This is a genomic window from Pseudomonas sp. CG7, assembly GCF_023701885.1.
In the GTDB taxonomy this organism is placed as follows: domain Bacteria; phylum Pseudomonadota; class Gammaproteobacteria; order Pseudomonadales; family Pseudomonadaceae; genus Aquipseudomonas; species Aquipseudomonas zanjanensis.
Genome location: NZ_JABAEE010000021.1, coordinates 1 through 52311, shown reverse-complemented (window position 1 = coordinate 52311; position 52311 = coordinate 1). Strand labels below are relative to the sequence as shown.

The 52311-nt window shown below is 59.4% G+C and carries 69 protein-coding genes and 4 tRNA genes (1 of these 73 only partly in view); 17 read left to right on the top strand and 56 right to left on the bottom strand.

Translation table 11 applies throughout. The annotated features are described in order from the left end of the window. The 35 genes from HGO40_RS11435 to HGO40_RS11270 form a co-directional block, all read right to left on the bottom strand. On the bottom strand, positions 1 to 2478 hold the 5' portion of the coding sequence (locus HGO40_RS11435) for a TipJ family phage tail tip protein (RefSeq protein WP_250963077.1). 1125 nt of this gene lie to the left of the window's left edge; 2478 of the gene's 3603 nt are visible here — the first part of the coding sequence; its start codon is at positions 2476 to 2478; its stop codon lies beyond the left edge, outside the window. Positions 2479 to 2533: 55 nt separating this feature from the next. Continuing rightward, entirely contained in the window at positions 2534 to 3121 is a 588-nt protein-coding gene (locus HGO40_RS11430; protein ID WP_250963076.1) for a tail assembly protein, read from the bottom strand. Beyond that, a complete protein-coding gene (locus tag HGO40_RS11425) occupies positions 3118 to 3900 on the bottom strand; it encodes a C40 family peptidase (RefSeq protein WP_250963075.1) in 783 nt (260 codons plus the stop codon). The genes HGO40_RS11430 and HGO40_RS11425 overlap by 4 nt, the downstream gene beginning before the upstream one ends. Before the next feature lie 3 nt (positions 3901 to 3903). Continuing rightward, positions 3904 to 4605 (bottom strand): phage minor tail protein L, encoded by a 702-nt coding sequence (locus HGO40_RS11420; protein WP_250963074.1) that lies wholly within the window; start codon positions 4603 to 4605, stop codon positions 3904 to 3906. 54 nt (positions 4606 to 4659) lie between these two features. Next, complete coding sequence (locus HGO40_RS11415; protein ID WP_250963073.1) at positions 4660 to 5004, bottom strand: phage tail protein; 345 nt, start codon at positions 5002 to 5004, stop codon at positions 4660 to 4662. Then, positions 5004 to 7574 carry a phage tail tape measure protein gene (locus HGO40_RS11410; protein WP_250963072.1) on the bottom strand — a complete coding sequence of 857 codons (2571 nt, stop codon included), beginning with the start codon at positions 7572 to 7574 and terminating at the stop codon, positions 5004 to 5006. The genes HGO40_RS11415 and HGO40_RS11410 overlap by 1 nt, the downstream gene beginning before the upstream one ends. Before the next feature lie 24 nt (positions 7575 to 7598). After that, the gene (locus HGO40_RS11405) at positions 7599 to 8018 is read right to left on the bottom strand and encodes a hypothetical protein (protein WP_250963071.1); all 420 of its coding nucleotides are present in this window, start codon (positions 8016 to 8018) and stop codon (positions 7599 to 7601) included. A gap of 94 nt (positions 8019 to 8112) precedes the next feature. Beyond that, entirely contained in the window at positions 8113 to 8325 is a 213-nt protein-coding gene (locus HGO40_RS30830) for a phage tail assembly protein T (RefSeq protein ID WP_502943266.1), read from the bottom strand. Next, positions 8322 to 8747 carry a phage tail assembly chaperone family protein, TAC gene (locus tag HGO40_RS11400; RefSeq protein ID WP_250963070.1) on the bottom strand — a complete coding sequence of 142 codons (426 nt, stop codon included), beginning with the start codon at positions 8745 to 8747 and terminating at the stop codon, positions 8322 to 8324. Before HGO40_RS11400 ends, HGO40_RS30830 begins: the two co-directional genes overlap by 4 nt. Before the next feature lie 9 nt (positions 8748 to 8756). Next, positions 8757 to 9485, bottom strand: coding sequence for a phage tail tube protein (locus HGO40_RS30825; RefSeq protein ID WP_250963069.1), 729 nt, complete (start codon positions 9483 to 9485; stop codon positions 8757 to 8759). Between the two features lie 62 nt (positions 9486 to 9547). Next, a complete protein-coding gene (gene gp17, locus HGO40_RS11390) occupies positions 9548 to 9916 on the bottom strand; it encodes a tail completion protein gp17 (protein WP_250963068.1) in 369 nt (122 codons plus the stop codon). Beyond that, positions 9913 to 10404: an HK97-gp10 family putative phage morphogenesis protein gene (locus tag HGO40_RS11385; protein WP_250963067.1), complete on the bottom strand. Its 492-nt coding sequence runs from the start codon at positions 10402 to 10404 to the stop codon at positions 9913 to 9915. The genes gp17 and HGO40_RS11385 overlap by 4 nt, the downstream gene beginning before the upstream one ends. Next, positions 10397 to 10729 (bottom strand): phage head closure protein, encoded by a 333-nt coding sequence (locus tag HGO40_RS11380; protein WP_250963066.1) that lies wholly within the window; start codon positions 10727 to 10729, stop codon positions 10397 to 10399. Before HGO40_RS11380 ends, HGO40_RS11385 begins: the two co-directional genes overlap by 8 nt. Then, positions 10726 to 11064, bottom strand: coding sequence for a head-tail connector protein (locus HGO40_RS11375; RefSeq protein WP_250963065.1), 339 nt, complete (start codon positions 11062 to 11064; stop codon positions 10726 to 10728). The genes HGO40_RS11380 and HGO40_RS11375 overlap by 4 nt, the downstream gene beginning before the upstream one ends. After that, the gene (locus HGO40_RS11370) at positions 11061 to 11246 is read right to left on the bottom strand and encodes a hypothetical protein (protein ID WP_250963064.1); all 186 of its coding nucleotides are present in this window, start codon (positions 11244 to 11246) and stop codon (positions 11061 to 11063) included. The genes HGO40_RS11375 and HGO40_RS11370 overlap by 4 nt, the downstream gene beginning before the upstream one ends. A gap of 35 nt (positions 11247 to 11281) precedes the next feature. Next, the gene (locus HGO40_RS11365) at positions 11282 to 12445 is read right to left on the bottom strand and encodes a phage major capsid protein (RefSeq protein WP_250963063.1); all 1164 of its coding nucleotides are present in this window, start codon (positions 12443 to 12445) and stop codon (positions 11282 to 11284) included. 3 nt (positions 12446 to 12448) lie between these two features. Then, positions 12449 to 13111 carry an HK97 family phage prohead protease gene (locus HGO40_RS11360; RefSeq protein WP_250963062.1) on the bottom strand — a complete coding sequence of 221 codons (663 nt, stop codon included), beginning with the start codon at positions 13109 to 13111 and terminating at the stop codon, positions 12449 to 12451. A gap of 18 nt (positions 13112 to 13129) precedes the next feature. Beyond that, the gene (locus tag HGO40_RS11355) at positions 13130 to 14401 is read right to left on the bottom strand and encodes a phage portal protein (protein WP_250963061.1); all 1272 of its coding nucleotides are present in this window, start codon (positions 14399 to 14401) and stop codon (positions 13130 to 13132) included. After that, complete coding sequence (locus tag HGO40_RS11350) at positions 14401 to 16122, bottom strand: terminase large subunit (protein WP_250963060.1); 1722 nt, start codon at positions 16120 to 16122, stop codon at positions 14401 to 14403. Before HGO40_RS11350 ends, HGO40_RS11355 begins: the two co-directional genes overlap by 1 nt. Beyond that, on the bottom strand, positions 16122 to 16607 hold the full coding sequence (locus tag HGO40_RS11345; RefSeq protein ID WP_353050721.1) for a phage terminase small subunit P27 family: 486 nt from the start codon (positions 16605 to 16607) through the stop codon (positions 16122 to 16124). The genes HGO40_RS11350 and HGO40_RS11345 overlap by 1 nt, the downstream gene beginning before the upstream one ends. 159 nt (positions 16608 to 16766) lie before the next feature. Then, positions 16767 to 17141 carry an HNH endonuclease signature motif containing protein gene (locus HGO40_RS11340; RefSeq protein ID WP_250963058.1) on the bottom strand — a complete coding sequence of 125 codons (375 nt, stop codon included), beginning with the start codon at positions 17139 to 17141 and terminating at the stop codon, positions 16767 to 16769. Continuing rightward, positions 17132 to 17317, bottom strand: coding sequence for a hypothetical protein (locus HGO40_RS11335; RefSeq protein WP_250963057.1), 186 nt, complete (start codon positions 17315 to 17317; stop codon positions 17132 to 17134). Before HGO40_RS11335 ends, HGO40_RS11340 begins: the two co-directional genes overlap by 10 nt. Before the next feature lie 60 nt (positions 17318 to 17377). After that, a complete protein-coding gene (locus HGO40_RS11330) occupies positions 17378 to 17590 on the bottom strand; it encodes a hypothetical protein (RefSeq protein WP_250963056.1) in 213 nt (70 codons plus the stop codon). Positions 17591 to 17592: 2 nt separating this feature from the next. Continuing rightward, the gene (locus HGO40_RS11325; RefSeq protein WP_250963055.1) at positions 17593 to 17916 is read right to left on the bottom strand and encodes a phage holin, lambda family; all 324 of its coding nucleotides are present in this window, start codon (positions 17914 to 17916) and stop codon (positions 17593 to 17595) included. Between the two features lie 240 nt (positions 17917 to 18156). Next, the gene (locus HGO40_RS11320; protein WP_250963054.1) at positions 18157 to 18720 is read right to left on the bottom strand and encodes a hypothetical protein; all 564 of its coding nucleotides are present in this window, start codon (positions 18718 to 18720) and stop codon (positions 18157 to 18159) included. Positions 18721 to 18723: 3 nt separating this feature from the next. Then, positions 18724 to 19041 carry a hypothetical protein gene (locus HGO40_RS11315; RefSeq protein ID WP_250963053.1) on the bottom strand — a complete coding sequence of 106 codons (318 nt, stop codon included), beginning with the start codon at positions 19039 to 19041 and terminating at the stop codon, positions 18724 to 18726. Then, positions 19038 to 19253 carry a hypothetical protein gene (locus tag HGO40_RS11310; RefSeq protein WP_250963052.1) on the bottom strand — a complete coding sequence of 72 codons (216 nt, stop codon included), beginning with the start codon at positions 19251 to 19253 and terminating at the stop codon, positions 19038 to 19040. Before HGO40_RS11310 ends, HGO40_RS11315 begins: the two co-directional genes overlap by 4 nt. After that, positions 19250 to 20539: a tyrosine-type recombinase/integrase gene (locus HGO40_RS11305; RefSeq protein WP_250963051.1), complete on the bottom strand. Its 1290-nt coding sequence runs from the start codon at positions 20537 to 20539 to the stop codon at positions 19250 to 19252. The genes HGO40_RS11310 and HGO40_RS11305 overlap by 4 nt, the downstream gene beginning before the upstream one ends. Beyond that, complete coding sequence (locus tag HGO40_RS11300; protein ID WP_250963050.1) at positions 20536 to 20952, bottom strand: VRR-NUC domain-containing protein; 417 nt, start codon at positions 20950 to 20952, stop codon at positions 20536 to 20538. Before HGO40_RS11300 ends, HGO40_RS11305 begins: the two co-directional genes overlap by 4 nt. Further along, positions 20949 to 21251: a nuclease domain-containing protein gene (locus HGO40_RS11295; RefSeq protein WP_250963049.1), complete on the bottom strand. Its 303-nt coding sequence runs from the start codon at positions 21249 to 21251 to the stop codon at positions 20949 to 20951. The genes HGO40_RS11300 and HGO40_RS11295 overlap by 4 nt, the downstream gene beginning before the upstream one ends. Beyond that, positions 21242 to 21451, bottom strand: a complete 210-nt coding sequence (locus tag HGO40_RS11290; protein WP_250963048.1) for a hypothetical protein — start codon at positions 21449 to 21451, stop codon at positions 21242 to 21244. Before HGO40_RS11290 ends, HGO40_RS11295 begins: the two co-directional genes overlap by 10 nt. Next, positions 21444 to 22208, bottom strand: a complete 765-nt coding sequence (locus tag HGO40_RS11285) for a replication protein P (protein WP_250963047.1) — start codon at positions 22206 to 22208, stop codon at positions 21444 to 21446. Before HGO40_RS11285 ends, HGO40_RS11290 begins: the two co-directional genes overlap by 8 nt. Further along, positions 22208 to 22984 carry a DnaT-like ssDNA-binding domain-containing protein gene (locus HGO40_RS11280; protein WP_250963115.1) on the bottom strand — a complete coding sequence of 259 codons (777 nt, stop codon included), beginning with the start codon at positions 22982 to 22984 and terminating at the stop codon, positions 22208 to 22210. Before HGO40_RS11280 ends, HGO40_RS11285 begins: the two co-directional genes overlap by 1 nt. A 141-nt stretch (positions 22985 to 23125) precedes the next feature. Continuing rightward, on the bottom strand, positions 23126 to 23548 hold the full coding sequence (locus HGO40_RS11275; protein ID WP_250963046.1) for a phage regulatory CII family protein: 423 nt from the start codon (positions 23546 to 23548) through the stop codon (positions 23126 to 23128). Positions 23549 to 23631: 83 nt separating this feature from the next. Continuing rightward, a complete protein-coding gene (locus HGO40_RS11270; RefSeq protein WP_128876632.1) occupies positions 23632 to 23811 on the bottom strand; it encodes a Cro/CI family transcriptional regulator in 180 nt (59 codons plus the stop codon). 88 nt (positions 23812 to 23899) lie between these two features. On the opposite strand from HGO40_RS11270, the gene HGO40_RS11265 reads away from it, so the two are divergent. The 6 genes from HGO40_RS11265 (at position 23900) to HGO40_RS11240 (ending at position 27149) form a co-directional block, all read left to right on the top strand. Continuing rightward, positions 23900 to 24748 (top strand): XRE family transcriptional regulator, encoded by an 849-nt coding sequence (locus tag HGO40_RS11265; RefSeq protein WP_250963045.1) that lies wholly within the window; start codon positions 23900 to 23902, stop codon positions 24746 to 24748. Between the two features lie 4 nt (positions 24749 to 24752). After that, positions 24753 to 24938 carry a hypothetical protein gene (locus HGO40_RS11260; protein ID WP_250963044.1) on the top strand — a complete coding sequence of 62 codons (186 nt, stop codon included), beginning with the start codon at positions 24753 to 24755 and terminating at the stop codon, positions 24936 to 24938. Positions 24939 to 24950: 12 nt separating this feature from the next. Further along, a complete protein-coding gene (locus HGO40_RS11255; protein ID WP_250963043.1) occupies positions 24951 to 25994 on the top strand; it encodes a hypothetical protein in 1044 nt (347 codons plus the stop codon). Further along, positions 25981 to 26298 carry an STAS-like domain-containing protein gene (locus HGO40_RS11250; protein ID WP_250963042.1) on the top strand — a complete coding sequence of 106 codons (318 nt, stop codon included), beginning with the start codon at positions 25981 to 25983 and terminating at the stop codon, positions 26296 to 26298. Before HGO40_RS11255 ends, HGO40_RS11250 begins: the two co-directional genes overlap by 14 nt. Before the next feature lie 13 nt (positions 26299 to 26311). Then, entirely contained in the window at positions 26312 to 26812 is a 501-nt protein-coding gene (locus HGO40_RS11245; RefSeq protein ID WP_250963041.1) for a hypothetical protein, read from the top strand. Positions 26813 to 26930: 118 nt separating this feature from the next. Further along, positions 26931 to 27149 (top strand): hypothetical protein, encoded by a 219-nt coding sequence (locus HGO40_RS11240; protein WP_250963040.1) that lies wholly within the window; start codon positions 26931 to 26933, stop codon positions 27147 to 27149. A gap of 52 nt (positions 27150 to 27201) precedes the next feature. Here HGO40_RS11240 and HGO40_RS11235 read toward each other — a convergent pair whose 3' ends face one another. Beyond that, positions 27202 to 27519 (bottom strand): DUF1654 domain-containing protein, encoded by a 318-nt coding sequence (locus HGO40_RS11235; protein ID WP_250963039.1) that lies wholly within the window; start codon positions 27517 to 27519, stop codon positions 27202 to 27204. 688 nt (positions 27520 to 28207) lie between these two features. On the opposite strand from HGO40_RS11235, the gene HGO40_RS11230 reads away from it, so the two are divergent. The 3 genes from HGO40_RS11230 to HGO40_RS11220 all read left to right on the top strand — a co-directional run bounded on the left by HGO40_RS11230 (position 28208) and on the right by HGO40_RS11220 (position 29588). Beyond that, the gene (locus HGO40_RS11230) at positions 28208 to 28405 is read left to right on the top strand and encodes a hypothetical protein (RefSeq protein WP_250963038.1); all 198 of its coding nucleotides are present in this window, start codon (positions 28208 to 28210) and stop codon (positions 28403 to 28405) included. 587 nt (positions 28406 to 28992) lie between these two features. Continuing rightward, on the top strand, positions 28993 to 29277 hold the full coding sequence (locus HGO40_RS11225) for a hypothetical protein (RefSeq protein WP_250963037.1): 285 nt from the start codon (positions 28993 to 28995) through the stop codon (positions 29275 to 29277). A gap of 11 nt (positions 29278 to 29288) precedes the next feature. After that, positions 29289 to 29588, top strand: coding sequence for a hypothetical protein (locus tag HGO40_RS11220; RefSeq protein ID WP_250963036.1), 300 nt, complete (start codon positions 29289 to 29291; stop codon positions 29586 to 29588). Between the two features lie 76 nt (positions 29589 to 29664). Here HGO40_RS11220 and HGO40_RS11215 read toward each other — a convergent pair whose 3' ends face one another. The 3 genes from HGO40_RS11215 to HGO40_RS11205 form a co-directional block, all read right to left on the bottom strand. After that, positions 29665 to 29985: a hypothetical protein gene (locus HGO40_RS11215; RefSeq protein ID WP_250963035.1), complete on the bottom strand. Its 321-nt coding sequence runs from the start codon at positions 29983 to 29985 to the stop codon at positions 29665 to 29667. A 228-nt stretch (positions 29986 to 30213) separates the two neighbouring features. Next, on the bottom strand, positions 30214 to 30417 hold the full coding sequence (locus HGO40_RS11210; protein ID WP_250963034.1) for a hypothetical protein: 204 nt from the start codon (positions 30415 to 30417) through the stop codon (positions 30214 to 30216). 114 nt (positions 30418 to 30531) lie between these two features. Next, positions 30532 to 30828 (bottom strand): hypothetical protein, encoded by a 297-nt coding sequence (locus tag HGO40_RS11205; protein WP_250963033.1) that lies wholly within the window; start codon positions 30826 to 30828, stop codon positions 30532 to 30534. An 84-nt stretch (positions 30829 to 30912) separates the two neighbouring features. Between HGO40_RS11205 and HGO40_RS11200 the strand changes: the two genes are divergently transcribed. Continuing rightward, a complete protein-coding gene (locus tag HGO40_RS11200) occupies positions 30913 to 31689 on the top strand; it encodes a DUF2786 domain-containing protein (protein WP_250963032.1) in 777 nt (258 codons plus the stop codon). Positions 31690 to 31696: 7 nt separating this feature from the next. Here HGO40_RS11200 and HGO40_RS11195 read toward each other — a convergent pair whose 3' ends face one another. Then, on the bottom strand, positions 31697 to 31885 hold the full coding sequence (locus HGO40_RS11195) for a hypothetical protein (RefSeq protein WP_250963031.1): 189 nt from the start codon (positions 31883 to 31885) through the stop codon (positions 31697 to 31699). 77 nt (positions 31886 to 31962) lie between these two features. Here HGO40_RS11195 and HGO40_RS11190 point away from each other — a divergent pair, with 77 nt between their 5' ends. Then, positions 31963 to 33174 carry a DNA cytosine methyltransferase gene (locus HGO40_RS11190; protein WP_250963030.1) on the top strand — a complete coding sequence of 404 codons (1212 nt, stop codon included), beginning with the start codon at positions 31963 to 31965 and terminating at the stop codon, positions 33172 to 33174. Between the two features lie 45 nt (positions 33175 to 33219). Here HGO40_RS11190 and HGO40_RS11185 read toward each other — a convergent pair whose 3' ends face one another. Then, positions 33220 to 34068, bottom strand: a complete 849-nt coding sequence (locus HGO40_RS11185) for an HNH endonuclease signature motif containing protein (protein WP_250963029.1) — start codon at positions 34066 to 34068, stop codon at positions 33220 to 33222. Positions 34069 to 34159: 91 nt separating this feature from the next. On the opposite strand from HGO40_RS11185, the gene HGO40_RS11180 reads away from it, so the two are divergent. The 5 genes from HGO40_RS11180 to HGO40_RS11160 all read left to right on the top strand — a co-directional run bounded on the left by HGO40_RS11180 (position 34160) and on the right by HGO40_RS11160 (position 36807). Next, positions 34160 to 34489, top strand: coding sequence for a hypothetical protein (locus HGO40_RS11180; protein ID WP_250963028.1), 330 nt, complete (start codon positions 34160 to 34162; stop codon positions 34487 to 34489). Continuing rightward, positions 34486 to 34854, top strand: coding sequence for a hypothetical protein (locus HGO40_RS11175; protein WP_250963027.1), 369 nt, complete (start codon positions 34486 to 34488; stop codon positions 34852 to 34854). The genes HGO40_RS11180 and HGO40_RS11175 overlap by 4 nt, the downstream gene beginning before the upstream one ends. Before the next feature lie 49 nt (positions 34855 to 34903). Next, entirely contained in the window at positions 34904 to 35137 is a 234-nt protein-coding gene (locus tag HGO40_RS11170) for a hypothetical protein (protein WP_250963026.1), read from the top strand. A gap of 57 nt (positions 35138 to 35194) precedes the next feature. Beyond that, on the top strand, positions 35195 to 35401 hold the full coding sequence (locus HGO40_RS11165) for a hypothetical protein (RefSeq protein WP_250963025.1): 207 nt from the start codon (positions 35195 to 35197) through the stop codon (positions 35399 to 35401). 269 nt (positions 35402 to 35670) lie between these two features. Then, on the top strand, positions 35671 to 36807 hold the full coding sequence (locus HGO40_RS11160; RefSeq protein ID WP_250963024.1) for a tyrosine-type recombinase/integrase: 1137 nt from the start codon (positions 35671 to 35673) through the stop codon (positions 36805 to 36807). A 109-nt stretch (positions 36808 to 36916) separates the two neighbouring features. Here HGO40_RS11160 and HGO40_RS11155 read toward each other — a convergent pair. After that, positions 36917 to 36993: transfer RNA gene (locus HGO40_RS11155), tRNA-Val, on the bottom strand. 183 nt (positions 36994 to 37176) lie between these two features. Here HGO40_RS11155 and HGO40_RS11150 point away from each other — a divergent pair. Beyond that, complete coding sequence (locus tag HGO40_RS11150; protein ID WP_250963023.1) at positions 37177 to 38460, top strand: NAD(P)/FAD-dependent oxidoreductase; 1284 nt, start codon at positions 37177 to 37179, stop codon at positions 38458 to 38460. Positions 38461 to 38653: 193 nt separating this feature from the next. Here HGO40_RS11150 and HGO40_RS11145 read toward each other — a convergent pair. The 14 genes from HGO40_RS11145 to HGO40_RS11080 all read right to left on the bottom strand — a co-directional run bounded on the left by HGO40_RS11145 (position 38654) and on the right by HGO40_RS11080 (position 52159). Then, a tRNA-Asp gene (locus HGO40_RS11145) sits at positions 38654 to 38730 on the bottom strand. Positions 38731 to 38819: 89 nt separating this feature from the next. After that, positions 38820 to 38896: transfer RNA gene (locus HGO40_RS11140), tRNA-Asp, on the bottom strand. A 58-nt stretch (positions 38897 to 38954) separates the two neighbouring features. After that, positions 38955 to 39030 (bottom strand) — tRNA-Val (locus tag HGO40_RS11135). A 103-nt stretch (positions 39031 to 39133) separates the two neighbouring features. After that, complete coding sequence (locus HGO40_RS11130) at positions 39134 to 39907, bottom strand: SDR family oxidoreductase (protein WP_250963022.1); 774 nt, start codon at positions 39905 to 39907, stop codon at positions 39134 to 39136. Next, positions 39904 to 41115: an O-succinylhomoserine sulfhydrylase gene (locus tag HGO40_RS11125; protein WP_250963021.1), complete on the bottom strand. Its 1212-nt coding sequence runs from the start codon at positions 41113 to 41115 to the stop codon at positions 39904 to 39906. The genes HGO40_RS11130 and HGO40_RS11125 overlap by 4 nt, the downstream gene beginning before the upstream one ends. Before the next feature lie 57 nt (positions 41116 to 41172). Continuing rightward, entirely contained in the window at positions 41173 to 42678 is a 1506-nt protein-coding gene (gene purF, locus HGO40_RS11120; RefSeq protein ID WP_250963020.1) for an amidophosphoribosyltransferase, read from the bottom strand. Between the two features lie 40 nt (positions 42679 to 42718). Beyond that, positions 42719 to 43279, bottom strand: coding sequence for a CvpA family protein (locus HGO40_RS11115; RefSeq protein ID WP_030142022.1), 561 nt, complete (start codon positions 43277 to 43279; stop codon positions 42719 to 42721). 89 nt (positions 43280 to 43368) lie between these two features. Further along, the gene (locus HGO40_RS11110) at positions 43369 to 44040 is read right to left on the bottom strand and encodes an SPOR domain-containing protein (RefSeq protein ID WP_250963019.1); all 672 of its coding nucleotides are present in this window, start codon (positions 44038 to 44040) and stop codon (positions 43369 to 43371) included. After that, on the bottom strand, positions 44024 to 45331 hold the full coding sequence (gene folC / locus HGO40_RS11105; protein ID WP_250963018.1) for a bifunctional tetrahydrofolate synthase/dihydrofolate synthase: 1308 nt from the start codon (positions 45329 to 45331) through the stop codon (positions 44024 to 44026). The genes HGO40_RS11110 and folC overlap by 17 nt, the downstream gene beginning before the upstream one ends. Continuing rightward, positions 45328 to 46248 carry an acetyl-CoA carboxylase, carboxyltransferase subunit beta gene (gene accD / locus HGO40_RS11100; protein ID WP_250963017.1) on the bottom strand — a complete coding sequence of 307 codons (921 nt, stop codon included), beginning with the start codon at positions 46246 to 46248 and terminating at the stop codon, positions 45328 to 45330. Before accD ends, folC begins: the two co-directional genes overlap by 4 nt. A gap of 265 nt (positions 46249 to 46513) precedes the next feature. Next, positions 46514 to 47137, bottom strand: coding sequence for a phosphoribosylanthranilate isomerase (locus HGO40_RS11095; RefSeq protein WP_186707441.1), 624 nt, complete (start codon positions 47135 to 47137; stop codon positions 46514 to 46516). A 63-nt stretch (positions 47138 to 47200) separates the two neighbouring features. Further along, positions 47201 to 48025, bottom strand: coding sequence for a tRNA pseudouridine(38-40) synthase TruA (gene truA / locus HGO40_RS11090; RefSeq protein ID WP_003203852.1), 825 nt, complete (start codon positions 48023 to 48025; stop codon positions 47201 to 47203). A 316-nt stretch (positions 48026 to 48341) separates the two neighbouring features. Next, positions 48342 to 50939 carry a FimV/HubP family polar landmark protein gene (locus tag HGO40_RS11085; RefSeq protein ID WP_250963016.1) on the bottom strand — a complete coding sequence of 866 codons (2598 nt, stop codon included), beginning with the start codon at positions 50937 to 50939 and terminating at the stop codon, positions 48342 to 48344. Between the two features lie 209 nt (positions 50940 to 51148). Further along, entirely contained in the window at positions 51149 to 52159 is a 1011-nt protein-coding gene (locus HGO40_RS11080) for an aspartate-semialdehyde dehydrogenase (protein WP_250963015.1), read from the bottom strand. Between the last annotated feature and the right edge of the window lie 152 nt (positions 52160 to 52311).

Genomic DNA, 52311 nt, shown 5'->3' with positions numbered 1-52311 from the left:
GCCCAACACACCATTGCCGACTGGATACCATGGGCCGATGTTCCCGGTACGGTCCACCAGGCGCGCCCAGAAGAAGAACGAGGCCCCGGCCAGCAGGCTTTGCAGGTTGTAGTCGCTCTGGGGATACGCCAGGTCGGCCAGCTTCGTGGCGTTCTCCAGGACGTTGGTCGGGCCATACCAGACCTCTGTCCGCTGGGTGTCCTCGGCGCCAGCAGGGAATCCCCACTTGAGGCCGATGCCGAACAGCAGTGAGGTCGCCGTCAGGTGGGTTACTGCCGGCGGCAGGCCGGTCTTGCCCTCCAGGTCGGACAGCACCGACGAGGTTGGGATCGACGAGACGTTCATGGCACTGACCGCGCGCACCCGGGCCAAGTACTGGCCGGAGTACATGCCACGGACGTCCACCAACAGTTCGCTCGTGCGCGGGACCTTGATCCACTCCCGGGCGCCCCACCGCCATTCGACGTCATCACCCACAGCACCAGGCGCCGCATCCCAGGCAATGGTCATGGCCGTGACGGCGATGCCCTGCTCAATGACCACGTGCTGGCTGATCAGCACCCGGGCAGGCGCGTCCTGCGTGCCGATCGGGACGCCGCTGATCGGCCGGGGATCAACCACGGCACCGTTATCGATGAAGTCGAATTTGCTCGGCTCGTGCTGGATCACCTCCAGTTGGTACTGGTGCCACTCAGGCCGGGTGACGTTGCGCACGTAGAACTGCATGACCTTCAGGTCGTCGAAGTCGATCACCCAACCGCATTCTGGCTCGGGCACCTCGCTGTAGTTCGCCGCCACGGTCACGGCCCGGCCAGCCACCGAGCTGATGACACGGGCCTCGGACTTGCCGCTGGGCAGGTTGAGGTAGAGGCGCGCACCGGTCGGGATGACAACGTCACGGTCGAGCGTCACGACCTTGCCAGCGACGGCCGAGACACGCCCACCATTCGCCCGGCCGGCAAGCATTGGATCGCCAACGGCAATGATCTGGCCGGGCTTTGGAATGCCGCCGTCCAGGCCTACCCGGAACGTAGCGCCCCGGGTTTGCAGTTGCTCGGTCATCAGCGCCCACTGACCAGCGCGCTGGGTCTGGCCCAGAGAGGTAGAACCGATCGCCTCGACGCCCAGTTCTCGCACAGAACCCAGCTCGCTCAGCGCCTCATTATCGAACACCGGCTCCTTGTCGGTTTCGAAGCCTTGGTCAGGGTTGTCCCAGGACACCATCGCTACGGTGTGGCGATCACGCCAGCGCGTGCCGTCGTACTTGATGGCACCGTTGTTGAGGATCTGCGATGGGCTATAGCTGAAAACTGGATCGCCAGGCATATCGGCATTGACGACGATCTGGCTGCCGTCCCAGTAGGCCATCCCGTGGAAGATCGAGGCCAGGTCCTGGAGCACGGCATAGGCCTCGGCCTGCTTCTGGAAATAAAGGTTGCAGGTGAAGCGCGGCTCCTGGCCGCCCTTGCCGTCCGGGACCATCTGGTCGCAGTACTGCGCAATACGGTAAAGGGACCAGCGATCCACCATGGTCGCGTCGATACGCTCGCCCAAGCCGTAATATGGGTGCAGCACTAGGTCATAGAAGACCCAGGCAGGGTTATTGGTGTAGGCCTCTTTGAAGGTGCCGTCCCATATCCCGCCGCTGGTACCGGCGCCAGCGGTGGCGTAGGTCCGGGTCTCGGGGTTGTAGTTGGTCGGCACGCGCACGATGCGGCCGCGCATCAACACCGCGATCTTGGCGATATCGCCGCCGAACTGCTGGGCGTCGTACTCGATGCAGCCAACCGACGTCAGTGGGTACTCCTGGTCGCTGTCGACCAGCTCGGCCACCGCCTCGACGAACATGCTGTCCTGCACCAGAGAGCTGTTAGCCTCCGGCGTGAGGCGGCGAGCGCGCAAAGTCCATTGGCTGCCGTCGGGCAACTCGATCCGATGGGAGCGCTCGTATTTGGTGACGTTCTTGCGGTCGACGAACGATGTCAGCACCGTGACATAGGGCCCGTTATCGGTCGAAACATCCACGGCGTATTCAATCCGGACGCCGTTGATGTTGCCGCTGGCATCCTGACGTTGCAGCGTGGGCCAACTGAGGCGCACCCGTGCCGCATCGATCATGGAGTTGTTGATGCTGTGCAGCCACGGGGTGGTGGTGCGCAACTCCTGGCCAACGGCAATTTCGTTGCTCGACTCGGTGACGCCCGCCAGGCGCTCCTGGTTCAGCTCGCCGGAACGGAACTGCCATTTCACGCCTGGGTAGTTGATCGTGCCGTCCTGGGCCTGGATGGGTGTGCCGTCGAGCCGCACGGAGCGCAGACCGTCAACCGGGCCAACGATGGGCCCCCAGCTCCAGATGTACACGAGCCTGGCTGTGGCCAGGGACGGAACGCTGTTCGACGCGATGCTTGGCTGCTTCGGTTTCGACTGGCCGCCCTTTGCCCCTCTGACAGCCCTGGTCTTTCTCGCAACTGCGCCCATGCGCTCCTCCAAAAATGCAAAAACCCGCCGAAGCGGGTTGGGTGTTTCCGAAAAATCAGATGTTGTCCTGGGTGTAGATGCCCCCTGACTCCACGGCACCGCCTATCTCCCGCTCCCCGTAGAGCAACGGGTAGGGGTTGCCTTGGGCAATGGTTGTCACCGCCGAGCCAAAGCCGTAGCTGGGGTTGTTGCCGTCTTCGTTCTTGTCGGCCGTGTTGACCTTCGTGGTTGGTGACAGCATCTGCACCACGCCGCCCAGCGCGACGCCAGCGCCGGCGACGAGCAAACCCATGCCAAGGCCGGTGGTCGTGCCGCCAGTGAAGAGGCCGGCCACGATCAGCGCTACGCCCAGAATCGTCTGGAAGATGCCCGCCGACTTGCTGCCCTGGATGATGGGCATGATCCGGATGACTTCGGCGCCCGCGCCTTTCAGGTCCAGCTCTTGCTCGCCGATGTTTCTCTCGTCGATGAAGACAGCGAACACCAGGCCACGCTCTTCGGCGGTGCGCAGGAACTTCTCGAAGCCTGGCTTCATCACACACAGCGCGTTCATCGCATCCCGGAAGCCGTGCAGGTCCAGCCGGTACTGGCGGCCGAAGCGCTTACCTAGTACGCCGCCCAGCTTGATGGTCGTCATCGTCATGGGCGGTAGTCCTTATGGCGCAGGATCAATTTCACCCGGTTAGCCATGGACCAGCCGTATACCTCGCGACTGGCCAGGCGCCCGGGCATGTGGTGGTAGATGAACGGCCCCGAGCCGCCCAGAGCGGCCGCTGGCTCGCTGTGCAGTGACGGGTCATCGCCCAGGTAGATCGCCGCATGGTTCGGGTGGAAACACGACCGACCCGGGGTCGGCACCTGGAGCACCAGCATGTCGCCACGTTGCGCCGTCTCCACCTGGTAGAAGCCTGTGGCCTTGAAGTTGTCCTCGTACAGGCTCGGGCCGCCTTCGTCTTCCCACCACAGGTCTTGACGTTCGAAGTTCGGTAGCTGCAGGCCAGCCTCGCGGGCGTACCAATCGCGGCAGGCGCCCCAGCAGTCCAGCAGGCCATGGGAGAAATCCCGGCCCAACAGCGGCGCCTGGAAGCCCGCGGGCTTGACCCAAGCAAACTCGCCGCCCGGCCAGCCAACACTGCCCCATGGCAACTCGTGCAGCTCACAACTCACGCGGTCGGCCATGCTCGGCGTCGGCGCTTTGTCTGGGTGGCTATGGATGATCGCCAGCACTTCGCCGAGATCTTCGGCCGCCGCCTGGTCGCGCTCGTCGATCTGGAAGTATTCCCGCTCCGACTTCGCCCGGTTGGCGCACGGCACGTATTGGCGGCCCGCTTCAGTCTTCACCAACAGGCCGCACGCTTCAGCCGGGTAGGCTTGCGCGGCGTGGGCGCGGATCTCGTCCTGCAACTTCTGGTTGATACGCATGGGTTACCTCGAACTTGCGATCAGGCTTGCGCCCATGGAGCCGCCAAACCGACGTGTGTTGCCGCGCAACTTGCAGCTACTCCACCACCCGCCGCACTGGTCCAGCGCCGGGTTGTCGGTGGGCTCATTCTTTTTGGTGAACATAGTGGTGCCGGTGTAGGCACAGGCCTCGCCGCGATAACCGCCACGACACGCCCACCGGCACAGCTTGGTGATCTGCTGGCTGGGCAGCATCTGCCCTTCCATGTCCGTGGGGCTGGACATCGAGAAGGTCAGCGAGTCGAACGACTCTTCCGTCTTCTGCTCGATGTACCAGAGGTTTCGCCGGCTCTGGTTGCTGGCCGTGGGGTTGCCGTCAGGGAAATTGGCAGCGTCCAGGTAGTGCCGGAACGTTTCAATGACGGTGAACTTGGCGCCCGCCAGGTCGCGGAACTGCAAGCACAGCGCCGTGCGCGCGCCCCGCACACCGCCCAGCGCGTTGGCGATTTGCAGGGTTGGCGAGGCCGGCCGACCCTCGCCGCGGATGTCGAATCCCTTCGCAGTGATCTGGAGTGGCGAATACAGCTGCCCCTGCCAGATGCTGTCGCCCTCCTGGGCGTGGCCGTGGAATCGCCACAAGTTGGCGCCCAGGCGGGTGGCGTCGAGCTCGAACAGCCGGATCTGGTTGCCAGGCTCGAGCTTTTGAATATCGGCGTTGTAATTCATGGGACTCCAGAAACAACAAACCCCGCACGGGGCGGGGCTGGTGGTCGGGGTGGATCAGGGCCTGTAGACCTGTTTGAAGGTGGCAGACAAAGTGAAAATTCCGGCGCCTCCGGCTGTCAGCTTGTAGCCGTTGGCGCTGTATCTGCCCTGGGATCCGCCAGGCGGCGTCCAGAGAAACGACTTGTAGCCCTCGTGGCGATCGAGGAAATCACGGATGCCCAGCAGATCATCGCCCGCAACCAATCGGCCCACGGCGCTGATATCCCAGGATTGCGACTTCGTGTTGATCCCGATCCCGCCGGCCTGGGTGTATCCATCGCCAAACTCGTTCTCCCAGGTCCGCTGGGAAATATCGCCGTCCGCACCAACACGGATGCAGTAAGTGAAGGTTTCAGCCATCACACACGCCTCCAGAGAACGCCGCCTTGCAACGTCTCGCCTTGAATGATGCGGATAACCTCGGCGGTGAATGCCTGGCCCATTAATTCGCCCTGTTGCTGGGCTTCCTTATCGCTCATGCCCTTCTGCGCCTGGACCGTGATCGGGGCGCTGATGCTGATCGAGGCACTTCCGCTGGAAGCCATGCCATCTGCCGAATTGATCCTCTCAAGTGTGCGGTCCAGCTTGGCACTGGTCTCGGCGGTGGTTACCCGCTCACCCTTTTCAAGGAGCCAAGTGCCGGTTTCTGGGACCGCGTCGCTGCCATCGTGGGCCATACCGGCGCGCGCGGCGCTTGATACTGCCGCCACCATTGGAATGGTTGCAGTCTGGGCAGCCAGAGCAGCCCCTGGGGCCAGCGCCGGACCAACGATAGGAATGGCAGCGGTAGATGCATAGGCCGCCAGAGCAGCCTGAGCTGATGTCGCCTGGGCGGTCGCGACCATAGCGAGGCCAGCGGCACTTTGTGTGGTCTTGCCAACAATCAACTGGACCGCCTGGTACACCAGCCATTGCGCAGCCATGTCGGAAAGAGCGTTGACCATTGACTTCCCGAAGCCGGCAATCATATCGCCGAGAGCGTCCCCCGCATCCTCAGCACCTGTTGCGACATCAGAAAAGAATGTCCCCAGATTGCTGCTCGCACTACCCAGGGCTGTCGAGGTCATGTCCGCTGCCATCTGCGAATGATCAGTCGCCACGTCGGCGAAGTTGGCCCAGGCCTCATTGACACCATCCATCCAGTTGGACTGGGCAGCATCAAGACTTTCGTAATACTCGTGCTGCAGCTCCATTCGCTCTGTCAGGGCGTCCTTGAGCATCCCGGTCTCAGCTGCGTAAAGCTCCGCCGTGATATCCCCAGCGTTCATCTGCTTCTGCAGGTCGGCCATTTGGTCGTTGTAGTCCTGCTGTATCGCCAGGTCCTGCTGGAGCCGATCACGGGCCTCATCGCCCATCCCTGCGCCAGCCAACTCCATGTCAAAACCGGATTTTGTCGTGGCGTTCGCTGCCTTCAGGCTTGCCAGGAATGCAGCAGATTTTGCTTCCTCTTCGTTCGCAAGCTTTAGTTTCTGGAGAGCATCCAGTTCCTTGGCCAATCCTTGAAGGCGCTTCTGCTGGTCGGCATTGATGCCGACAAGCTTGCCTGATGCGATCTCGAAGCGAAGCTTGTCGACCTCAGTCGCTTTCTTTTGAGCATCCGCAGAGGTATTGATGAGCGCGATTTGCCGTTGGAGATCAGTTTCACTCCCCTTAAAGGCCTCGTTAACTTTCTTTGCAGCATTCTCAACGTCCTGCGCTGCCTTCTTGGCGGCGGCAAGTTGATCGGCGCTCACTACCTTGAGCGTACCCGCATGCGGTGCGCGCAGCTTTTCTAGGAGGTCAGCCAGCTCTTTGACGCGCCCCGTCCCCTCTTGTCCCGCTGGCTTGTCAAACGAGGCCATGAGGTCGGCCCAGCCCAGCGCGGTATCATTCATCTGCACCCCAGCGTTCGCCAAGGTCTGCTTGACACCGTCGAAGTTCTGAATCGTGCGGAATATCCGCGCAGGCGGCACCCAGCGCTCCCAATAGGAGCTATCTTTCATGGACGCATCGTCTAGATCCGATAGCGTCTTGATGCCCTTCGCCAACAACTGAATACCAGCAACGGCTCCTATTGCAAATTTGGCCAAGCCGCTAAAACTCTCAGCCAGATCTTTCGCCACCTCAGCCCCAAGCAATCCATTGGCAGAGGTAACGTTGAGCTCTGTAGCGAAATTCGACAGCGTGGGCAGTAGCGCACTAACGATCTGATTCTTTAGGCCGGCGAAGGACTGCTCAGCGAGCCATGTTGCCGCGCTCATTTCCTTGGCTGCCCTGATGGTTTTCTCGTCGAGGACTGCGCCTGCTTCAGCTGCAGCGTCCCCGAAGGCCTTGAAACCTGCAGCGTTGTTCCTCATCAGCGGAAGCAATAATGTTGCATCGTTGGCTATGGCCTCCAGATAAAACGTCATATCCGCCTGGCTGGCTCCAGCTTTCTCCAAGCTCGACACGTATAACTGCAATGCCTCGGGACCTGATAGCTTTCTGAACTGCTCGGCTGTAACGCCCACCAGAGGAGCGACACTTGTGAAAAAGTCCTTAAGTTCACCTCCCCCCGTGTTGAGAAAGTCGCCAACCTTGTCGTTCACATCTTTGAAAATGTCGGCCAGCTTCTCTTGGCTGATGCCAACTGCGCCAGCTCCAGCGGCAAGCTTCTGAAATTCAGTCGTGCTGGTATTGGAAACGGCAGCAAATCTGGATATTTCCTCGCTGGCGTTGACGGTGCTCAGGGTTAAGGCTGCCAATGCGCCTGCGGCGGCAACGGCACCCGCGCCTATTGCAGCACCCACAGCTTTAGCGCTCTTCTCTGTGTCCTGCTGCCACTTTTTTGCGCTGCGACCAGCTTGGTCGAGAGGCCCGGTAAAACCACCAAGCTTGGCAACGAGATCCAGTGTCAGGGTCCCTAATGATTTACTTGCCATCATTTCTCCGCCCAAAAAAAAGCCGCCCATCGGGCGGCTTTTGGATTTCGCTAGTTACTGCGCAATCAGTTCCGTTTTAAGCCTGTTCCTAGCGGTTTCGTAGCTGTTCTTAGCGACAGCGGACCCGGGCCCTGAAAGGTTGTCGAAGTAGACTCCCCAAGCCGTGTAAAGATCTTTTATCGCGGTTTTAACCGATTCTGTGCGAGCGGCCTTCACTGCTTTCGGAAGGCCCTCTTGCGCCTTTTCTGAAAATTCTTTATGGCACTGCATATACTCGCTGCGCGCCCTGTCCTGATGCGCCGAGCCCAGATTAGTCGCTGCTCTGGAATTGTCGCTTTTGAGTTTGCAAGTGAACACCCCCTCATAGAGTACATTTGCATACTGCCACTCTGGATAATCGACGAGCTTCTGAGCCTCAACAGCAAACGGCAACAGACATAATGAAAAACCGAACCCTAACAACATCTTTCTCATATTGAACTCCATCTCGTCGGCTGAGCAGTCTGTGCGCTATCAGAGGTGAGATGCGCACAGCCCTAGAAAGATTGATCGAAACACTTTATCAGTGTCATGACCACGCTTCCATCGCCTCATTCAGGGCGATCTCACGATCCCGTTCGTGCGCGATGAAGTCCGCCGGCTTGAATCCACCATCCTTACTGTGCCGATTGGCGTAGATAGACGTTAATATGGATACGCTCCTTTCTACCCTAAACCCAACGTTCAGCGAACCGCGTTCCCTGCGGTACCTGAGCCAGCGGTTGAACTCCCTAAGGCTCAACCGCTCTTGCGCTTCCGCGACCGTGCAACCGAAGGTGATGGCGAGCTCGTGCCAGAGCTCTTCGAGTCCGTCGAGCTCGTCGTCTTTCCCAGGTTGTTGACCTCATAGATTGCAGCCAACAATGCCACAGTCAGGCGACCGTCCAGCGCCCCTCGCTGGGGATCTGCATCACCGGTGATATCGCCGACGGCGAAAACGGCAGCCCCGTTTTCATCGCACACGCTTGCGGCTATGCGCCCGGCAAAGCTGTCGTGCTTTCCGTTCAAAGCCGTCACATCGCTGATTGCTGCCTGATAGCCAAGCGGACGGATGAAGACGGTGGCCGTGAGCTCTTCATCGCCCTGCGACCATTTGATTTCCTTCTCAACCGGTCGGCCGGTGAAGGCGCCGACCGACTTAAGGCTTTCGAGTGTCAGTTTCATCGAACCCCCTTAAGCGCTGGTCTTGCGGATCCAGGCGGAACCGCCCGAACGCTGGATGGTGGCGGCGGTACTGACCACGGCGTTGGCTGCGAAGTCGAACGGGAAGTCGGAGACGTAGCCACGAAATGTGAACCAGGTCCGCGAGTTTGGGAGATTGAAGCCTTCGGTGGTGTTGATTTCTGCGGTGGCCACCGCCCCCGTACCGGCGCCACCGGTGAAGCCCACGCTTGGCGAGCTGGTGTAACCGGTTCCCGGATTGGTAATGGTCACGCCAGTGACGGATCCACCCTCGATCGTCGCGGTAGCAGTCGCACCCGAACCACCGCCACCGGTCAACGCGATGGTAGGCGCGGTCGTGTAGCCGGTACCGCCATTGGCGATCAACACAGCGTCAACGGCACCAGCAGGCGCGAGCGTCGGCGCGGCGGTGCCGTCAGACCAACCCACAGCCCAATCGATGGTGGTGTCGCCGTCGGCTTCGGAAAGCTGGTGCAGGCGAATGTGGCTGGCGTTGTTCGGGTCGGCGTTGACCGTAAGCGAGGCCTGCCCAGGGGTGCGGAGACCTTTCTTGTAGCTGCGGTCTTTGTCCTCCAGGCAAGTGTCCTCGATCTGGTCCGCTGGCGAACCGCCCGGGCTGAATGCGGTTGCGCATTCGATGGCGAGCACGGTTTTGGGGCCAGTGCCGGAAACAGGCGGGACGAGTGCGTAAATCTGGGTTCCTTGGGAAAGGATCGACATGGCGTTCTCCAAATGTCGGGCATAAAAAAACCCGCACTCGGCGGGCTGGTTTCTGGGTTGGGTTATCGGCGGACGATCCAGTCCACACTGAAGCTGTAGCGGTATCGGCCTGTTTCGGTGTCTCGGTGCTCTCCGTTGTAGCTGGAGACCGAGGCGGACAGTTCCACGGCATACTCCAGCGCCTGTCCCGCGGCGCGAGCCTCAGCTGCTGTAGCTGCGTAGATATCGATCTGTAGCGCGTGGATCTCGACGTCCGGGCGCCCGGCCAGATAGTTATCCGGCGAGCCGTTGATGACCTGCCAGACGCAGTACGTGCCGGGAGGGCTATCCGGCGCCAGCCCGAACAGGTAGAGCCGGGTCGGGCTTACACCGAGCAGCGCGGTCACAGCCGGGTCGGCCGCCGCCACTTGGAAAATGGGTGGGTACTTCATGGGCCCGCCTTCTTCGCTGCGCGCTTGATCGCTCGGTCGATTGCTTTCTCGTACTCAGTGACGAATGTGTCGGTTACCGCGCTGATGTTGTCAGCGAGGGCCTTCCGCATAAATGGCGAGGCCTGCATTTTTTCGGTACCGAACTCCAGAAGTCTCCAGTGAGGGGTTGGCCCATTAACTGATAGGTCAGGCGTGACCCCTTTCTTGGGAAGCACAGCGCCGTGCAGAACGCCGACCCGAAAACCCAGGTCGCCGGTTTGCTTGAACAATCTGCCATTCCAGCGAAGAGCAATATTTTTAGCGATAGACCTGCCTGTAGCCGAGTCGTCCAACTTCTCGGCGGCCTCCTTTGCCTTATTGGCGACCAATTGCGCGGCCTTGCGTAAAGCTGATCGACCACCTTTGCGCTTGAGGTCATAAGTGATCGCTTCGAGCTTGCCGAGCAAAGAATCTAAACCGGTGATGCTGAACTCCACGCTATCAGCCATCGTTCACCCCTTCACTGCAGGGCAGCGTCAGATAGTCGAGCCCGCTTTTGGGATCTGCCAAAACCCCTTCAATTTTGTAAATTTTGGTGCGATGAAGAATCCTCATGGTCGCATCGACATCAGTTCGATGCCGAATAACAACCCTGGCTGTTATTTTCGACTGAGCTGCGGCAGCAGCAATGAAGTCACGAGCTGACAGCGCTTCAATCGATGCATAGACTTCGGCGACGAGGTCCCAGCTTGGGATCATTTCACCACTCACCGGTTCCTGCGTGAACACCGCACGTTGCAGTTCGACTCGATGACGCAGATTGCCAGCTCTCATGGTATCTCCTCGGGCTCAGGATCTAGCACGCCACGCCAGTTCCTTGAAGCCCACAGAAGCGAATCAACGGCCGGATGAAGTGCAGCGGCAGTGGTGCCGACCGCAACCGCTTCACGATTCGCGTAGGACTCCCCCAGCAGCAGCAAAAGCGCTGATTTGAAGGAAGCCGGGAAGTCCGTCACCAACTTAAGTGCAGGGTTGTCGCAATACCATAGCGCCCAAGCCAGGGCGGACTCAGCGTAGAGCTCGATCAGGTCGTCATCGTCTTCATGGTCGACGCGCAGATGCTTGCGCATCAAAGCGATCGGCAGTAGATCGGTGACGGGGATGCTCATTTTCTACCGCCTGTTTTTTTGGGTGCTTCGGTTGCGGACTTAGCCGGGGGCTCGACCTCCTCAGCCAACTCCATGCCTACCAAGGCTTGAGCGATCTCATCCGATACGGACCTTTCCTCGAACTGATCGAAGTTCCCAGCGTGATAGTGCGAAAACTGGCGCAGCGCGCGAATCTTAATCATGGCTCAATCGGGGCAGTTGCCTGCCCCGGCCTCGGTTACGGTGCGGTGGCGAAAGGACCGGTGATGATCGCGGTTGGCCGGTAGTGAGCCAGGGCCAGACGCTCTTCACAGAGAATGGTCAACATGTTCTTGACGAAGTTGTCACGATCTTCTCGGCTAACCTCAACGGTTGCATCCATACGGTCCCAGACTTGTGAAGCCAGGTCGAAGCCGCCGACCGTGAAAGTGCCCAAGGCCTGGGCTTTGGTCGCTACGACCGGCAACCCCCACATGACCTTCGCAGCGAACGCAGCCGGGCCACCGAAGATGTAACGGCCATCAGCATCTTTCAGCAGCGCGATCGCGTGCCAGTCGCGAGGATTGAGGATAATGCCGGAGGCTTCAAACTCGGACTCGCTGGTCTGGAAAATCGCATGCGCGATCTTGTCCGCACGAGTGTCACCGGTGACGTTGAGGGTCGCGTCGTATGCGGCTGCGACCGTGTTCAGCCCAATGAGGTTGTCGCCGGTACCATCACCGTTCAGCAACTGGCCTTCTTCAACCAGGGCCAGACCGAACAGAAGACGGTTGTTGACGTAGGATTCGAGCATCGGCGCATCGTCCATGACCTGGCGGGAAGCCTGGATCCAGTGGGCAATGGTTTTGACGTTCGCTGTTTCCTTGGTGAAGGTCAGATTGGACTCTGGCTTCAGTGTGCCTTCCGCTACCGGCGCGGCGCTGTTGGTGAAGACGTTCTCGCGAACATATTCCAGGGAGTTCGAACTGATGCGGCCTTGGGCCAACAGATCACGGATGGTCAGGCGGCGCAGGCCTGGCATCAAGATGCCGGCGTTGCGTTGAGGCTCAATCAAAGCGCCGGCAGAACCAGCACCACTGCCGAGTTGCTTGTTGAAGCTTTTGACGTCGACTTTACCAGACGACTTGCCATCCCAGGACTTCTGCAGATCGAGCGCGGTCTGCTCGGCGAATGACTTTTTGGTTTCGGGGTTGTCCAGGTTTCCGCTAGCCAGCTTCTGCTCGAGGTCGAACAGTCGGGTTCCGGACTTGGTCAGTTCTTCTTGAACGGTTTGGAGGTCGGTTTGCAGTTTTTTGCTGATCGCGCCGGTCTCGGTGATTTCCTTCTTCTGCGCCTCGAACAGTTGGGTCATGTTCGTTTGCGCGTCTTCGATTGCCTTTTGGATCTGGGCCAATTCGGACATGGTTCAGTTTCCTACAGTTGGGAAGGTTTTGAGGCGATTGAGAATCGCGGTGATTTCGCCACCTTCGGAATCGCTCCGAACTGCGGACTTGATCCGGGCAATGAAGCCCAGGGCTTGCGACTTAGAAAGTCCGGCCGAATCCCTCAGCCAGTGCTCTACATCGCGAATAGTGGTGATCGACTCCAGGCTCTTCATAGACTCGACGGTTGCCTGCTCATTGGCTGGGAAGGTGCAGATACTGATCTCACGCAGGGCTTGCACATTTTTGAAGGCTCGCCCGGTGCCGATCAGGTCGAAGCCGTCCTTCAGGACCGTGAATCCAACAGACATCCCTTCAACCGTCTTGTGCTCCATAGCGGCGCGTAGATCGGTAGACATCGATAGCCCCGGGGTCAATTCGCCACGGGTAAGCAGGCCCTTGCTGTCCTCCTCCAGCGACAGCCATTTGCCTACCGGAAGCTCCCAGGTGCGATGGTTGAAGAACATTCCAACCTGGCGGCTTTGACTTGATAGCGCTTTTTTGAAAGCGCCAGGCATGATGATGTCGCCATCGCTGTCGACCACGACGAAGACACTCGCGTAGCCCTCGAACGTCCCCGTTTTTCCAGACGAATCGAACTTGATCTCGACCTGATCAAAGGCCAAGGTCTTTTGAATATTGGACATTGGGTAGCTCCAGAAAAACTAAACCCCGCTGGGTGCGGGGTTCGTTTGGCCGAGTTGGGTAAGCGGTACGTTTTGTGATTGACGGGTCGCAACATCACCGCCTGGCACTGGAGGCCGGTTGTTCACCCGTCTTCCCTCGTTGATCGTGAGAAGGCCGGTGTCTACCAAAGTCTTCATGTAATTCGCCCGGGCAGTGGAATCACCACTCAGCAGGCCGTCGCGGTTGTGCTCGGCGTGTATCACGCCCAGGTCTTGGGGCTTTACAAGCCAGCGAAGAATGCAGCCTTCCCAAATTTCCAAGTAGGGATCGAGTGCGTACTGAAGAAACCCGAGGTTTTGCTGCTCAATGCCTGACCCCCAGCTTGTGGACTTTTCAACATCGCCCACCAGGTGCGGTGGCACACCAAAGAATCTCGCAAGTTCGCTAACTTGAAATTTCCTTGCAGCCATTGTTTCAGCGTCTTGCGGGCTCACACCGATGGCTTGCGTCGTGAAACCACCCTCCAGAATCCACAGTCGTTTCTTGACTGGGCCGCCGGATATCTCCTTGAAATTTTCCTCAACCTGGGCTCGCTGGTCCTTGTTGAGAACCTTCCCCTCACCCGTCATCAGCAACTGGGGAGACTTCGCACCATTAGCGTAGAAGTCGCGCTGCTGATCCTCCATCGCCACCGCTACGCCGGCGGTCTTGGCGGCAAATGCGATAGGCGAAAGACCGACCAGTCCGTTGAATCCAAATCCCTTGAGGTGGAAAATTTCACCCTGTTTGAAGTCGGCATATTCGTTGTCACGGCGGTACCGGTAGACAACTCGCTTCCCTTCGAGTCGGACATCCATGTTTACCGACATGAGGGGAACGAGGCTTATCACGTCGCCGACGCTGTTGCGCTCGATCAAGGCGTAAGCGTTGCCGTAATAGCAAAGCTGCATGGTCATCGAAACGCGGAAGTCGAACGCCGTCATGTATTGATTCGGGCTGTATCGCAGAAGTCGCGCCAACGGATTGTCCAAACCAACCTTCTTTCGGTTATCCCCCTTGGTCTCAAATACGTCCAAGGGCATGCAGGCCGTAACACTCGAGATCAATCGGACGCAGGCGAAAACCGTAGAAATCTGCAACGAGCGCTCGTCGTTGACGACTGAGTCACCCACCACACCGGATGCTGACACCGGCCCAGTCTGCGATCCTTTCTCGGGAGTGACTAGCCGTCCGCCGACGAAGAAGCTCGCCATGCGCGCCCAAAAGGGGCTGCGGGTGCGCAGGTCAATGCTGTAGTCGGTGTCTGCCATTACATGCTCATCGGTCTGGAGAGGAAGTCGTCGACAGAACCCTGGACATCCGCATTCGCGAGTATCCGGCCTATCGTCATGATCAGCGCCACCGCGCCATCTATCTTGTTGTCGTCGCCCTGCTTAATCGGGCGGACAACGTCATCGTTACCTGGCAGGTTTTTGCCGATCACGTTACCGATACACCAGGTCATGATCGGGTTACCGTCATGATGAAACCGGCCTGCGGTGATGGCCGCCTCTAGTTCCTTCATGGGGTCCGACATGTTTGTGTAGTTCTGAGTGATGGTGATCGGGTTGAAACCTTCGTCGTCGAGATCGTGGCTCAAACCTGTCGCGCCATGAGGATCGATTGGGGACTCCCGAAGCGGCGCATAATGATTGGCTTCCTTCGTGTCCTCGAGGATTTCCCTATAGTCGATCTCTGCACCGTCCGTGACCTCCAGATGGCCAGAGTTGATCCACGCTTGAAAACGCTCCGACATGCGTTTGTTGTCACTGTGATAGACGGTGTCGTATGGCACCCAAAACTTGGGGGCCACGCTGTAGTAATGAGTTTTTCCATCGATGACACGCCAGAAAAGTCGCGCCCGAGAGTTCATGTCCAGCTTTCGCGCCAAGTCGAAGCCGGCATTCCACTCCTGACCCTCGAATTGCTCGAGCGTGAGCGTGGTGTCTTCGCACGATTTCCAGTCCTCCATGTTGAAGAACCCGGACTTCGCGCTTACCCAGAGGTTGAGGTGCTTGGTTTTGAAGGTATTCGCGAAGCGAGCCGAGCGAATTGCCCTGGCTTGCTGGCTCTCCAGGTACTCTTGGAACACCGAAACACCGTGGTTCGGATTGGCCTTGGCCAACATCTTCGGATCGGTCCAGTCGTCTCCCTCATCAAGCGTCCAGATCCAACCGAACAACTCGTCATCAGGAACAGTGCCTGCCAGCATCTCCACAACCTGCCGGCGCTTGTCGTAGCACGGCCCCTCGATGTCGGCACCTGCCGTGGTGATGATGAACATCAGCGGCTGTCGGCGTGCCCCCATACCGGTGAGCATGGTGTCGTACTGGGCAGACGTTGGGTGCTCGTGGTATTCGTCGACGATCGCGCAGCTGGGTGATGCGCCGTCCCCTGGGTTGCCAATCAGTGGTTCGAAGCGACTGAAGTCCGCGGGAATGTTCATGTTCGAGGCGTTGACCTCAATGCCGGCCGCCTCGACCAGCATGGGCGACTTACTGACCATCAGCTTGGCCGGTCGGAACACCTCCCACGCCTGCTTCTCAGTGGTCGCGCCGGCATACACCTCGGCACCGAACTCCCCATCAGCAACGAACATGCTGATGCCCACACCGCCGGCGACAACAGACTTCCCGTTCTTGCGAGGAACTTCCCAGTAGCTCTCGCGAAACCGGCGGTGCCCGCCCTTCTTCTTGACCCAACCGAACGTCACCGCCAGGCCGAACAACTGCCAGGGTTCCAGCGATATCAACTGGCGCTTGAAGGCCCATTCACCTTTCGTGTGGGGCAGCAGCTGGATCAGCTTCAGCTTCTTCTCCGCCTTTGCTGGATCGAACTTGAAGCGGAATGCGCGCTTTCGGCTAGCGGCCAGGTCATCGAAGTGGCGTTGAATCGCCTGATGGATGTATCGGCACGCCGGCACTTTACCGCGCAGAACAGACCGAGCCCACGCCATCGCCTTGTCGACGTTGGCGTGCGCGGCTTTAGTCATTAGGAGCTCAGTAGTTTGGCGAATTCGTTGGTTGAGGTTTGCTTATTACCGCCGATGATCCTGGTGCGACTGGATGGGTCCAGGCCCAGCAGCGAGCCAAAGGTCACCAGTTGCCGCATCGATTCGTTCGCCGCGGTGAGTGCCGGGTTTTTCATAGGGCTGCCCTGAGCTGACTCGACCACGATGCCGAACTGCTGGACCGCCTCTTCTGCCATTCGCCACTTGTCGTAGGCAGTGCAGAACGCTTCGACGTTGTGTAAGTCAGTGAGCGCAACAACATGCTCGCGCAATAATTCAGGTATCAGCATCCGCCACATGGTCGCGGCCCGAGGGCTCAGCCAGTCCGGCGGATCAATATTTGTGACGGTGGAAAACGGCGGTTCGGCCTCGGTCAAGACCCGCTTACCGGGGTTCGCAGCTAGTTTCTTCTGGGCCGTCGGCTTGGGTTTGCGACCACGGCCGGCGACCGTGGCGGTGCCCCCCATCGCGCAACTGCTGACTTTTTAATTTCGCGGTCGTGAAAGAAAGGCTGAGGGCGCGGTCTAGAAGCCAAAGGGCCTGAACTTTTGACCCTCCCCCACTCCCTGGGCGCGAATCACTCTCATTTGACCGATTTTCACTGTTTTTTCCGGGGTTTTCTGTTTTCAGCGCCGCGCATTGCCGAATCCACCGTCCTCGGCGGCAGTCTTGGCCGAGTGACACGGTCCACACAGGCTCTGCCAGTTGGTCTTGTCCCAGAACAGGACCATGTCGTTCCGGTGCGGAATGATGTGGTCTACATCGGTAGCCACAACAACCAGGCCCCGCTCGGTGCAATGCCTGCACAGTGGGTGCTTGGCCAGCCATCCCGCCCTAGCGTGCTGCCACTTGTAGTTGTAGTGACGCTTGGTGCTGCTCTCCCGAGGCTTGGCTCGCGCAGCGCTCTTCAACAGGTGAGCATGCTCGTCGCAGTACCTGGCGTTGCGCGTGAGCGTGTTGCAACCCTGAGCGTTGCACGGCTTCTTTGGCCTTAGAGGCATGGCGAGCCATCCATGTAGGTCAGTGGCTGTGCATCTGGATCTTCTGGCTCATCGGCCATTGCCTGGATCAACATCAACTGTTGGTCGGCCATCCGTTGCAGCAGTGCGGTCTGCTTGACCTGCTCGGCCAGTACCTGGGTCAGCAGGCTTTCCAAGGAGCTGGGCTGCTCGCTCATATGCAAGCCTCTTCATCTTAATGATCCATTCGCGCCGGGCGGCGCATCCCGAGCAGGACATCAGCTCATCTTCTCAACGGTCACCGTGCCGCGTAAGCGTCTGGTATAGACCTGCTCGCGCCGGGGATCGAAGTGCAGCGGATACGGACAGAACACCGCAACACCAATCGAGGTATCGCACCAGATCACACGCTCGATCTCATTGCCGTTCACGTAAACACGTCTTTTGCCTCGGCCGTCGTTGTAATGATGAAAGCTATCGAGACGAGCCATGTTCACCCCTCAACCTTTCGAGCAGCGGCACGATCGTAGTAACCGCGCACCTTCTCGACGCCTAGGAATCCAACGGCGCCGCCAGCGAACGTGGCCATGCTCTGTGGCAACCCCATCCATTCAAGCAGCGGCACCAGCGACAGCGTGACCAGGCCGCACAGCGCGCCCTCCAGGCTCATCTGGCGCCGTGTACCTCCGCCATACATCACTCGAAGAACTGCTACGCAGACAGATAAGCCAGCGGCATAGAGCTGAGGTTGATGCATCACCAGCCAGGCGATCAGCACGGCCCACAGACCAGGATCCTTTTCAGGCATGTTTGGCATCTCGATTCCTCCCTTTGGGGGAGCGCATTAGGTTCGGCCCAACGGCACTCCCAGCTCGGGGCAATGGGTGTGGTGGGACCGAAAACGAAAAAGCCCCGGCAAATGCCGAGGCTCGATGAGGTATAGAAAGCAAAAAACCCAGCGGTGGCTGGGCTTTATGTGTGTCGTTGCGTTCTGGCGATTATCACCACACGCAAGATCGACATGATGGGGTTAATTTACGGCCAGCCGGCCAACCGGTCAAGCGGCATCTACAAAGATTTGCTCACGGTCGAATATCTCAGTGGCATTGATTACGGCCTGCTCCTCAAGCGATTCCAGCCGCTTGTGGATTCCGCCTCGCCAGTTGCGGCGCGTGCGCTCTGGGGAGCCCGCCAGATCCCAGGTATTCATGTCGTAGAACTCGGAGGGCAACACGATCATGTCTGTGGATCGCTTCCCTACCTGCACACCCCTGAGCTTCGGTATAGCCCAGGCCGTCAGCGCTTTATAGATGAACAGCTGAGGCGCTGGGGAAACCATGCGAGCTACCAGCCTGCCGATGGCGCTGACCTTGTTGGCCTTGTGCGTCGAATACTTGGCAACCAGTACATCCCATTGCGCTGGCTCAAGCTGGCGGTGCAGCAGCGCATACAGGCAGCAGTCATAGTCAAACTTGTCACGCACTGACAGCGTGCTGCCGGTGCCACCCTGGCGCAGGTCTGCGTCGATCAGCTTCTGCCAGGACTGCTTGGTGCTGTTGTCGATGTTGTCCGCAGCCAGCACCCGTACCAGGGTGCCCATCACGTCCTTATACATAGCCATGGTTCAATCCCCTGTGTAGTTGGTGCCGCCGGCGCCGCGGCGGTTGTTCTCGTTGTATTGCGCTTCAGCGCCGGCTGGCTTGAAGCAATTGAATTGCGCGAGCTGGTGCTCAGCAGCCTGGAGCCGGATGCTCAGCTGCGTTACCAGTACCTCAAGTGGCAGCGCCTCGCCCGTTTCGGAAGCGACCCAGCCCGAAGCGTTGCACTGAACGCAGGCAAGGTCGTGGAAGACGCCCTTGATGACCGCACGCCCATGGCACGCTAGGCACTTGGCCAGGTCCAGCTGTGCGGCGCGGAATGCTGGGCCGTGAGATTTCTTCATTCTTCTGGAGACTCCTCAACCGGCCGGAAAAAGACCCTGGTACTTGGGCCAGGAACGGGATCGCCATTCTGATCCATCAATCCAACCACTCCATTGGCCCAGCAACGCTTTCCACCCACGCCATAGATTTGATGGCCGGCAGCCGTCCGGGCGCCATCGACGAGGAGTACATCGCGGCCAGCGAATTGCACTTTGGTGGTCGATTCAATCATTTTGAAACCTCGCCTACGGTTGATTCGTGAGTAGCCTCGCAGCCCTTATGAGGCGCGGCTTTGAGCGAATTATCAGATTCAGCAGATGTAGCACCTGTGTAACCGTGAATCAGGGCAAAACCCTTGCTGTCTAGATAGGCGTGCCACAGCTCCAGGGCGGCACGCTTGCGGGCCATGACATCGGACTGGATGTACACTTTCACGTTGTGGCCCATGGCGTGGTTGATCAGCAGCTCGCCGATCAGATGGTCCACGCCGATATCCGCCCAGGAGGTGCGAGCCAGCTTGCGCAGGTCATGACTGGTCCACTCGCCTCCACCCAGGCGCCGGAACACAGCACTGGCCTGGCTCTCGCTCAGTGGCTTGCCGTTGCGTCCCGGGAACAGATAGCGACCCGTGTAGCCGGCGGCCTGTTGATTGGCCCTGTGCTTAGCCAGCAGCGCGCAGATCTGGTCGGGCAGCGGTAGGGAATGCTCGGCCCGGGTCTTGGTGTTCTCCGGTGGGATGAACCAGGTGCGTTCGGCGATGCTCAGGTGCGGCCACTCGGCCAAGCGGGTTTCCCCTACACGGTTGCCATGGCACAGCATCAGCAGCGCCAGCAGGGCTTCCTCGGGATGGGTCTCGAACTCCTCGGTCAGGCTCACGATCAAGTCATCCAGATGAGCGACCCGAAGCTTCGACGGTTTCACGCGAACCTTGGCCTTGGAGAAGTCGCTGAACTTAATGCCCTGCATCGGGTTCTTGTCGAGCAGGCGCAGGACCATTGCCTGGCGAAAGGCCAAGGCCAGCAACTGGAACACCAGGCGCACGGTGTCAATCTTCAAAACCTCCTGAAGCGGCCACATCAGCAGCCGGTCCAAGGTTTGGCGGTTCAGGTCAGCCAGCGGCACTTCACCGAGGCGAGGTATCAAATGGCACTTGATCGCCGAGGCGGCCGTCTTCTTGCGCTTGTCGGACAGGTTGCGGTCCTTGGCCATGCGCTCAGCGAACCACGCCAGCACCTCGCCCACAGTGCCCCATTCGGACGCTACCGCCCCGCCGTGGCTGGCAATCCGCAGACGGATATCGGGCAGCGCCCCAATCATCTGCTTCGCGCTCAACCCTGGGTATGCACCGATTTTGTACCACTGGCGCTTGACCAGCAGATACCAGGAGCCACGGGCGCGATCAGTGGAGAATCGCAGATAGAGCCCAGGGTTGCCCGGGTCACGAAGACTGTAGACGTCTGCGTTCGCGGCCTGGCGCGCGATCTCGGCATCGGAGATTTTCACGGCTACGGTGATCATGCGGCGGCCCTCGTTGGTGGTTGGAGCAGGTACGCGCGAATCGCTTCCAGGGCGTCGATGTGCCCACGGCAAACGATGGCGAGATAGCCTTGTTCGGTCAGCGCCTGGATGTAGGCGTCCTGGCTGGCAGATACCGCAGCGTCGAACGGCGGCATGGCCTTGAACTCAATGTACAGCCCGAAGTACCCGCCTCGGGCCATCGGCAGCACCAGGTCAGGACCCCCGGCCTTCACGCCCTGCTCTTTCAGCTTGATCGCCACCAGCTTGTGCCGGTGCCCGCCGTTCGGGACGTGGTAGATCAGCTTCGCGGCCGCCGGGTAACGCAGGGTGACCTCCTTCAGCAGCGCGGCCTGCTCCAGGCCTTCGCGGTCGACGGACTTGGCGCGCTTTGGCTTCAACCCAAACGCCTTCATGCGGCACCCTTTACGGTCAGTATCCCGGCCCGGATCAACGCTTCGTGGGTTTCAGCAATAGCCCGCGGCATGTCTGCCCACTCAACGTCTCCGGCGGCCCGGCCGTCGATCACATCGTGGCAAGCGCTGCAGGCGTAGACTGCGACCGTGTCGAAGCCCTTCATGCCCACGCCCTTTTGCCCACACGGTAGATGCGCCAAGACGGTGGTTTCCGGGTTGTGGTTGCAGATGCCGGGCATACGCACGGCGCAGTCCTGGCCGTTGGCCGAGGCTCTGAGTTTCTTCGAGGTCACGCGCATACCCGTTCCCCGGTGGTGCGATCGACCACCTCAAAAGTTGATGGCCACATCATCTGCCCGAACCTCAGCGCTGCACTCGAGTGCTCGAACAGCGCTACGGCGCGATCAGGTTTGTCGGAAAGTTCCCACTTGAAGCCACAGCAATGCACGGCGTAGCGATAGCTCGCTGGATCAACTGGTGCGAGACGGGAATCAGTCATGATGCGCAGTCCCGACAACCCGGGCCGATGGCGTCAGGCCGAAACGGCGCAGCAGCTGCTCGCGGGCGGCCTGGCCATTGGTAGAAATGCCCATCCGCGACACCTGGGCCTGCGCAACGCGCTCAGTCAGTTCTTGAGCCCACTCGACCGGCGCCTTGGTGCCATCGTGCCCAATGCCGACGGCGATATCTTCCAATGGCAACCCCTGAACAAGCCTGCGAATTGTGATGTCGTATGCCCGGTCGAAAACCTTGCTGGCCTTCTCCGGGATCAGGTCCCCGAGATTGCGAATCTCGCACTGGAGCGCAGCGTGACGAACAGCTGGGTGCGACCATATGCGGGCCCCAAAACGGCTTGGGTGCGAATTCTCCAGTGCCTCGCGAAAAGCTTTGTCGTGAGACGGAATGCCTAGCATTTCCGGGGTTGGCTGGCACCACTTGATGAACTTGCCAACGCTCGGGGCGAAGTCGCCGCCGATCTGCCGGCAGTTTTGCAGGCCGTAGCGGATCTGTTCCAACTGGTTGATCCCAGCCGCGAGGAAAGCTGTGATCCAGCTCCGCTTTGCAGCCTTCAGCGATTCGTCATCCGGCCACGCCTGTTTCCAAGCCGGGAAAATCGCCTGTAACTCCTTGAACAGCGCGTTCACGACCTCGGCGGTGCCCGGCGGCAACTGCTTTGGCTGAACCAGCGTTACCGGTGGAAGGTTGCCCATCGTGCTGAGCAGTTGTGCGGTGCTGCGTGGCTTCTTGTTTTCCATCAGAGATCCCCCAGATCGTTCGCCCAGCTGGTGGCATCGCAGTCAGGCGTCTTGCCTTGCCCAGAAGCTTTGACGCGTTCGCGCTTGACCCACTGCACCAGCCGGTAACACCAGCCGGCGGAGCTATCAACAGTGGCTGGCTTGGCGACGAAGAACCCCATGAAGGCCCGGATTGCCGCTTCGGGAACCGCCTCGGCAGGAAGCCCGGCGATTGCGATCTGATCCGACAGCGCCTTCTCGTTTGGGGCCCAGGTGGCGAACATGGCGAAGCGCTGGCGGTCGTCTTGCGATTCGACGGCTGACCGGTCTTGGGCGGCGACAGCGGAATCAATCTCGCGCTGCTGCAGCTGCTCTTTGGTTACCTGATGGTTAATTGACGTATTGGGTGCAGATTCTGCACCCCGTTCTGTCTCAGGCTGCACCCCGTTCTGTTGTGAGTTGCACCCCGTTGCGTCATCTGCACCCCGGTTTGTACGGGGTGCAGGATTTGCACCCCGTATAAGCTGGAGATCGTAAACCACTGGCCGCCGGTCGTGGCGGTCAATGTGAACGGCGGCGATGGCCTGGTTGCCCTTTTTGATCAGGCCCGACTCTTCCAGGACGTCCAGTTTGTAACGCACGGTACGCTCGGACAGACCAGTGTCCTGAGCCAGGGTGGTGGCCGATGGGAAGGCACCAGCACCGTTGGAGCCGGCATAGTTAGCAAGGCACAGCAGCACGTGGCGAGCGCTGGAGTCCTTGAGAGTTTGAACGGGCAGAGAAAGCGCCCAGGACATAGCTTGAACGCTCACGACGAGATTCCTTGGAGTTTTGCAGCCGTATTGCACGGAGCGATGATCATGCTCATAATGGCCCCACTGTGTTTTACAAGTTGTTGAAAGAGCCGGGTTGCAGCCCGGCTTTTTTGTGCCTGCGATTCAGGCAGCCTTTAGCGATTCACTGAGGACGTGAAGCGCATCAATGGCTTCCTGAATGGCTTTCGCACCTTGGGCTTTTTCGTGCTGGCTGATGTGGTTGTCAGCGGCAGCATCGAAAATCAACCGGCCAACATCGCCGCACTCAGCGGACAAATGACCAAGAGCGACCATCAGGGGTTTGGCCTCCGGTTTCTGGCGGGCGACCAAGTCAAAACCGAACTGACCAGCCAAGGTCATCAGCGGCCGCATGTCGCCGGTGTGCAGCAAAATGCCGAACAGGTGCTCAATGGTCAGGTGATGCGCTGCGTTATCCGGGTTGGATCGTTGCAGCAGGCTCACATGCGCGAGGCACATCTTGCCCGCCAGCTCTTCTGCCCCACTTTCTTTGATGGTGGTATGGCAAGCCCTCAAGAAATCTTCCATTCGTAAAACCTCAAATTTGTTTCCGTGGAAGCGGTCGCCAGGTACGGCGATCATTCGCTCAACAAATCAACGACAAGGACGGCTTATGCAGCGGTTTTCTTTTTGTCGGCCTTCAATTGGCCGTCGGTTACAAGCTCAAGCTGGTACTGACGTAGCTCAGGAATCTCCTCGCCCCACTGACGGACTGCCTCGTATGTGATGCCGAGCGCTTTGGCGAGGGGGGCGATCCCTTTGAAATGTTTAATTGCGTCGGCACGGTTCATGGCTGACTCCTTTGGGTATACGGCAATTCAAGCATGCTTGTGTTTACTAAGCAAGCATGCTTGCCAAGCTAACTTGTAGATTGCCTGCATGAAAATTACTGATCGGATTGCAAAACTTGTCCTGGCGCGAAAGCCAGAGGTCGGGCCGCGAGGATTCAAAAGGGATATAGCGACCACCTGTGGAGTCAGCTACGAAGCTGTTCGCCAGTGGTTTGCGGGTGATACCGGAAATATCAAGAACGAAAACTTGGTAGCGATCGCAGAAGGTTATGACACGACGGTCGATTGGCTGCTGTCCGGTAAGGGTGAACCACCAAGCCGGAAGGCCGCGAATGAGCCGAAGCACGGCAATAAGTCATCTGCAGAACTGGTCAAACAGATGCTCGCGAAGCATGGTCGGGGTCTGTCGGAAGAAGCACGCGCAAGAATCGTAGACGTAGTCGAAGAAGTGGCGGTTGAGTCGAAATCAACCAACGTAGTGAAAGTAGACTTTTCTCGCCCTGGCCAGGTCGGCGACGAGGTATGGATTGCCCACTACGACGTGCGCGCGGCGATGGGGGGCGGGCAGATCCCGCACGAATATCCGGAAATGCTTCAGGACATCAGGGTCAGCCCCAAACATCTGCGAGACCTCGGCCTCACCTTCAAAGAACACTTCCACCTGAAAATGATCACCGGGTGGGGTCAGTCGATGGCGCCGACGATCAAAGACCGCGACCCGCTGCTCGTGGACATCACGATCCGGGAGTTCACCGGCGACGGCATCTACCTCTTCTCGCACGACGACATGCTGTACGTGAAGCGCCTGCAGAAGAAAGGTAAGGACCGTTTCAAGATGATATCGGACAACAAGCACCACGACCCCGAGGACATCCGAGTAGATGATACCCATATCCTGGCTCGCGTGCTTTACGTGTGGAACGGGCAACCGGTGTGAAACCATGGCGCTCAATAAACCGTACCTGCAACTGCGCCGCGAACCCGAAAGAGGCTGCGGCCCTACTCAAGAGGGCGTGGATCTGATGAGGCGTGGCGGTGCAGGCGCTTGCGAGGCTTTATTGAAATATTTAAATAGTATTAATCGAATAGAAAATATAATAACTACAGGACTGAAAAACCATGATTAATGCAGGGAAAGCATGAAAAAATTAAAACTAAAGACATTGGAGTGGCATAGGCGAAGGGCGATAGATGAGGCCAAAAGAATATTCATCAAGAGAAAATCTGACGAAAAAAAATCCAAAGGCCTTAATGGTTTCCTAAGAATACCTGCGCCAGAAACATTGGAAATAGCAAACACCGACACAAGAAACACACTCTTACATTTTATCGCCGACCTTAAGTATAAAATAGCTAACGGCAACAGAAAAATATATATCGACTTTACGCACACCAAAAGATTTCGGACTGGCGGGGCAATACTTTTTCTTGCTGAAATATCTAGACTGATCGCCGCTTATACCAATATAAAGTTTCGGTCCGCCTGCCCAAAAATACCGAAAGCCGCCCAGGTCATGAAGCAGATTGGACTGTCCAGACTTCTTCGAACTAACGTTCGACACGCTGTGAAAGATGACGATGTTGCTAACTGGAAGTGTGCGACCGGACAAGGCGCCCTAGGTGAAAAGTGCGACGCGATACTTGGGCCATACGAAGGAATTATTGCTGAGGCACTTTCTGACGACCTGTATAGAGGCTTAACAGAGGCAATGACTAACGCCCATCACCATGCGTACATACTCCCTAGGGGTGATGGAGTTGAATGTAGCGAAGACTATAAACCTTGGTGGATGTTCTCACAGGAAAAAGATGGTTATCTAACCGTGATTTTCTGTGATCTAGGCGTAGGTATCCCTGCTACGCTCCCAATCAAACAGGCGAAATGGTGGCAATATGCCTCGAGGCTAGGTATAGACATGTCGAATGAGGGTAAGCTCATCCAGGGCGCCGTTCGAAATAGCCAGTCCCGTACGAGGCTCCTTCACAGAGGAAAGGGCCTGCGACAGATTGCGGACACCGTGAGGGCCGCACATGGAGGGCACGTGAGCATCTACAGCAACAAGGGCCTCTATACCCTTGCAAACGGGCAGGAAAAAACCTTTAATCACGTTGAATCTATCCTTGGCACAGTAATCCAATGGCGTATGCCTTTACCGCAAAGAGCCAAACATGAACAAATTTAATATTGCCACAGAATTCAGTAGGTATCCCGCAGGCCGATATATCAGTGACGGCCCGTTCAGCGGAGAACAATTTAGGGATGAATACCTGGTTAAAATTCTTGATGCTGGAAAACCGACGATAATTATCCTAGATGGAGCTAGGGGATACGGATCTTCGTTTTTGGAGGAGGCATTTGGTGGGCTGGTTAGAAAAGGTTACACGGCCGAAAAAATACTAAGCTTAATCAATTTTGAATCGCGTGATGCCTCGCTTATCTATGAAATTAATGACTATATAAAAACGGCAATCCCGGAAGATAAGTAGGTGGGAATTCACCATGGATGACATAAAAGGAATATATTACGTCGGCACTTGGGTAGTAGTAATAGTAGGCTGGGTTGTCGTAAATCAACAAAACAACAGAAGAGAGGAGAGAAAGGAAGTTAAGGCAGCCATGGGTGACATTGTTGAGCTGACAGATGAAATAACTTTAAAGGCCATACAGTACCACAAGGACGCTATTCATTCGGATGAGTTGTCAAAGCTGATAAGACTTCAGTTGCAACGACTCGGCTTTAGAATTCAGCACCTTCACTTTCATGATGACAAGCTTAACAAAGCCATATATGAATATAGGAATTCCATCACCTACAAGAACTTTGACTCATCTAAACATTTACCAATGCCGGATGACTCTGAGATAATCGAGGACATACATCACGCCTCGGATTCTTTAATGCATTCGCTAGAAGATTGCTTCGGTCGACGCTTTAGGCAGGGTTTCAGGATTGCAATCGCTGAAGAGATCCGGCGATTCAAAATGATCTTAAGTCGTTAATGTCGTAATAGTTCTGAAGCCCGCCTCCCATCGCGGGCTTTTCTTTGCCTGCAATTTGCCTGGATCCTCCGCGTTTGGGTGGGCTAGGCTCATCGCATCACTGAATGGAGCCATTGCAATGCCTTCCCACGACTATTCTCTTACTGACACCTTGGAGCGCATCTACGAGAACCAGCTAGCTCTGGAGGCAGCCATCATAGAGCTTTCACTTTGGGCTGAGCGGCAGGGTGCCGGGGACGTCGACGAGAACATCCGCGGCGCCCTGGAGACAATCGGCGAGAACGCTGGGCACATCAAGCAGGGTTTGGCCAGGCTGAGAGCCCAAAAGAGAGACTGACGCCTGACAGCGCACTTAAGGACCAGCCATTGTGCGGGCTTCTTCGTTTCCATCAGAACGGGGCCGGCTCCTCTTCGGGCTCAAACTCAACCTCCCCCTTACCTGCCGCCTGAGCCTCTTGCTGCTCCCACCTCACCGTTACGCTGCCGTCGTCATTGAGCGTCAGCTCAAGCTCGGCCGTCTCCGCGATCGCGCCCAGCACCTCTTCCCACTCTCGATCTCCATCTGTGTCCAGGCGATGAATCGTCACCCACCGCTGCGCCTGCGCGACCGGGTGATTGATCATCGACGAAACGCGCAGCCACAGCCGTTCCATCCCACTCATTTCCGCCCGTGACGCTTGCGCGGCACCTCCTTTCAACTTAGCCATAACCCCTCTTTAAAAATACTGTACGCACATACAGTACGCAAAATAAACACAAGCATGCTTGCATTCATTCCACAAGCATGCTTCTATTGGTGCAAGCCTACTTGTGTTTAAGAGCAAGCGCAGGCGAACAACCGCTCTTTAACAGCCAGCGCAACAAACAACAGACCGCATTGCCTCTACCGGCGACCGGCGAGCAGACAGGCCCGAAAGCCTGCCAACGACAGGAACAACCTGGACGGCTGCTCGATGGTGAAACGCCAGAACCGAGTGAACGACCCGGCATGCAATGCGCCCCGCGAATCCCAGCGGCAGAAGGGAGAGACATCGAATCGAATTAGCGGTCCCGATAGCCTCGGCTGGGAGCGCCGGACCTCATGCACCCTGTCCCACTCAATCAGGGCACACAGAGCTGTAGCGTGCATGTTGTAAGGACCTGTGATCCACGGCGGACAGATGCTGTTTGACGCTGTGAGGAGGAAGCTCGAAGCCCACCCAAGAAGACGACCGGCCAGCCCTGCAATCAGCAGCGGGGAACTGGCCAGCACCGATGACGCAACAAACCCGGTCTGACGCCAGCAGCGTGACCGGGCACAGATGGCCCCCTGCTGTTTCAGGTCGGCCATCTGGCTTTACAAATGCCTCTCGCACCTCGGGAGGTATTTGAAAGCCAACAACGGAGCAAAACGACGTGATCATCATCGAAGACGACTTCACAAGCGGCGCACGGGTAAGCATGCAGATGGACAAGGATGCGGGCGAGCTATTCGTCTTCCACTGCCCGGCCGGCCAAGGCTGCAAAGTCAACAAGTGGCCTCTGGATAGCTACCACATGCCGATCGCGATGGCTCACTACGAAGAATGCTGCGAACTGGAGCGCGCAGTCTGAACAACCAGCGCCCCGACAGCCTGTCGCTGAAAGAATCCAGAGCGGGGATTAAGCCGCCTCCGCCACGGCCGTCGGACAATACGGTTTTTGTGGGCACTCCAAAGCTGTGCTCGTTTCGCTCCGTATGAGCGGAGGCTTAGCCAATGAGCCAAATCAAGCACGCTGACAGTCGGAATAGTACGACGGACAGCCGGAAAGACGGCCCGAGCACCTCGAAAGAGGCTGCATCGGAATGTCGGCGCCCCATGAAAAAAGCTGATCCAGGCCAACTGTTTGTATGCGAACGGGCGGACGTAGTTAGGCATCTTGGTCAGGACCGACATTCCAATGCAGCTTCGAAGGTGGCCACTGCCTGCCCAGTGAGCGAACAATGGAGGATCGCCATCATGAAATAGCCAACCCCAAGCCCTTCCAACGAAGGCACTCAGCGCTCACATAGGGAGGTCTGTGTGAAGCCAACAAAGCCCGGTCTCGATCGGGCTTTTTTACGCCTGCCTTTATCCGCCAGCACTCTCCCCTGCGCCCCACGGCAACCGGCAGGTGAGCAGAGTGCTGACGAATAAACGCAACCCCACCGAGGAATCGCCATGCATCCATCCATTCAACAGAGAGTCGACGGGGTCGCGGCCCTGCACGCTCGCTCAACCATCGCCACCGCCGAGTTCTACGCCCTGATCGGCAAGGAGCCACCCGTGCAGAAGATTCGTTACCAGGTCGTCACCAAAGGCGAAAGCGCGTACCACATTGTCGAGCTGGCTACCGACAAGGTCCGTGGCTTCCGCTTCACCTACAAGGAAGCGGTCAACTTCGCGCAGCAGCTGGAATCGCGAGCCGACGGCATCAAGGTCACGCTCTCGGGTGACCGGCAATGATCGGAGAGCCAATGCCCAACCCGCGGGACGCAATCATCCAGGACCTGAACCAGAAGCTGGAGCAGTTCTTCGGTAGCGGGAAGACTATCCAGCAGATCGAAAGTGGCGTGAGCGCAGAGGCGCCATTCTTCGGCACCACTGCCCACCACGCAAAGCTCCGGGGCGACCGTGACAAGTTGGCACCAGCGGTACGAGCCCAGGCAGAGGCCGGCCAGACTGCCAGCGCCGCGGCTGTCGCATTGAAGATGCACATCAAACGCGTCCAGCTCATCGCCAGAGAGAATGGCTTCACATTCGCCGAGCCCTCATGAGGCGAATCGACAACCAGGCACGCCAGCGCCGAAGTCAAACACGACTGGATATGCCGGCCATTTTCACTGGAACGGATTATTTTTTTAGACCAGCTCCCATGATGCTCGCGACGTAATCACGGTGGGCGGTCTGTTGCATATCAAGCCAGCTATCGAAATCGGTATTTTCTTTGATGAAGATGTCCCACTCATCATCAGGATTCGCTTTGAAATCCTCGATAGATTCGACCTTGAAGCCTGCTCCCTTAACGAGCCCGTCAAGATCAGCGAACGAACTGTGAGCAGCGATAAAAGCGGGATTCATCATCTCCCCGAGCTTTACCTCTGTCGTAGCAGCCAACTTGTCGATGTTTTGCTTAAGTTTATCAAAGCCCGATTTATCAATTTTTATCGACATAGCCTATTCCCTGCTTTCGAAATGAAGATTTAGTAAGGCACAGCAACGCGAAACTCGCTAGCCAAAACCAACCTGTAAATAAGTCGCCTCTGGTCACTCATGGCGGTGCTTTCTGCCGCTCACTCAACCGTGACACGAATGTTTGATACCAGAAAACGTGTCGGAAAAAACCCGATCCTGGGGTATCAGCGTGAGTCCCTTTGCATTGGTGGAGACGAATCGCGATGATCAGCCTATCAGTGCGGCTAGATCCTCCAGCGCACCTTTCGCAGCCTCTTGTCGCTCAGGGTCTCCGGGGTAATTGCTAGTCAGAATTTCTGTTCGAGCTTTCTCAAAAATTATATTTGAAGAAATCCCACTCTTTACCTGTAGCTCTTTCATGAGGCGAACGACGAGGTGCTCTAGGGCGATAATTTTCGCTTCTTGGGACATCTGACTCTCCTTGACCCAGCACCATGCCGGTCACCCGTAATACCCCAACCCAAACCAAATTGCCACCACCGGTCACGGAGAGCGGCGCCTCGCCACCCCTGACAGCTGAAGGATTTAGGGGTTTCTGACGGAATTAGCTATGGATTCGGCCAAGTTCGCAGCAACCTTGAATGCATGAGCAATATCGTGTCCTTGTAGTGTGGCCGGCGCCACATCGGCATCGGTTAACGTCTTTTCACCAACTGTCTCTCCATTCGGTTTATAGATCCCTGCGAAAACGACAGTGGCAACTCTATTAACTTCTCCGATCGCCACCTCCCCAGCGAACCCGTTACCGTAACTCAGTGCAACAAACTGGGCGTTCGGGAAAGCACGCAAAAAATCCTGATAAACAACTGTTCTTTGAAACATTAGACGTCCTCTCTGTCCGGCTCATGCCGGGTCGAGCACCAATACCCCACTTCAACGAATCACGCCAGTCGGCGAGGATATTCTATGTCCGCACAACAGATCGACGAAAAGAAACTCGAGCGCGCGATCCGCAAGATCAAGCACTGCCTGGCACTGGCACAGAGCGCCAACGAGAACGAAGCAGCCACAGCGATCCGGCAGGCTCAGGCGCTGATGCGCGAGTACCGGCTTACCGAGATGGACGTGAAGTTGAGCGATGTCGGTGAAGTCGAGTCCCGATTTACCCGGGCCGAACGCCTACCCACTTGGGAGCGAAACTTGAGCGGTGCCGTTTCTAGCGTGTTCGGGTGCACTGCGCTGTACGGGCGGCAGTACTGCAAGGAAAAGGATCGGATCCTCGCCCGCGTCTCCTTCGTCGGCGTGACACCTGCCCAGCAAATCGCGCTGTATGCGTTCGAGGCGCTGCTGACAAAGGTGAAATATGCCCGAAGGAAATACGTCGCAGCAGTGCGGGCGGGCGTACATCGCAGTTCGTACACCGCCGAAACAGCAGGCGATCACTTTGCCCTCGCATGGGTAAACGAGGTCTATGGGAAGCTCATTGCGCTCGTCCCAAAAGGCGAAGACGCCGCTCAGACAGCGAGCGAAGGCCGGGACATTATCGCCGTCGAAGCGCAGGATAAGGTGCTGATCGACGAGTACCTAGCTAACAAAGGCGTGGGCAAAGCCCGCAAAGCACGTGATGTCGATATCGACTTAAATGCGCAGATCGCCGGCATGTTGGCTGGTCGCTCAGTGGAATTGCACGCAGGTATCGGGCGCGGCGGTGACGACCTACTGGCCCTGTCCTCAACTCCCTAACCCCTACTCAGCTGAGATCCAGCGGCTCTGGAAGCAACCCCGCCGACTCGGTGTAGGTCGCCAAATCAATGACCTGGCGAAGGAATACGACCATCGCAAGCTTCTGGGCGTTGTCAGGCAACCCCAGCCATTTCAGCATCGCCCTCGCGTCCTCCTCTATTGCCGCGAGTGCATCTATGTCGCTTTGCAGTCTCATGTCGGCCTCCGGTCAGTATGAGTTTGAACAAGTCATAGCCCTTAACTACGAATCACGCCAACCGGCGAGGCCTACGCATGGAAATCACCTACGGCTCGGTCTGCTCGGGCATCGAGGCGGCAACGCTTGCATGGAAGCCACTCGGCATGCGGGCCGCCTGGTTCGCCGAGATTGAGCCGTTCCCCTCGGCGGTCCTGGCCCACCACTACCCCAACGTGCCGAACCACGGCGACATGACCAAGCTGGCCGCCCTGGTGCTGGCCGGCAAGATACCGGCGCCGGACGTGCTGGTCGGCGGCACACCATGCCAGGCCTTCAGCGTGGCCGGAATGCGCGAAGGCCTCACCGATCCCCGCGGCGCCCTCACCATCAAATACGTGGAGCTTGCAGATGCAGTTGACTATGTTCGCGCCGGCCAGCGAAAGCCCGCCAGCGTCATCGTCTGGGAGAACGTCCCCGGCGTCCTCAGCGACAAAGGGAACGCCTTCGGATGCTTTCTTGGCGCGCTTGCTGGGGAAGACTGCGAACTGCAGCCGTCAGGGAAGAAATGGCCGGACGCTGGTTGTGTGTATGGACCCAAAAGAACAATCGCGTGGCGGATCCTGGACGCCCAATATTTCGGCCTTGCCCAACGACGCCGCCGTGTGTTCGTTGTCGCAAGTGCTCGAGACGGGTTCGATCCCACCGAGGTACTTTTTGAGCGAGAAGGCGTGCGCCGGGATACTGCGCCGGGCCGAGGCCAGGGGCAGGACGTTACCGGAACAGCTCCTTTCGGCCCTGCGCTCCAGTGCGGATGCGGGTACGTCTTCCCCGAATCCCTAGGGCATTACGGGTGCCCGAACTGTGAGGGTGACGAAGGGCCAGCCGTGAGCATGTTCGGCGGGATCCCGGCGTTTGGTGGTCATGGCCTGGACGGATCGATTGAGCGCGCCGCCACTCTCACCGCGAAGGACTCCCGGCTAGATATCGAAAGCGAGACGGTCTTCGTGGTACCGCCAATCGATGCGAGCTACGGCCGGCTGCAGGGGTGCAGTCATCAGGACGCGAACCACGGCCACAGCCATCTGGTATCACACGACGGATATATTCGCCGCCTCGTGCCCCGCGAGTTCGAACGCCTCCCAGGCGCACCCGACGACTACACGCTGATCCCCTGGCGCGGAAAGCCCGCCGAAGAATGCCCGGACGGCCCGCGCTACAAGGCCATCGGCAACAGCAAGGCCGTCACCGTCGTTCGCTGGATCGGCCAGCGCATCCTCATTCAAATCCAGCCGAGCCCGTACGGCTGAGCACGTCGATCAATCTGATGAAGGCCCAGTTCACCGAAAGCTGACTTAATTTTCTTTCCGGCACTTGACCAAACATTCGCGCAAAAACTGGCGAGATTTCTTCCGATCAAATCCATAGCGAGGAATGTTCGTTATAGATATCCCAGCACCATATTGCGGCCGGGGATCGCCAAGAGCCAAACCTACCTGGCAATTATCCGTTCTCATCGGACTTGCAAAAGTTGAGTTATTTGAAATAAATATGTAGTTCTCGCCAACTAGCAGCTCTAACCCATTACGCAAAATCCGTCCCTTGGCAATTATAATTTCTCCGGGAGGATTGAATATTACCTTGAGCAAAATTTTACGATGCTCCTCTCTAATTACTAGAGACTGTCCCACCCACTCTGCATCCCAAAGAGATGTATCGTACTCAATTTCATTATCTACGATGGAGACAATTGGTGCGTTAGACTCGTTAAAAGCGGTGAATGACAGCAATAAATTACCCATTTCTCGCCGGAACGCCATAATTGCCCAGCTATCAATAACAATAGGAGCGAAGACATAATCTTCACGTACGTTTTGATAAGAAAACGTGGACCCACCCATGGACACCTTCACGTCGCTACCTGAGTAATGCAACATGTAATTTTTGGATACTCCACTCCTTTTGTTGTACGGATCCAAGTTGGCGGCAATAACAGCTTCTTTCGGAAGCAACTTATTCGTTTTCTCTCCATGATGCTGTCGACATAACAATGTAATTTCTTCTGCTACGTGCCGCTTAACCTCTGCCCACTCAAGCATATGCTCATATTCATATATTGGGAGGCCGCATATTACGCAGCCAAATCCGCAGCGCTGTCTAACTTCACGCTTCATTTCAGGGGGAATCGGCGGTCTTGATGTCATTGATCCTTCCTCTTTTAAGTTGTGCGACAACCATAGCAGCAAAAAACCCTCCCCCTTCAAAGTCAGCCGCTATAGCGGCAAAGGAATCGCTATGCCTGAAGAAATCAAACTGATCCAGGCCGCCCCAGTCGTGCGCGACGAGACCGGCTTTTACCAACACCCTGACCTGCCCGACTTTGAAGAGGGTGACGGTGAAAAGTCCAAAGCCTGGATCGCTGAACAGCGCCTGCAGGTGAGGATGGTTGAGCTCGAATACCACAGCGACGAAACAGTCTCGGAGCGCTACTTCGAAGCGGGCGACCCGGACTGCAGCTACTGGGAGCCTGACCGCCCCGAAGGCGAGGATTGGTTCTGCCTTGCGATTCACGACACGGACGACGGCCCGGTCTGCTGGTGGGCGCGCCGTGAGGTGACACCATGACCGACCACACCGAACTGAAGCGGCTGTCCGAGGCTGCGCCAGCCGGGCCCTGGTATCAGCATGGCGGAATCAAACAGGTCGTCGACCATAACTACGAGGCTGTCTGCGAAACCTTCGAGGAGGACGGCGACTGCCCTGTTGCTCGCTTCATTGCCGCCGCCAACCCTGCCGCCGTCCGGGCCTTGATCAACGAGAACGAAGCGCTGATCCAGGCGCTCCAGGCCATCACCGCCCAGGTCGACGGCAACATCCGCCCCACCGTTCACGAATGCATTAACGGGCAGAACAACGTCCAGGACATCTATGGCTACTGCGATCAGATCGAATCGATTGCAGCGGCAGCGATGAAGGAGCAACAGCCATGATCCTCCCCCTGCTCTACATGGCCCACCTGATATTCAGGGGGCCGAGGCCATGAGCCGATACATAGCGGTTATCCACGGCTGGCACGCCCACAGCAACGGTTTCAACGTGCACCAGCTCGAAGCCGTCACGCTGGAGGAAGCGCAAAAAGAAGCCTGCTGGCTGAACGACTTGCGGGACTCGGCCTTCGACCGTTGCGCCTACGTCGTGGTCGAGATCGACGACACCGAGCATCTGCCTCGCCGCCTAACTTGGCGGGAGCGCCTGACCGGAAAACTTCGGTAACGCCCATAACCCCAATCCACCTACAGCCTGCCGGTGAACGGCGGGCGAGGAATTCCTATGTCAGCAAAAAAGCTGTTTGAAGTCCTGATCAGCGCCCTGTTGTACCTGCTGATCACCCTGCTCTGGTTCGTCTATGCCGCACCACAGATGGTCGAGCACGGATCTGAGGCGTCCCTGATCACTGCCTTCTTCGGAACGATGGTCTGGCTCGCCGCCACCGGCTGCATCTTCATTCACATCATCCAGAAGGCGCGCCCCGCGTAGATCTGTCTGCCGCCAGGCGCGGCACGGAGCATCATCATGGCAAAGGTCATTGCACAAATGACGATAAAGCTCCCCCGTCTTATGGAGGTGAGCGAATACAGGAAGCTGCGCTACGTCGGGGGATAGCCGAGTGTTCAGCAGCTGAAGAAATGGATTGAGGAAGGCGAGGTGGCAGGAGAAGTGAAAGGCGGGATGTATTTTGTGGACGTCCCGGCCGCAGTGATGGGCGCTACTGACCCGCTGCTGGCCCAAATGATGGAGATCGGTTGATGGCTGCCCGGCCGCGCACACTGAAAAACAGGAAGTTACCGCCGAACCTCTACCCCAACGGGAAGTATTGGCGGTACCGCAACCCAATCACCGGCCTGATGACGAGCATCAACCGCCCCATAGAGGAGGCAATAAAACTAGCCCGGGCGGCGAACTTGAAACTGGCGGCACTCGTTGTCGACGATGGCGCGTTGCTCACCCTGCTGACGGGTGACCGCCTGCCGACTGTCAGCAACCTGCTCCAGCGCTTCCACGATGAATGGCTGGTGGATAAGGGCTACGCCGCTCGCACCTTGGAAGAGATCAAATTCAAGATCGAGCGCTACCGGCAGGACCTTGGTGATAGGCTCATCGGGCAGATGGACGTGCTGGCTATGGCCGAGTATCTGGACCAGTTCAGCAACAACGCCTACACCAAGCACCGGGGGCTGTGGGTGCAGATATTCGCGTTTGCCGTGGCCAAGGGCCTGGCCGAGCGAAATAACGCCGAGCTGACCCTGGTGAAGAAGGAGGCGGAGAAGAAGCGGCAGCGGCATACGCTGGAAGGGTTGAAGTCGATCATCGACGCGGCGACCACGCCACCCTGGCTGAAGCGAGCAATTCGCCTGGCGCTGACCAGTCTGCAGCGGCGCGAAGATATCGTGACATGGCTGAAATCGGCTGCCGACATGGAGAAAAACACTCTTACGGTATCGCCCGGCAAGACCCAGGGTTATGACAACCCCGTCCACCTGAAAATCAAGATGGGCGCCGCGCTCCGGGAGGTAGTTGGCGAGTGCCTGCGTTCGCCTCTGGCTTCGCCTTACCTGATCCACTACAAGCCGAAGGCGCGCCGGCGCGAGCAGATCGACGCGAAGGACCATTGGACCTCAGTAACGCCTGACTACCTGACCAAGGAGTTCAGCAAGGCCCGAGACGCGGCACACGCCTACGACCATGTGCCGGCCGGTGAGCGCCCCACTTTTCATGAGATCCGCGCTTTGGGCGCATGGCTGTATGAGCAGCAGAATTTCCCGCAGGAATACATCCAGGCGCTGCTGGGCCATGCGGACGAGAAGATGACCAGGCACTACCAGGAGGGACACGGCAACAAGACAATTGAGTACGTCGAGGTGGGAGCAGAATTGGCATTGTGAGGTGGGGGTTTTGCAAAAGTTTTGCAAAAGTTTTGCAAATCGCAGCCAACAAAAAAGGGCCCACCTTTCGGTGGACCCTTCTAGACCGCCCAGCAGAGCGGATTTTGTTTGGTAGGCGCGATTGGACTCGAACCAACGACCCCCACCATGTCAAGGTGGTGCTCTAACCAACTGAGCTACGTGCCTGCTGTGAGGCGGCATTCTACGGAATTCCGGAGGGGTGTCAACACCTTTTTTTCACCTAACCCTATGAATATGCAAAATATTTAATTTCGCCGCCGCAACGAAGAATCGGGGGTGGCTGGCGGCCGATTTTTATCTCGGGTAGGATCGTCGCATTCGTAAAAAATATAAAACAGAGGTTCCAGAATGACGAACACAACCTACCCAGCGTCCTATTACGCCGCATCGGCCAACCCGGCGCCGTCGCGCCCTGCCCTGCAGGACGATGTGGAAACCGATGTGTGCGTCATCGGCGCGGGGTATACGGGGTTGTCTTCTGCGCTGTTTTTGCTGGAGAACGGTTTCAAGGTCACCGTGCTTGAGGCGGCCAAGGTTGGCTTTGGGGCTTCGGGTCGCAACGGTGGGCAGATCGTTAACAGTTATAGCCGCGACATTGACGTGATCGAGCGCAGCGTCGGTCCTCAGCAGGCGCAGTTGCTGGGCAACATGGCGTTCGAGGGCGGACGGATCATTCGCGAGCGGGTGGCGAAGTATCAGATCCAGTGTGATTTGAAGGACGGCGGTGTATTCGCCGCCCTCACCGCTAAACAGATGGGCCACCTGGAGTCGCAGAAGCGTTTATGGGAGCGTTTCGGTCATACCCAGCTGGAACTGCTGGACCAGCGACGCATTCGCGAGGTGGTGGCTTGCGACGAGTACGTGGGCGGCATGCTCGATATGAGCGGTGGGCATATTCATCCGCTCAACCTGGCGCTGGGCGAAGCGGCGGCGGTGGAGTCGCTGGGTGGGGTGATTTATGAGCAGTCGCCTGCGGTGCGCATCGAGCGCGGTGCCAGTCCGGTTGTGCATACGCCGCAGGGCAAGGTCAGGGCCAAGTTCATTATCGTGGCCGGTAACGCTTACTTGGGCAATCTGGTGCCGGAGTTGGCGGCCAAGTCGATGCCTTGCGGTACTCAGGTGATCGCCACCGAGCCGTTGGGGGAAGAGTTGGCCCGTAGCCTGTTGCCGCAGGATTATTGCGTCGAAGACTGCAACTACTTGCTCGACTACTACCGGCTGACAGGCGACAAGCGTCTGATCTTCGGTGGCGGCGTGGTATATGGCGCGAGGGATCCGGCGAACATTGAGGCGATCATTCGGCCGAAGATGCTCAAGGCGTTCCCGCAACTCAAGGATGTGAAGATCGACTACGCCTGGACCGGCAATTTCCTGCTGACGCTGTCGCGTCTTCCGCAGGTCGGGCGGCTGGGGGATAACATTTATTATTCCCAGGGCTGCAGCGGTCACGGCGTGACGTATACGCACTTGGCGGGCAAGCTGCTGGCCGAGGCGCTGCGTGGGCAGGCTGAGCGTTTTGATGCGTTTGCGGACCTGCCCCACTACCCCTTCCCCGGCGGTCAGTTGTTGCGTACGCCTTTTGCGGCGTTGGGGGCTTGGTATTACGGGTTGCGGGATAAATTGGGGTTCTGAAGCCACCTACACCAAGGGCTGCTTCGCAGCCCAGCGGGAGCAAGCTCCCTCGCCACAGAATCCAACCCATAGATCGTAGTACGCCGAAAACAAAAAACCCCGGTCTTTCGACCAGGGTCTTTGCTATCGACTAGAAGGAGCTTTGCAGCTTTCTTCCTAGCTTCAAGGCGTTCAGTGGGCCTCGAAGCAGATATGGCGCAGCGGACGGGACTCGAACCCGCGACCCCCGGCGTGACAGGCCGGTATTCTAACCGACTGAACTACCGCTGCGTATCGCTATGGACTTGCGTCCAGTTAACTCGTCTGATCAAAACCCTTGGGTCTGGATCTCGAACCAGGCGAACCTGCTTCGGAAAATATGGCGCAGCGGACGGGACTCGAACCCGCGACCCCCGGCGTGACAGGCCGGTATTCTAACCGACTGAACTACCGCTGCGCGTCGGTGGAGGCTTTTGACAGCTTCCGTCTTGCTTTCGCAAAACTCTCGTAAAACATGGTGGGTGATGACGGGATCGAACCGCCGACATTCTGCTTGTAAGGCAGACGCTCTCCCAGCTGAGCTAATCACCCTTTGCTTCGTTGAGGCCGCGAAATTTACGCAGGTACCGAAGCTAAGTCAATAGCAGGGTTGAAGTTTTTTCAAAACAGTTTCAAACGGTACCCGTAACAGTCCTCACTCATAAATCATTTTCTTGGTCATGCCGCCGTCCACCACGAACTCCAGCCCCGTGACAAAACCGGCATTGCGCGTCAACAGCCACGCCACCATGGCCGCCACGTCCTCTACCGTCCCTACCCTGCCCGCCGGATGCTGGGCGTGATCGGCGTCGGTCAGGGGTTGCGCGCGACGCTGGGACGGATCCCGTGCATCGATCCAGCCGGGGCTGACAGCGTTGACCCGGATCTCCGGCCCAAGGCTGATTGCCAGGGCATGAGTCAGGGCCAGCAGGCCGCCCTTGCTCGCCGCATAGGCTTCTGTGTCCGGTTCTGACTGCGCAGCGCGGGTCGAGGCCAGGTTGACGATGGCGCCGTTGTGGGCGCGCAGATACGGCGCGCAGTGCTTGGCCAGCAGCATCGGCCCACCCAGGTTCACCGCCAGGACCCGATTCCAATAAGCCAGGTCCAGGCTTTCGAGGGTGATGTTGTGCGGATCGGCGATGGCCGCGTTGCACACCAGCGCGTCCAGCCGTCCGAACTGTCCAAGCACCTCGGCGATACCGGTGGCAACCTGCCCCTCATCCGCCACGTCCATGGCGATGAACCAGGCATTGTCACCCAGGCTCTTCGCCACCTTGGACCCGCGTTCGCGATCCAGATCGGTCAGCACCACCTGCCAGCCTTCACAAATAAGCCAGGCGGCAATGCCCAGGCCAATGCCCCGTGCGGCGCCCGTAACCAGTGCAACCCGGCCATGAGTGCCGCTCGGCGGCGTAGCCAGCTCGATCACAAGGCCGCCAACCCGCGGGCCAGGTCGACTTGCAGGTCCGCCACGTCTTCCAGGCCGACCGCAACGCGGATCAGGCTGTCACGAATACCCGCCGATTCACGTTCCTGGGGCGACAGGCGACCGTGGGAAGTGGTGCTCGGGTGGGTAATCGTGGTCTTGCTGTCGCCCAGGTTGGCGGGGATGGAAATCAACCGGGTCGCGTCGATGAAGCGCCAGGCGCCTGCCTTGCCGCCCTTGACCTCGAAGCTCACCACCGCACCGAAACCGCGCTGCTGACGCAGGGCCAGGTCATGTTGCGGATGGCTCTTGAGGCCGGCGTAGTGCACTTTCTCGATGCCGTCCTGCTGCTCCAGCCACTCGGCCAGGGCCTGGGCGTTGGCGCAATGGGCTTTCATGCGCAGGCCGAGGGTTTCCAGGCCCTTGAGGAAAATCCAGGCGTTGAACGGGCTGAGGGTCGGCCCAGCGGTGCGCAGGAAACCCACCACTTCTTTCATCTGCTCGCCACGACCGGCCACGACGCCGCCCATGCAACGGCCCTGGCCGTCGATGAACTTGGTTGCCGAATGCACCACCACGTCCGCGCCCAGCTTCAGCGGTTGCTGCAGCGCCGGGGTGCAGAAGCAGTTATCGACCACCAGCATGGCGCCCTTGGCGTGGGCGATTTGCGCCAGTGCGGCGATGTCCACCAGTTCGGCCAGGGGGTTGGAAGGCGACTCGACGAAAAGCAGCTTGGTATTGGCCTTGATGGCAGCATCCCAAGCAGACAGGTCCGCCAGGGGCACGTAGTCGACTTCCACACCGAAACGCTTGAAGTACTTTTCGAACAGGCTGATGGTCGAACCGAAGACGCTGCGCGATACCAGCACATGATCGCCGGCACTGCACAGGCTCATCACCACGGCCATGATCGCAGCCATGCCGGTGGCGGTCGCCACGGCTTGCTCGGCGCCTTCCAGGGCGGCGATGCGTTCTTCGAACGCACGCACGGTCGGGTTGGTGTAGCGCGAGTAGACGTTGCCCGGTACCTCGCCAGCAAACCGCGCCGCGGCGTCGGCGGCGGTGCGGAACACGTAGCTGGAGGTAAAGAACATCGGGTCGCCATGTTCGGCTTCCGGTGTACGGTGCTGACCCGCGCGAACCGCCAGGGTATCGAACGCTACGCCTTCAAGGTCGCTGTCCAGCCGACCGGCATCCCAATCCTGACTCATGCTGCCACTCCTGTAATCAGTTAAACGCAAACCGGCCCCTCGGGGCCGGTTGGTGACTCAGTTGTTGTACAGATCGATGATCGCACTGACCGCCTGGGTCTTGGCCTTGGACGCGTCGTTACGCGCGTTCTCGATCCTGTTCAGGTAGACCTCGTCGATGTCGCCGGTGACGTACTTGCCGTCGAATACCGCGCAATCGAACTGCTCGATCTTGATCTTGCCGCCGCCCACCGCTTCGATCAGGTCCGGCAGGTCCTGGTAGATCAGCCAGTCGGCACCGATCAGGTCGGCCACGTCCTGGGTCGTGCGGTTATGCGCGATCAGCTCGTGGGCACTCGGCATGTCGATGCCGTAGACGTTCGGGTAGCGCACGGCCGGGGCCGCAGAGCAGAAATACACGTTCTTGGCGCCGGCTTCACGGGCCATCTGGATGATCTGCTTGCAGGTGGTGCCACGGACGATGGAGTCATCCACCAGCATCCCGTTCTTGCCGCGGAATTCCAGCTCGATGGCGTTGAGCGTCTGGCGTACGGATTTTTTCCGAGCGGCCTGGCCCGGCATGATGAAGGTCCGGCCGATATAGCGGTTCTTCACGCAGCCTTCGCGGAACTTGACGCCCAGGTGGTTCGCCAGTTCCAGGGCCGCGGTGCGGCTGGTGTCCGGGATCGGGATGACCACGTCGATGTCGTGTTCCGGACGCTCGCGCAGGATCTTGTCGGCCAGCTTCTCGCCCATGCGCAGGCGCGCCTTGTAGACCGAGTTGCCGTCGATGATCGAGTCCGGACGCGCCAGGTAGACGTGTTCGAAGATGCACGGGGTCAGGGACGGGTTGGTCGCGCACTGACGGGTGTGCAGCTTGCCATCTTCAGTGATGTAGACCGCTTCGCCCGGGGCCAGGTCGCGGATCAGGGTGAAACCCAGCACGTCCAGGGACACGCTTTCCGAGGCGATCATGTACTCGACGCCTTCGTCGGTGTGACGCTGGCCGAACACGATCGGACGGATGCCGTGGGGATCGCGGAAACCGACGATGCCGTAGCCGGTGATCATCGCCACGACTGCGTAGCCGCCCACGCAACGGTTGTGCACGTCGGTCACGGCGGCGAACACGTCTTCTTCGGTCGGCTGCAGCTTGCCGCGCTGGGCCAGCTCATGGGCGAACACGTTGAGCATCACTTCCGAGTCGGAACTGGTGTTGACGTGGCGCAAGTCAGACTCGTAGATCTCCTTGGCCAGTTGCTCGACGTTGGTCAGGTTGCCGTTATGCGCCAGGGTGATGCCGTAAGGCGAGTTGACGTAGAACGGCTGGGCTTCAGCCGACGTCGAGCTGCCCGCGGTGGGGTAGCGCACGTGGCCGATACCCATGTGGCCGACCAGGCGCTGCATGTGACGCTGGTGGAACACGTCACGCACCAGGCCGTTGTCCTTGCGCAGGAATAACCGGCCGTCATGGCTGGTCACGATACCGGCAGCGTCCTGGCCGCGGTGCTGGAGCACGGTTAGCGCGTCATACAGCGCCTGATTGACGTTCGACTTACCGACGATACCGACGATGCCACACATGCGACGCAACCCCTACTTAATGGATCTGAACTGAACACACTTACTGCGGCGTTTTGGCCGTCGGCAAGAGGTGTTCCTTGAACGGTATTTCAGCGGGTACGCTGATACCGCTGGCAAGCCACTGACTGCTCCAACCCAGGATCAGGTTTTTGGACCAGTCTGCGACCAATAGAAATTGTGGCACGAGCCGGGACTCCTGCCACCACGTATCCTGCTGTACCGGCCCCAGGCTCAAGAGCCCGACGGCCACGACCACCAGCAACGCGCCACGCGCCGCGCCGAAGGCCATGCCCAGGAACCGGTCCGTCCCGGAAAGCCCGGTGACGCGAATCAGTTCGCCGATCAGATAATTGATCATTGCGCCCACCAGCAAGGTGGCGATAAACAAGATGGCACAGCCCGCGATCACGCGGGCCGAGGGAGTTTCGATGTATCCGGCGAGGTACTGGGACAGCGAACCACCAAACATCCAGGCGACGACTCCCGCGATGATCCAGGTCAGCAGCGAGAGGGCTTCCTTGACGAAGCCGCGGCTCAGACTGATCAATGCGGAGATGGCGACGATCGCAACGATCGCCCAGTCAACCCAGGTAAATGGCACGGTGCAGCCTACAGACGGATAAGGCGGCGCATTTTAGCAGAGCGCAGGGCTGTCGGTAAGCTGCGTGATTCAAATCAGCTAAAACGCTGTCAGCCGCGCTCTGGCTGGAAGCGCACCACGAAACCCTTGAGGTTCTGCTGGCGGCTGAGCAGGTCACGCAGGCGGTCGGCCTCGGCGCGCTCGATCAGCGGACCGACAAACACCCGGTTCTTGCCATCGGCGGAACGGATATAGGCGTTGTAGCCCTGGCTGCGCAAGGTTTTCTGCAGGTTCTCGGCACTTTCACGACTGGTCAGGCTGGCCAGTTGTACCGACCAACTGACCGACAGGCCATTGGCATCCACACGGCTCTGGGTCGTGTCCGGCTTGGTCGGAGCAGCGGAGATCGGCTGGCTCGGGGCCGGCTTGACCGCCGGCGTCGCCGGAACAGGCACGGGTGCGACAGCCGGCTTGCTTGGCGCGGCGGGAGCCGGCGTGGCAGGTGCAGGTGCAATCGGCGTGGAAGGCACAACAGGTTGCTCAGCCAGTTCCTCGTCGCTTGGCACAGGCTCTTGAGGCAACGCCTGGGGCTCAGGCACGACCACGGGCTCGACCTGCACGGGCGGCACCGAAGGCGCCTGGGGCGCGGCCGGCGCGTCGACCGTGACCTGGCGCTGCTCGTCCTGACGGGAAAACAGCATCGGCAGGAAAATCACCGCCAGGGCCACCAACACCAGGGCCCCGACCATGCGCTGCTTGTACGCCTTATCCAGCAATGCCATCTGCAGCTTCCTCCGTGGAGCGCCGGGCCAACCATTGAAGGGCCTCGGCAACACAAAAAAATGATCCGAACAGCAGGATTTCATCATCGGCCGTCGCCAGGGCACACTGCCCTTCCAGGGCGGCGGCCACGCTGGCGTAGGCTTGCACTGGAGCGCCGTGACGCTGCAAAGCGCCGTGCAACTCAGCGGCCGTACGCGTGCGCGGCGAATCCAGCGGCGTCACCGCCCAGTGCTGGACACTAGCATTCAACGCCTCGACAACGCCATCCAGATCCTTGTCGGACAGCAGTCCGAACACCGCCAGGCGCCGCCCTGCCACGGGCCGTCGTGCGAGGCGCTCGGCCAGGTACTGCGCCGCATGGGGATTATGGCCGACGTCCAGCAACAGGTTCAGGCGCTTGCCTTGCCAATCGAACTGACGGCGATCAAGGCGCCCGACCACACGGGTCGCCTGCAACGCCTGGACAATTTGCCCGGCTTCCCAGGGCAAGCCGAGCAACAGGTAGGCCTGGAGCGCCAGCGCGGCGTTTTCCATCGGTAAATCCAGCAGTGGCAGATCACGCAACTCCACCGGATTGCCACGCAGGTCAGTACCGCGCCACTGCCAATGCTGCTCGGTCATCGCCAGGTCGAAATCCCGCCCACGCAAAAAGAACGGGCAACTGAGCTCGCGGACCTTGTCCAACACTGGCTGGGGAGGATTGAGATCGCCACAGAGTGCAGGCGCCCCCTGGCGAAAGATGCCGGCCTTCTCGAAGGCCACGGATTCGCGGGTATCGCCCAGGTAATCGGCATGGTCCACGCCAATGCTGGTGACCAGTGCGATGTCGGCGTCCACCAGGTTGACCGTGTCCAGGCGCCCGCCCAGGCCGACTTCCAGCACCACCGCGTCGAGACCGGCACGGGCAAACAACCAGAACGCCGCCAGGGTGCCCATCTCGAAATAGGTCAGGGTTGTATCGCCTCGCCCGGCTTCCACCGCGGCAAAGGCTTCGCACAGCTGGGCGTCCGTGGCTTCGACGCCATTCACCTGCACCCGCTCGTTGTAGCGCAGCAGATGCGGCGAGCTGTAGACACCGACGCTCAGCCCCTGGGCCCGCAGCAGCGAGGCCACGAAGGCGCAGGTCGAACCTTTGCCATTGGTGCCGGTGACGGTGATCACCCGGGGCGCCGGCTTGGCCAGTCCCATGCGGGACGCTACCGTTCGCGAGCGCTCCAGCCCCATGTCGATGGCTGTTGGATGCAACTGCTCGAGGTAGGCAAGCCAGTCGCCCAGGGTGCGTTGGGTCATAGCCCGGCAGGCACTGGCGGAACGACGATCGGCTCGATCGGTGCAGCGACGAACTTCGGCGTCGGCAGCCCCATCAGTTGCGCCAGCAGGTTGCCCAGGCGCGGACGCAACTCCTGACGATGAATGATCATGTCGATGGCGCCGTGCTCCAACAGGAATTCACTGCGCTGGAAGCCTTCCGGCAGTTTTTCACGCACGGTCTGCTCGATCACACGCGGCCCGGCAAAACCGATCAGGGCTTTCGGCTCGCCGACGATCACGTCGCCCAGCATCGCCAGACTGGCGGAAACACCACCGTAGCCGGGGTCGGTCAGCACCGAGATGAACGGAATGCCTTCTTCACGCAGACGCGCCAGCACCGCGGAGGTCTTGGCCATTTGCATCAGGGAGATCAGTGCTTCCTGCATCCGCGCACCGCCGGAAGCGGCGAAGCAGATCATCGGGCAACGGTTTTCCAGGGCATGGTTGGCGGCACGAACGAAACGCTCGCCGACGATGGCGCCCATGGAACCGCCCATGAAGGAGAATTCGAAAGCCGAGACCACCACCGGCATGCCCAGCAAGGTGCCGCTCATGGACACCAGGGCGTCTTTTTCACCGGTCTGCTTCTGGGCAGCGGTCAGGCGATCCTTGTACTTCTTGCCGTCGCGGAATTTCAGGCGATCCACCGGCTCCAGGTCGGCGCCCAGCTCCACGCGGCCTTCCGCGTCCAGGAAGATATCGATACGGGCACGCGCGCCGATGCGCATGTGGTGGTTGCACTTGGGGCAAACGTCCAGGGTCTTTTCCAGCTCGGGACGGTACAGCACCGCCTCGCAGGATGGACATTTGTGCCACAGACCTTCAGGCACCGAGCTTTTCTTCACCTCGGAACGCATGATCGAAGGGATCAGTTTGTCTACCAACCAGTTGCTCATGCTTTCTTTCTCCAGTACCGGCGGCCCGAACGCTCTGGTTCGCGGCCCCGCGTATGCCCTTGAGCTAAATTCATTGTGCGGCGAGGATCGAACGGCCACCACGGTCAGCGCGAAACATGACCTGCGTGCAGCCCAACCTCCTCTGCCATCCCGGCAACCGCTGCACCGCGGTTGCCCCTACGCTATCGGCCCACCCGAAGGCGGTGCCTGCCTGCTTTGTACAGTGCAGGTATGGACGGCGGCAGTCTGCCAGCCGTCACATTGACTACTGGCTGTTGCGAACAGCAGCCAGGAATGCACGAATCTTTGCCGGATCCTTGATGCCCTTGCCCTGCTCCACCCCGCCACTCACATCCACCGCATACGGACGAACCTGGCGAATGGCCGAGGCGACGTTTTCCGCCGTCAAGCCACCGGCCAGGATGATCGGCTTGCTCAGCCCTTGTGGCACCAGCGACCAATCAAATGCTTCGCCGGTACCGCCGGGCACGCCTTCCACATAGGTGTCCAGCAAGATGCCGCTGGCACTGGCAAAGGCTTCGCAAGCGGCGGCGATGTCGTCACCGGCCTTGACTCGCAACGCCTTGATGTACGGGCGATGCCAGCCTTCGCAATCGGCCGGGGTTTCATCGCCATGGAACTGCAACAGGCCCAGCGGCACCGCATCGAGGATCTCACCCAGCTCGCAACGACTGGCATTGACGAACAACCCTACCGGGGTCACGAACGGTGGCAGGGCCTGGATGATCGCCCGCGCCTGCTGCACCGTCACCGCCCGCGGGCTCTTGGCGTAGAACACCAGCCCGATGGCATCGGCCCCGGCCTCGACCGCCGCCAACGCGTCCTCGACGCGAGTGATCCCGCAAATCTTGCTGCGAACGACCGGCATGGTGGGTAAAACCTCGGGCAAATCCTTGAAAGTCCCGGATGGTAACAAATGCTGCGGAGGGCGTCAGCCGTCAAGTTCCGAGAAGCCCGTGAGGAAATGCGGCCCGATGTAACGCTCTGGCAGCTCGAATTCATCGCGATATTCGACCTGCACCAGGTACAAGCCAAACGGGTGCGCCGTGACGCCACCGGAACGGCGGATGCGACTGTCGAGCACTTCCTTGATCCATTCCACCGGCCGCTCGCCGGCACCAATGGTCATCAGCACGCCGGCAATGTTGCGCACCATGTGATGCAAGAAGGCACTGGCGCGGATGTCGAGCACGATCATCTTGCCGTGACGAGTCACCCGCAGGTGGTGCAACTCCTTGATCGGCGACTTGGCCTGGCACTGGCCGGCACGGAAGGCGCTGAAGTCATGGACGCCGACCAGGTATTGCGCGGCCTCGGCCATGCGCTCGACATCCAGCGGGCGGTGGTTCCAGGTGATCTCTTCGTTCAGGTGCGCCGGGCGAATCTGGTCGTTGTAGATCACGTAGCGGTAACGCCGGGCGATGGCCTTGAAGCGCGCGTGAAAATGCGCCGGCATCACCTTGGCCCAACTGACGCTGACGTCGTGGGGCAAGTTGATGTTCGCGCCCATGACCCAGGCCTTCATCGAGCGCTCGACCTGGGTGTCGAAATGCACCACCTGGCCACAGGCATGCACACCGGCATCGGTACGACCAGCGCAATGCAGCGACACGGGCGAATCGGCGACTTTGGACAGTGCGTTTTCGAGGGTTTCCTGCACCGTCAATACACCGGACGCCTGGCGCTGCCAGCCACGGTAGCGCGAGCCTTTGTATTCAACGCCCAAGGCGATCCGGAAAAAGCCGTCGGCCGCCATTTCGGCGGCCGGGTTGGCTATGTTTGCCAAGGAATTACAGCCTGCTGAGGTACGCAAAGGCGGGCATTATAAGGCCGGCTGGGCGGGATGCCAGTGCAATAGATAGCCCTGTGGTGAATGGACTCACGCCATCGTCGGATCGCCGCCCGGAGCAAGCTCGCTCCCACAAGGATCTGCGGTGAGTGTTGAACGTCTGGGCACCCGAGAACCCTGTGGGAGCGAGCTTGCTCGCGATGAGGCCAGCCCAGACACTATAAATCCCGCCGCAAACAAAAACGGCAGCCTCACCGGCTGCCGTTCTTGTATAACCACTGACTCAAGCGAGGCGCGACAACATCTCCTGCGCTTCGCTCTTCTGGGTGGCGTCGCCTTCGCTGAGGACTTCGCCGAGGATGTCGCGGGCGCCGTCGTTGTCGCCCATGTCGATGTAGGCCTGGGCCAGATCGAGCTTGGTCGCCACCTCATCGGTGCCGCTGAGGAAGTCGAAGTCCGGTTCGTCTTCAGCGCCAACCAGGGCATCTTCGGCGGTGAACGTCGGCTGGCCCAGGCTGTCGGACAGGCGATCCAGCTCGGCGTTGACATCGTCCAGCTCGGACTCGAAGGCATCCTTGGGCGCATCGTGCGCATCCATTTCGTCCGACAGGGACAGATCGAAATCCGCCGGCAGCTCAAGATCGTCGGCCGGCGTATCGGCCAAGGCCGGCGTTTCAGGCGCAGGCACATCCAGGCCCTTGAGGTCGTCGTCCAGGTCCAGCAGGAAGTCTTCCTCGTCGAGCGCAGGGATCGGGGTCGGCGCATCGGCGCCCAGGTCCAGGTCGAATTCCGACAAGTCGTCCAGGCTTTCGTTGGCCTCGGGCTGCTGCTTGAGCACCGATTCGAAGCTCAAGTCGTCGTCTTCCGGGAACGCGTCCAGTTCGGCGACAGGCTCCTGTGCTGGCGCGATCGGGGCCGTCTCCAGGTCATCCAGGCTCAGGTCGAAGGCGCTGTCCAGCTCCTCATCGGTCGGCGATTTGTCTTCCAGCAAGTCCTTGACGTACTGCGCGTCCAGTTCTGCCGCAACGGCCGCAGCGGCCAGGCCAGCGGCGGTCGCGCCCACCATGGCCGGGAACCGGCTTTTCAGCTGTTCGACCTGGGCGAAGTTGTCGCCATTGGCCACCAACTGGCGTTCCTGGGCGACAAAGGCGTCGCGGTCGCCCTGCTGACCGTAGACTTCCATCAACTTCAGGCGCAGGTCGCTGCGCTGGGGCTCGGCCTTGATGCCTTGCTCAAGCAGGTCGGCGGCCTGGTTCAAGCGGCCGCGGTCGATATGGGACTGGGCCTGGGGCAGTACGTCGTCGGAGCGCTCGGCGGCCGGCGCCACCAAAGGCGCGGCGATAGGCGGCGTGACCACCACGGGCGCGACCACCGGGGCCGGCTTGGGCACGGGTGCAGGAGCCGGCGCGGGTTTTGGCTCGAGTTTTACGCTAGGCGGTGGAACATCAATGCCCTCGAAGCTGCTCGGGGGCAGATCGAGCTCCGGGGAGAAGTCCGCCTCCTCCTCAAGGGCTCGGGCCATGCGCAAGTGTTTTTCCGCTTCCTGTTGGGCCTTGCGGCGACGGGCGAGCAACAACAGCAGCAACAGCAGGAGCAACGCGCCGCCGCCAATCAAACCCAACAGGATCGGATTGGTCAGGAGGTCGTTGTATTTTTGCTCGTTGGACGCGGCAGGCGTCGGCTCGACCGCTGTGGCTGGCGGGATCGCTTCCGGGGCCGGCGTGGGTGCAGCCGCCGGGGTCTGTGGCGCTGGCGCAGGGGTCAACTCGGCGGACATCGCCGGAGGCGCCTCGCCAGCGGGTGCCTCGCCAGCCGGAGGAATGGCGGCGCCTTCGGCCTGCATCTTCGCCAGTTGATTGTTCTTCAGCTCGATCAGGCGCTGCAGCTTGTCCAGTTGGCTCTGCAGATCCGCCATGCGGCTTTTCAGTTCTTCGTTATCCCGGCGCGCCGAATCGAGGCTGTCCTGGGTAACCGCCAGCTTGTTGGAAAGCGCCTGGGCATCGCCGGCAGCGCCCTTGCCGCCCGCCTTCGCCGCATCGGCCGACACCAGGCTCAAGTTGTCGCGACCGGCCGCCTGGGCCGGCGCGCCTTCGCCACGGCCACGCTTGGTGGCGTCCAACTGCTGCTTGCCGGCACCCGCCACGCCACGCCGTCCCGAGCGCCAGGCGGCGTTCTGCGCCGCCACTTCGGCGATGGCCTGGGGTTGCGGCAACGCTGTGCTTTGTACCGGGTCAGGCAGGCGCAACACCTGGCCGGTCTTGAGCAGGTTGATGTTGCCGTTGATGAACGCGTTCGGATTCAACGCCTGGATCGCCAGCATGGTTTGCTGGACCGACCCACCGTTGCGCACCTTCGCGGCGATTTCCCACAGGGTATCGCGCGGCGTGGTGGTGTACTGGGAAGGCGTGGTGGCCCCGGTGACCGGCGTGGACACGACCTGGGGCGGTTTCGCCCGGGCGGCATCGGCGGCCTGTGGCGAGAATTTGGATGGATCGAGCAGTACGCTGTAGTCGCGCAACAGGCGGCCGTTGGGCCACATCACTTGCACCAGGAACTTGACCATCGGTTCGGACAATGGCCGGCTGGACGTGACCCGCAGGACACTCTTGCCGTTGGCGTTGATCACCGGGGTGAAGCTCAGGTCGCTGAGAAAGGCTTGGCGATCAATGCCCGCCTTGGCGAATTCTTCGGGTGGAGCCAGGCTCGGCACCACTTCGGCGGCAGTCAGTTGCTGGACATCGAGCAGTTCGATTTCGGCGACCAGGGGCTGGTGCGGCGGCGACTTGAGGGTCAATTCCCCGAGCCCGAGCGCTTGCGCCATACCGGAGGACAGCGCCGAGGCGGCCGCTATTGCTAACACCAGTTTGCGAACTTGAACCATAGCCTCTTCCTTTGTTTGAACATTCCTCGGCCAGCGAGAAGGTATTGATGCCGCTGCCGTAAGGCATTGCGCGCAGCCCCGAAGCGACGGTGCGCGCGATCATTTCACTCATGCCCCGGGAAGTCCCCCAGAGGGATGTTCGCCTTCAGCATTCCGACCAAGCATAGCGCCCAGCTAGAATCATTCGACAAATTGACGCCAAGTATCTTTTACAGCAACTCTTTTATCAACAACTCAGCCACCTGCACGGCATTGAGCGCCGCACCCTTGCGCACGTTATCTGACGTCAGCCACATATTTAGTTCAGCCGGATCGTCGATCCCACCGCGCACCCGACCAACGTAGACCACATCCTGCCCCACTGCATCACCCACCGCGGTCGGGTAATCGCCCGCCTCCACCAGCTCGATACCGGGCGCCGCCTCCAAGGCCGCGTTCACCTTGGCCAGGTCGATGGCATTGGCAGACTGCACGGTCACGCTAAAGCTATCGCCAAAAAACACCGGGGCTTGAATGCAAGTGACGGAAATCTTTAACAAAGGTTGATTCAGCACCTGGCGCAACTCACGGACCAGGCGCTTTTCCAGCGACGTATGGCCCTGCTCGTCCGGCGCACCGACCTGGGCCAACAGATTGAACGCCATTTGCCGGTCAAAGAACGTTGGCTCCAGCGGACGGGCGTTGAGCAGCTCGGCGGTCTGGCGCGCCAGCTCGCTCACGGCCACGCGACCCTGGGCCGATACCGCGAGGCTGGCGGTCAGGCTGATGCGCTGCAGATCCAGGCATTCGCGCAGCGGAGCGAGCACCACCGCCAAGGCCGTGGCCGATGCGCTGGGGCTGCTGACCTGCAGCGGCTTGCCCAGGCCAGCCAGGACCTGGGCGTTGGCTTCCGGCACGATCTGCGGCGCCTGCTCGGGCGGCAACGCGCCGGACAAATCGATCAGTGCACAGCCGGCCGCCGTGGCTCGCGGGGCGAAACTCAGGGTCACCGCCGGGCCGGCGGCGAAGAACACCAGTTGGACTTTGCTGAAATCGAATTCGTCGACCTCGCGTACCCGCACGTTTTTATTGCGAAACATCACCGAGCTGCCTGCCGATTCGCTGCTGGCCAGCAGGTGCAGGTTGCCGACCGGGAAGTCCCGCTCTTCGAGAATCTGGACAAGGGTTTCGCCGACAGTACCGGTGGCGCCGATCACGGCAATATCAAAGGACTGGCTCATGGGTCTACCTCAGGTAAAACGTGGGGAGCGGCACTTTACCGGGTGGTGGGTGGGCAGGCAATTGGGCAGGGGGATTTGCGGTGCCTGGGTTGGCCCCATCGCGCGCAAGCTCGCTCCCACAGGGTGTGTGGCCAGGGAAGATGCCATGGGGG

Bases quoted from the DNA above. Each gene is read 5' to 3' on its own strand.
- HGO40_RS11430 (WP_250963076.1), bottom strand. From the start codon at position 3,121: ATGACGATGACGACCATCAAGCTGGGCGGCGTACTAGGTAAGCGCTTC.
- HGO40_RS11425 (WP_250963075.1), bottom strand. From the start codon at position 3,900: ATGCGTATCAACCAGAAGTTGCAGGACGAGATCCGCGCCCACGCCGCG.
- HGO40_RS11420 (WP_250963074.1), bottom strand. From the start codon at position 4,605: ATGAATTACAACGCCGATATTCAAAAGCTCGAGCCTGGCAACCAGATC.
- HGO40_RS11415 (WP_250963073.1), bottom strand. From the start codon at position 5,004: ATGGCTGAAACCTTCACTTACTGCATCCGTGTTGGTGCGGACGGCGAT.
- HGO40_RS11410 (WP_250963072.1), bottom strand. From the start codon at position 7,574: ATGGGCGGCTTTTTTTTGGGCGGAGAAATGATGGCAAGTAAATCATTA.
- HGO40_RS11405 (WP_250963071.1), bottom strand. From the start codon at position 8,018: ATGAGAAAGATGTTGTTAGGGTTCGGTTTTTCATTATGTCTGTTGCCG.
- HGO40_RS11400 (WP_250963070.1), bottom strand. From the start codon at position 8,747: ATGAAACTGACACTCGAAAGCCTTAAGTCGGTCGGCGCCTTCACCGGC.
- HGO40_RS30825 (WP_250963069.1), bottom strand. From the start codon at position 9,485: ATGTCGATCCTTTCCCAAGGAACCCAGATTTACGCACTCGTCCCGCCT.
- gp17 (WP_250963068.1), bottom strand. From the start codon at position 9,916: ATGAAGTACCCACCCATTTTCCAAGTGGCGGCGGCCGACCCGGCTGTG.
- HGO40_RS11385 (WP_250963067.1), bottom strand. From the start codon at position 10,404: ATGGCTGATAGCGTGGAGTTCAGCATCACCGGTTTAGATTCTTTGCTC.
- HGO40_RS11380 (WP_250963066.1), bottom strand. From the start codon at position 10,729: ATGAGAGCTGGCAATCTGCGTCATCGAGTCGAACTGCAACGTGCGGTG.
- HGO40_RS11375 (WP_250963065.1), bottom strand. From the start codon at position 11,064: ATGAGCATCCCCGTCACCGATCTACTGCCGATCGCTTTGATGCGCAAG.
- HGO40_RS11370 (WP_250963064.1), bottom strand. From the start codon at position 11,246: ATGATTAAGATTCGCGCGCTGCGCCAGTTTTCGCACTATCACGCTGGG.
- HGO40_RS11365 (WP_250963063.1), bottom strand. From the start codon at position 12,445: ATGTCCGAATTGGCCCAGATCCAAAAGGCAATCGAAGACGCGCAAACG.
- HGO40_RS11360 (WP_250963062.1), bottom strand. From the start codon at position 13,111: ATGTCCAATATTCAAAAGACCTTGGCCTTTGATCAGGTCGAGATCAAG.
- HGO40_RS11355 (WP_250963061.1), bottom strand. From the start codon at position 14,401: ATGGCAGACACCGACTACAGCATTGACCTGCGCACCCGCAGCCCCTTT.
- HGO40_RS11350 (WP_250963060.1), bottom strand. From the start codon at position 16,122: ATGACTAAAGCCGCGCACGCCAACGTCGACAAGGCGATGGCGTGGGCT.
- HGO40_RS11345 (WP_353050721.1), bottom strand. From the start codon at position 16,607: ATGGGGGGCACCGCCACGGTCGCCGGCCGTGGTCGCAAACCCAAGCCG.
- HGO40_RS11340 (WP_250963058.1), bottom strand. From the start codon at position 17,141: ATGCCTCTAAGGCCAAAGAAGCCGTGCAACGCTCAGGGTTGCAACACG.
- HGO40_RS11335 (WP_250963057.1), bottom strand. From the start codon at position 17,317: ATGAGCGAGCAGCCCAGCTCCTTGGAAAGCCTGCTGACCCAGGTACTG.
- HGO40_RS11330 (WP_250963056.1), bottom strand. From the start codon at position 17,590: ATGGCTCGTCTCGATAGCTTTCATCATTACAACGACGGCCGAGGCAAA.
- HGO40_RS11325 (WP_250963055.1), bottom strand. From the start codon at position 17,916: ATGCCAAACATGCCTGAAAAGGATCCTGGTCTGTGGGCCGTGCTGATC.
- HGO40_RS11320 (WP_250963054.1), bottom strand. From the start codon at position 18,720: ATGGCTATGTATAAGGACGTGATGGGCACCCTGGTACGGGTGCTGGCT.
- HGO40_RS11315 (WP_250963053.1), bottom strand. From the start codon at position 19,041: ATGAAGAAATCTCACGGCCCAGCATTCCGCGCCGCACAGCTGGACCTG.
- HGO40_RS11310 (WP_250963052.1), bottom strand. From the start codon at position 19,253: ATGATTGAATCGACCACCAAAGTGCAATTCGCTGGCCGCGATGTACTC.
- HGO40_RS11305 (WP_250963051.1), bottom strand. From the start codon at position 20,539: ATGATCACCGTAGCCGTGAAAATCTCCGATGCCGAGATCGCGCGCCAG.
- HGO40_RS11300 (WP_250963050.1), bottom strand. From the start codon at position 20,952: ATGAAGGCGTTTGGGTTGAAGCCAAAGCGCGCCAAGTCCGTCGACCGC.
- HGO40_RS11295 (WP_250963049.1), bottom strand. From the start codon at position 21,251: ATGCGCGTGACCTCGAAGAAACTCAGAGCCTCGGCCAACGGCCAGGAC.
- HGO40_RS11290 (WP_250963048.1), bottom strand. From the start codon at position 21,451: ATGACTGATTCCCGTCTCGCACCAGTTGATCCAGCGAGCTATCGCTAC.
- HGO40_RS11285 (WP_250963047.1), bottom strand. From the start codon at position 22,208: ATGGAAAACAAGAAGCCACGCAGCACCGCACAACTGCTCAGCACGATG.
- HGO40_RS11280 (WP_250963115.1), bottom strand. From the start codon at position 22,984: ATGTCCTGGGCGCTTTCTCTGCCCGTTCAAACTCTCAAGGACTCCAGC.
- HGO40_RS11275 (WP_250963046.1), bottom strand. From the start codon at position 23,548: ATGGAAGATTTCTTGAGGGCTTGCCATACCACCATCAAAGAAAGTGGG.
- HGO40_RS11270 (WP_128876632.1), bottom strand. From the start codon at position 23,811: ATGAACCGTGCCGACGCAATTAAACATTTCAAAGGGATCGCCCCCCTC.
- HGO40_RS11265 (WP_250963045.1), top strand. From the start codon at position 23,900: ATGAAAATTACTGATCGGATTGCAAAACTTGTCCTGGCGCGAAAGCCA.
- HGO40_RS11260 (WP_250963044.1), top strand. From the start codon at position 24,753: ATGGCGCTCAATAAACCGTACCTGCAACTGCGCCGCGAACCCGAAAGA.
- HGO40_RS11255 (WP_250963043.1), top strand. From the start codon at position 24,951: ATGAAAAAATTAAAACTAAAGACATTGGAGTGGCATAGGCGAAGGGCG.
- HGO40_RS11250 (WP_250963042.1), top strand. From the start codon at position 25,981: ATGAACAAATTTAATATTGCCACAGAATTCAGTAGGTATCCCGCAGGC.
- HGO40_RS11245 (WP_250963041.1), top strand. From the start codon at position 26,312: ATGGATGACATAAAAGGAATATATTACGTCGGCACTTGGGTAGTAGTA.
- HGO40_RS11240 (WP_250963040.1), top strand. From the start codon at position 26,931: ATGCCTTCCCACGACTATTCTCTTACTGACACCTTGGAGCGCATCTAC.
- HGO40_RS11235 (WP_250963039.1), bottom strand. From the start codon at position 27,519: ATGGCTAAGTTGAAAGGAGGTGCCGCGCAAGCGTCACGGGCGGAAATG.
- HGO40_RS11225 (WP_250963037.1), top strand. From the start codon at position 28,993: ATGCATCCATCCATTCAACAGAGAGTCGACGGGGTCGCGGCCCTGCAC.
- HGO40_RS11220 (WP_250963036.1), top strand. From the start codon at position 29,289: ATGCCCAACCCGCGGGACGCAATCATCCAGGACCTGAACCAGAAGCTG.
- HGO40_RS11215 (WP_250963035.1), bottom strand. From the start codon at position 29,985: ATGTCGATAAAAATTGATAAATCGGGCTTTGATAAACTTAAGCAAAAC.
- HGO40_RS11210 (WP_250963034.1), bottom strand. From the start codon at position 30,417: ATGTCCCAAGAAGCGAAAATTATCGCCCTAGAGCACCTCGTCGTTCGC.
- HGO40_RS11205 (WP_250963033.1), bottom strand. From the start codon at position 30,828: ATGTTTCAAAGAACAGTTGTTTATCAGGATTTTTTGCGTGCTTTCCCG.
- HGO40_RS11200 (WP_250963032.1), top strand. From the start codon at position 30,913: ATGTCCGCACAACAGATCGACGAAAAGAAACTCGAGCGCGCGATCCGC.
- HGO40_RS11195 (WP_250963031.1), bottom strand. From the start codon at position 31,885: ATGAGACTGCAAAGCGACATAGATGCACTCGCGGCAATAGAGGAGGAC.
- HGO40_RS11190 (WP_250963030.1), top strand. From the start codon at position 31,963: ATGGAAATCACCTACGGCTCGGTCTGCTCGGGCATCGAGGCGGCAACG.
- HGO40_RS11185 (WP_250963029.1), bottom strand. From the start codon at position 34,068: ATGACATCAAGACCGCCGATTCCCCCTGAAATGAAGCGTGAAGTTAGA.
- HGO40_RS11180 (WP_250963028.1), top strand. From the start codon at position 34,160: ATGCCTGAAGAAATCAAACTGATCCAGGCCGCCCCAGTCGTGCGCGAC.
- HGO40_RS11175 (WP_250963027.1), top strand. From the start codon at position 34,486: ATGACCGACCACACCGAACTGAAGCGGCTGTCCGAGGCTGCGCCAGCC.
- HGO40_RS11170 (WP_250963026.1), top strand. From the start codon at position 34,904: ATGAGCCGATACATAGCGGTTATCCACGGCTGGCACGCCCACAGCAAC.
- HGO40_RS11165 (WP_250963025.1), top strand. From the start codon at position 35,195: ATGTCAGCAAAAAAGCTGTTTGAAGTCCTGATCAGCGCCCTGTTGTAC.
- HGO40_RS11160 (WP_250963024.1), top strand. From the start codon at position 35,671: ATGGCTGCCCGGCCGCGCACACTGAAAAACAGGAAGTTACCGCCGAAC.
- HGO40_RS11150 (WP_250963023.1), top strand. From the start codon at position 37,177: ATGACGAACACAACCTACCCAGCGTCCTATTACGCCGCATCGGCCAAC.
- HGO40_RS11125 (WP_250963021.1), bottom strand. From the start codon at position 41,115: ATGAGTCAGGATTGGGATGCCGGTCGGCTGGACAGCGACCTTGAAGGC.
- purF (WP_250963020.1), bottom strand. From the start codon at position 42,678: ATGTGTGGCATCGTCGGTATCGTCGGTAAGTCGAACGTCAATCAGGCG.
- HGO40_RS11110 (WP_250963019.1), bottom strand. From the start codon at position 44,040: ATGGCATTGCTGGATAAGGCGTACAAGCAGCGCATGGTCGGGGCCCTG.
- folC (WP_250963018.1), bottom strand. From the start codon at position 45,331: ATGACCCAACGCACCCTGGGCGACTGGCTTGCCTACCTCGAGCAGTTG.
- accD (WP_250963017.1), bottom strand. From the start codon at position 46,248: ATGAGCAACTGGTTGGTAGACAAACTGATCCCTTCGATCATGCGTTCC.
- HGO40_RS11095 (WP_186707441.1), bottom strand. From the start codon at position 47,137: ATGCCGGTCGTTCGCAGCAAGATTTGCGGGATCACTCGCGTCGAGGAC.
- truA (WP_003203852.1), bottom strand. From the start codon at position 48,025: ATGGCGGCCGACGGCTTTTTCCGGATCGCCTTGGGCGTTGAATACAAA.
- HGO40_RS11085 (WP_250963016.1), bottom strand. From the start codon at position 50,939: ATGGTTCAAGTTCGCAAACTGGTGTTAGCAATAGCGGCCGCCTCGGCG.
- HGO40_RS11080 (WP_250963015.1), bottom strand. From the start codon at position 52,159: ATGAGCCAGTCCTTTGATATTGCCGTGATCGGCGCCACCGGTACTGTC.